Source organism: Zoogloea oryzae, assembly GCF_030161255.1.
Classification (GTDB): domain Bacteria; phylum Pseudomonadota; class Gammaproteobacteria; order Burkholderiales; family Rhodocyclaceae; genus Zoogloea; species Zoogloea oryzae.
In genome coordinates this window covers 1-56090 of record NZ_BSPX01000006.1, presented here as the reverse complement: position 1 = coordinate 56090, position 56090 = coordinate 1, and the positions used below count along the sequence as shown (strand labels likewise).

53 protein-coding genes, 2 tRNA genes and 2 pseudogenes are annotated in these 56090 nt (G+C 64.7%); 40 read left to right on the top strand and 17 right to left on the bottom strand.

The window, feature by feature from the left end; translation table 11 throughout:
- Window positions 1-419: 419 nt before the first annotated feature.
- The 11 genes from argF to rpsT all read left to right on the top strand — a co-directional run bounded on the left by argF (window position 420) and on the right by rpsT (window position 8007).
- Window positions 420-1346 (top strand): ornithine carbamoyltransferase, encoded by a 927-nt coding sequence (argF, locus tag QQK25_RS03910; protein ID WP_284186764.1) that lies wholly within the window; start codon window positions 420-422, stop codon window positions 1344-1346.
- A gap of 59 nt (window positions 1347-1405) precedes the next feature.
- Complete coding sequence (locus QQK25_RS03905) at window positions 1406-2635, top strand: argininosuccinate synthase (RefSeq protein ID WP_153162959.1); 1230 nt, start codon at window positions 1406-1408, stop codon at window positions 2633-2635.
- A 9-nt stretch (window positions 2636-2644) separates the two neighbouring features.
- Window positions 2645-2878 carry a DUF2788 domain-containing protein gene (locus QQK25_RS03900; protein WP_284186763.1) on the top strand — a complete coding sequence of 78 codons (234 nt, stop codon included), beginning with the start codon at window positions 2645-2647 and terminating at the stop codon, window positions 2876-2878.
- 22 nt (window positions 2879-2900) lie between these two features.
- The gene (gene ppnP / locus QQK25_RS03895) at window positions 2901-3224 is read left to right on the top strand and encodes a pyrimidine/purine nucleoside phosphorylase (protein ID WP_284186762.1); all 324 of its coding nucleotides are present in this window, start codon (window positions 2901-2903) and stop codon (window positions 3222-3224) included.
- A gap of 13 nt (window positions 3225-3237) precedes the next feature.
- Window positions 3238-3723 (top strand): YajQ family cyclic di-GMP-binding protein, encoded by a 486-nt coding sequence (locus QQK25_RS03890; protein WP_153162962.1) that lies wholly within the window; start codon window positions 3238-3240, stop codon window positions 3721-3723.
- A 9-nt stretch (window positions 3724-3732) separates the two neighbouring features.
- Window positions 3733-3921 carry a putative motility protein gene (locus tag QQK25_RS03885; protein ID WP_153162963.1) on the top strand — a complete coding sequence of 63 codons (189 nt, stop codon included), beginning with the start codon at window positions 3733-3735 and terminating at the stop codon, window positions 3919-3921.
- 123 nt (window positions 3922-4044) lie between these two features.
- Window positions 4045-4722: a retropepsin-like aspartic protease family protein gene (locus tag QQK25_RS03880; RefSeq protein ID WP_284186761.1), complete on the top strand. Its 678-nt coding sequence runs from the start codon at window positions 4045-4047 to the stop codon at window positions 4720-4722.
- Between the two features lie 12 nt (window positions 4723-4734).
- A complete protein-coding gene (locus QQK25_RS03875; RefSeq protein ID WP_284186760.1) occupies window positions 4735-5337 on the top strand; it encodes a CoA pyrophosphatase in 603 nt (200 codons plus the stop codon).
- A 93-nt stretch (window positions 5338-5430) separates the two neighbouring features.
- A complete protein-coding gene (locus QQK25_RS03870) occupies window positions 5431-6357 on the top strand; it encodes a CobD/CbiB family protein (protein WP_153162966.1) in 927 nt (308 codons plus the stop codon).
- Window positions 6358-6388: 31 nt separating this feature from the next.
- Window positions 6389-7573 (top strand): acetyl-CoA C-acyltransferase family protein, encoded by a 1185-nt coding sequence (locus tag QQK25_RS03865; protein ID WP_284186759.1) that lies wholly within the window; start codon window positions 6389-6391, stop codon window positions 7571-7573.
- A gap of 155 nt (window positions 7574-7728) precedes the next feature.
- Window positions 7729-8007 (top strand): 30S ribosomal protein S20, encoded by a 279-nt coding sequence (gene rpsT, locus QQK25_RS03860; protein ID WP_153162968.1) that lies wholly within the window; start codon window positions 7729-7731, stop codon window positions 8005-8007.
- Window positions 8008-8184: 177 nt separating this feature from the next.
- Here the strand turns inward: rpsT and QQK25_RS23590 are convergent.
- A pseudogene (locus QQK25_RS23590) lies at window positions 8185-8370 on the bottom strand (hypothetical protein); the annotation flags it as partial.
- Here QQK25_RS23590 and QQK25_RS03855 point away from each other — a divergent pair.
- From QQK25_RS03855 to QQK25_RS03835, 5 genes are all read left to right on the top strand, one after another.
- Entirely contained in the window at window positions 8290-8562 is a 273-nt protein-coding gene (locus QQK25_RS03855; RefSeq protein ID WP_284186758.1) for an HU family DNA-binding protein, read from the top strand. The pseudogene QQK25_RS23590 and the gene QQK25_RS03855 sit on opposite strands and share 81 nt — an antisense overlap.
- A 37-nt stretch (window positions 8563-8599) precedes the next feature.
- Window positions 8600-8675 (top strand) — tRNA-Val (locus tag QQK25_RS03850).
- Between the two features lie 27 nt (window positions 8676-8702).
- Window positions 8703-8779 (top strand) — tRNA-Asp (locus QQK25_RS03845).
- A gap of 122 nt (window positions 8780-8901) precedes the next feature.
- On the top strand, window positions 8902-10809 hold the full coding sequence (locus tag QQK25_RS03840) for a SurA N-terminal domain-containing protein (RefSeq protein WP_284186757.1): 1908 nt from the start codon (window positions 8902-8904) through the stop codon (window positions 10807-10809).
- A gap of 62 nt (window positions 10810-10871) precedes the next feature.
- Window positions 10872-11021, top strand: coding sequence for a hypothetical protein (locus tag QQK25_RS03835; protein ID WP_153162971.1), 150 nt, complete (start codon window positions 10872-10874; stop codon window positions 11019-11021).
- A gap of 46 nt (window positions 11022-11067) precedes the next feature.
- Here QQK25_RS03835 and QQK25_RS03830 read toward each other — a convergent pair whose 3' ends face one another.
- From QQK25_RS03830 to QQK25_RS03820, 3 genes are all read right to left on the bottom strand, one after another.
- The gene (locus QQK25_RS03830; protein WP_284186756.1) at window positions 11068-13242 is read right to left on the bottom strand and encodes a PhoX family protein; all 2175 of its coding nucleotides are present in this window, start codon (window positions 13240-13242) and stop codon (window positions 11068-11070) included.
- A gap of 356 nt (window positions 13243-13598) precedes the next feature.
- Complete coding sequence (locus QQK25_RS03825; RefSeq protein WP_153162973.1) at window positions 13599-14105, bottom strand: phasin family protein; 507 nt, start codon at window positions 14103-14105, stop codon at window positions 13599-13601.
- A 365-nt stretch (window positions 14106-14470) separates the two neighbouring features.
- The gene (locus tag QQK25_RS03820; RefSeq protein ID WP_284186755.1) at window positions 14471-16144 is read right to left on the bottom strand and encodes a sigma-54-dependent Fis family transcriptional regulator; all 1674 of its coding nucleotides are present in this window, start codon (window positions 16142-16144) and stop codon (window positions 14471-14473) included.
- A gap of 253 nt (window positions 16145-16397) precedes the next feature.
- Between QQK25_RS03820 and QQK25_RS03815 the strand changes: the two genes are divergently transcribed.
- The 8 genes from QQK25_RS03815 to QQK25_RS03780 all read left to right on the top strand — a co-directional run bounded on the left by QQK25_RS03815 (window position 16398) and on the right by QQK25_RS03780 (window position 22892).
- Window positions 16398-16745 (top strand): 2Fe-2S iron-sulfur cluster-binding protein, encoded by a 348-nt coding sequence (locus tag QQK25_RS03815; protein ID WP_284186754.1) that lies wholly within the window; start codon window positions 16398-16400, stop codon window positions 16743-16745.
- A gap of 349 nt (window positions 16746-17094) precedes the next feature.
- Window positions 17095-17358 carry a phenol hydroxylase subunit gene (locus QQK25_RS03810; RefSeq protein WP_284186753.1) on the top strand — a complete coding sequence of 88 codons (264 nt, stop codon included), beginning with the start codon at window positions 17095-17097 and terminating at the stop codon, window positions 17356-17358.
- A 47-nt stretch (window positions 17359-17405) separates the two neighbouring features.
- On the top strand, window positions 17406-18401 hold the full coding sequence (locus tag QQK25_RS03805; protein ID WP_284186752.1) for an aromatic/alkene monooxygenase hydroxylase subunit beta: 996 nt from the start codon (window positions 17406-17408) through the stop codon (window positions 18399-18401).
- Between the two features lie 10 nt (window positions 18402-18411).
- The gene (locus QQK25_RS03800) at window positions 18412-18681 is read left to right on the top strand and encodes an MmoB/DmpM family protein (RefSeq protein WP_284186751.1); all 270 of its coding nucleotides are present in this window, start codon (window positions 18412-18414) and stop codon (window positions 18679-18681) included.
- 22 nt (window positions 18682-18703) lie between these two features.
- Window positions 18704-20257 (top strand): aromatic/alkene/methane monooxygenase hydroxylase/oxygenase subunit alpha, encoded by a 1554-nt coding sequence (locus QQK25_RS03795; RefSeq protein WP_284186750.1) that lies wholly within the window; start codon window positions 18704-18706, stop codon window positions 20255-20257.
- Window positions 20258-20320: 63 nt separating this feature from the next.
- Window positions 20321-20680, top strand: coding sequence for a phenol hydroxylase subunit P4 (locus QQK25_RS03790; RefSeq protein WP_284186749.1), 360 nt, complete (start codon window positions 20321-20323; stop codon window positions 20678-20680).
- 71 nt (window positions 20681-20751) lie between these two features.
- Window positions 20752-21807 (top strand): NADH:ubiquinone reductase (Na(+)-transporting) subunit F, encoded by a 1056-nt coding sequence (locus QQK25_RS03785; protein ID WP_284186748.1) that lies wholly within the window; start codon window positions 20752-20754, stop codon window positions 21805-21807.
- Window positions 21808-21962: 155 nt separating this feature from the next.
- Window positions 21963-22892: a catechol 2,3-dioxygenase gene (locus QQK25_RS03780; protein ID WP_284186747.1), complete on the top strand. Its 930-nt coding sequence runs from the start codon at window positions 21963-21965 to the stop codon at window positions 22890-22892.
- A gap of 81 nt (window positions 22893-22973) precedes the next feature.
- On the opposite strand, the gene QQK25_RS03775 is transcribed toward QQK25_RS03780, so the two are convergent.
- Window positions 22974-23687 (bottom strand): GntR family transcriptional regulator, encoded by a 714-nt coding sequence (locus QQK25_RS03775; protein ID WP_284186746.1) that lies wholly within the window; start codon window positions 23685-23687, stop codon window positions 22974-22976.
- A gap of 204 nt (window positions 23688-23891) precedes the next feature.
- Between QQK25_RS03775 and QQK25_RS03770 the strand changes: the two genes are divergently transcribed.
- From QQK25_RS03770 to QQK25_RS03730, 10 genes and pseudogenes are all read left to right on the top strand, one after another.
- Complete coding sequence (locus QQK25_RS03770; RefSeq protein ID WP_284186745.1) at window positions 23892-24338, top strand: GlcG/HbpS family heme-binding protein; 447 nt, start codon at window positions 23892-23894, stop codon at window positions 24336-24338.
- Window positions 24339-24403: 65 nt separating this feature from the next.
- On the top strand, window positions 24404-25198 hold the full coding sequence (locus QQK25_RS03765; protein ID WP_284186744.1) for an SDR family NAD(P)-dependent oxidoreductase: 795 nt from the start codon (window positions 24404-24406) through the stop codon (window positions 25196-25198).
- A 30-nt stretch (window positions 25199-25228) separates the two neighbouring features.
- Window positions 25229-26137: an acetaldehyde dehydrogenase (acetylating) gene (locus QQK25_RS03760; protein WP_284186743.1), complete on the top strand. Its 909-nt coding sequence runs from the start codon at window positions 25229-25231 to the stop codon at window positions 26135-26137.
- Between the two features lie 103 nt (window positions 26138-26240).
- Window positions 26241-27272, top strand: a complete 1032-nt coding sequence (gene dmpG, locus QQK25_RS03755) for a 4-hydroxy-2-oxovalerate aldolase (RefSeq protein ID WP_153162987.1) — start codon at window positions 26241-26243, stop codon at window positions 27270-27272.
- 66 nt (window positions 27273-27338) lie between these two features.
- A pseudogene (gene thmT / locus QQK25_RS23570) lies at window positions 27339-27509 on the top strand (2-hydroxymuconate tautomerase); the annotation flags it as partial.
- Window positions 27510-27533: 24 nt separating this feature from the next.
- Complete coding sequence (thmT, locus tag QQK25_RS23565) at window positions 27534-27725, top strand: 2-hydroxymuconate tautomerase (RefSeq protein ID WP_153162998.1); 192 nt, start codon at window positions 27534-27536, stop codon at window positions 27723-27725.
- A gap of 92 nt (window positions 27726-27817) precedes the next feature.
- A complete protein-coding gene (locus QQK25_RS03745) occupies window positions 27818-28774 on the top strand; it encodes a SphA family protein (protein WP_284186742.1) in 957 nt (318 codons plus the stop codon).
- Window positions 28775-28985: 211 nt separating this feature from the next.
- On the top strand, window positions 28986-30440 hold the full coding sequence (locus tag QQK25_RS03740) for an NAD-dependent succinate-semialdehyde dehydrogenase (RefSeq protein WP_284186741.1): 1455 nt from the start codon (window positions 28986-28988) through the stop codon (window positions 30438-30440).
- A gap of 318 nt (window positions 30441-30758) precedes the next feature.
- Window positions 30759-32024, top strand: coding sequence for an MFS transporter (locus QQK25_RS03735; RefSeq protein WP_284186740.1), 1266 nt, complete (start codon window positions 30759-30761; stop codon window positions 32022-32024).
- A 64-nt stretch (window positions 32025-32088) separates the two neighbouring features.
- Window positions 32089-33270 (top strand): acetylornithine transaminase, encoded by a 1182-nt coding sequence (locus QQK25_RS03730; protein ID WP_284186739.1) that lies wholly within the window; start codon window positions 32089-32091, stop codon window positions 33268-33270.
- 66 nt (window positions 33271-33336) lie between these two features.
- Here the strand turns inward: QQK25_RS03730 and QQK25_RS03725 are convergent, their stop codons facing one another.
- Window positions 33337-36234 (bottom strand): bifunctional diguanylate cyclase/phosphodiesterase, encoded by a 2898-nt coding sequence (locus tag QQK25_RS03725; protein ID WP_284186738.1) that lies wholly within the window; start codon window positions 36232-36234, stop codon window positions 33337-33339.
- Between the two features lie 521 nt (window positions 36235-36755).
- On the opposite strand from QQK25_RS03725, the gene QQK25_RS03720 reads away from it, so the two are divergent.
- A complete protein-coding gene (locus QQK25_RS03720) occupies window positions 36756-38420 on the top strand; it encodes a sensor histidine kinase (RefSeq protein WP_284186737.1) in 1665 nt (554 codons plus the stop codon).
- A 66-nt stretch (window positions 38421-38486) separates the two neighbouring features.
- Here the strand turns inward: QQK25_RS03720 and parC are convergent, their stop codons facing one another.
- From parC to QQK25_RS03700, 4 genes are all read right to left on the bottom strand, one after another.
- Window positions 38487-40847 (bottom strand): DNA topoisomerase IV subunit A, encoded by a 2361-nt coding sequence (gene parC / locus QQK25_RS03715; protein WP_284186736.1) that lies wholly within the window; start codon window positions 40845-40847, stop codon window positions 38487-38489.
- A 141-nt stretch (window positions 40848-40988) separates the two neighbouring features.
- Window positions 40989-41339, bottom strand: a complete 351-nt coding sequence (locus QQK25_RS03710; protein WP_284186735.1) for a hypothetical protein — start codon at window positions 41337-41339, stop codon at window positions 40989-40991.
- Window positions 41336-41827: a hypothetical protein gene (locus tag QQK25_RS03705; RefSeq protein WP_284186734.1), complete on the bottom strand. Its 492-nt coding sequence runs from the start codon at window positions 41825-41827 to the stop codon at window positions 41336-41338. Before QQK25_RS03705 ends, QQK25_RS03710 begins: the two co-directional genes overlap by 4 nt.
- A gap of 72 nt (window positions 41828-41899) precedes the next feature.
- Window positions 41900-42937: a CobW family GTP-binding protein gene (locus QQK25_RS03700; protein WP_284186733.1), complete on the bottom strand. Its 1038-nt coding sequence runs from the start codon at window positions 42935-42937 to the stop codon at window positions 41900-41902.
- A 229-nt stretch (window positions 42938-43166) separates the two neighbouring features.
- Here QQK25_RS03700 and QQK25_RS03695 point away from each other — a divergent pair, with 229 nt between their 5' ends.
- The gene (locus tag QQK25_RS03695) at window positions 43167-44318 is read left to right on the top strand and encodes a glycerophosphodiester phosphodiesterase (RefSeq protein ID WP_284186732.1); all 1152 of its coding nucleotides are present in this window, start codon (window positions 43167-43169) and stop codon (window positions 44316-44318) included.
- A 171-nt stretch (window positions 44319-44489) separates the two neighbouring features.
- Here the strand turns inward: QQK25_RS03695 and QQK25_RS03690 are convergent, their stop codons facing one another.
- The 5 genes from QQK25_RS03690 to QQK25_RS03670 all read right to left on the bottom strand — a co-directional run bounded on the left by QQK25_RS03690 (window position 44490) and on the right by QQK25_RS03670 (window position 51043).
- Window positions 44490-44693 (bottom strand): YbdD/YjiX family protein, encoded by a 204-nt coding sequence (locus QQK25_RS03690; protein WP_153163004.1) that lies wholly within the window; start codon window positions 44691-44693, stop codon window positions 44490-44492.
- Window positions 44694-44706: 13 nt separating this feature from the next.
- Window positions 44707-46767 carry a carbon starvation CstA family protein gene (locus QQK25_RS03685; protein ID WP_284186731.1) on the bottom strand — a complete coding sequence of 687 codons (2061 nt, stop codon included), beginning with the start codon at window positions 46765-46767 and terminating at the stop codon, window positions 44707-44709.
- 374 nt (window positions 46768-47141) lie between these two features.
- On the bottom strand, window positions 47142-49103 hold the full coding sequence (gene parE / locus QQK25_RS03680; protein ID WP_284186730.1) for a DNA topoisomerase IV subunit B: 1962 nt from the start codon (window positions 49101-49103) through the stop codon (window positions 47142-47144).
- Between the two features lie 82 nt (window positions 49104-49185).
- Window positions 49186-49671, bottom strand: coding sequence for a DUF302 domain-containing protein (locus tag QQK25_RS03675; RefSeq protein WP_284186729.1), 486 nt, complete (start codon window positions 49669-49671; stop codon window positions 49186-49188).
- Between the two features lie 139 nt (window positions 49672-49810).
- The gene (locus tag QQK25_RS03670; protein WP_284186728.1) at window positions 49811-51043 is read right to left on the bottom strand and encodes a porin; all 1233 of its coding nucleotides are present in this window, start codon (window positions 51041-51043) and stop codon (window positions 49811-49813) included.
- A 417-nt stretch (window positions 51044-51460) separates the two neighbouring features.
- Here QQK25_RS03670 and pyrF point away from each other — a divergent pair, with 417 nt between their 5' ends.
- The 3 genes from pyrF (at window position 51461) to QQK25_RS03655 (ending at window position 53905) form a co-directional block, all read left to right on the top strand.
- Window positions 51461-52279, top strand: coding sequence for an orotidine-5'-phosphate decarboxylase (pyrF, locus tag QQK25_RS03665; RefSeq protein ID WP_284186727.1), 819 nt, complete (start codon window positions 51461-51463; stop codon window positions 52277-52279).
- Window positions 52280-52450: 171 nt separating this feature from the next.
- The gene (locus QQK25_RS03660; RefSeq protein WP_284186726.1) at window positions 52451-53329 is read left to right on the top strand and encodes a transglutaminase-like domain-containing protein; all 879 of its coding nucleotides are present in this window, start codon (window positions 52451-52453) and stop codon (window positions 53327-53329) included.
- A 51-nt stretch (window positions 53330-53380) separates the two neighbouring features.
- Entirely contained in the window at window positions 53381-53905 is a 525-nt protein-coding gene (locus QQK25_RS03655) for a hypothetical protein (RefSeq protein ID WP_284186725.1), read from the top strand.
- Between the two features lie 4 nt (window positions 53906-53909).
- On the opposite strand, the gene QQK25_RS03650 is transcribed toward QQK25_RS03655, so the two are convergent.
- Both QQK25_RS03650 and QQK25_RS03645 read right to left on the bottom strand, forming a co-directional pair.
- Window positions 53910-54521 carry a DUF938 domain-containing protein gene (locus tag QQK25_RS03650; protein WP_284186724.1) on the bottom strand — a complete coding sequence of 204 codons (612 nt, stop codon included), beginning with the start codon at window positions 54519-54521 and terminating at the stop codon, window positions 53910-53912.
- Entirely contained in the window at window positions 54518-55420 is a 903-nt protein-coding gene (locus tag QQK25_RS03645; RefSeq protein ID WP_284186723.1) for a LysR family transcriptional regulator, read from the bottom strand. The genes QQK25_RS03650 and QQK25_RS03645 overlap by 4 nt, the downstream gene beginning before the upstream one ends.
- Window positions 55421-55518: 98 nt before the next feature.
- On the opposite strand from QQK25_RS03645, the gene QQK25_RS03640 reads away from it, so the two are divergent.
- A partial coding sequence (locus QQK25_RS03640) for a YbfB/YjiJ family MFS transporter (RefSeq protein ID WP_284186722.1) occupies window positions 55519-56090 on the top strand: 572 nt, incomplete at its 3' end.

The window sequence follows — 56090 nt, the reverse complement described above, 5'->3', positions numbered from 1 at the left end:
CTGCCAGGCTTTTGCGCGGGATGCCGTCCTGATGCCTGCAGCGGCAACCTGCGGTGCCTTGCGCCCCTTGGTTAAAAAGCCCGCGAAGGGTAGCAAATGATCATGATATTGGCACGATCACGTAACCGTTTTTGTGAATTTGAGCGAACGGCGTCAGGCGGGGCGATTTTTTCCTGGCTGCGGCCGGAGATGGGCGCGGGGAAGATGTGCGTGAGGTGTCACGAAAAAGCCGCAAAACGGGGGTGGCTATACAAAAAGATGGTTTTGAATTAGGATGATACGTTGTTACTAGATACCAAACGGCGGCGTGAGCTGCCGTTTCGCCTTTTTGTCGGGCGGGCTTTCCTGCCGGGTGCGTCTGACAACAGCATGCAGACTCACCCACTTGCCTGACGGCACCATAATCAAGAACGAGTGCCATGAACGCACCGAGACACTACCTACAGTTCAAAGATTTCACTCGCGCCGAGTACGACTACCTCTTTGCCCGCACCCGCTGGATCAAGGAAAAGTTCAAGCGCTACGAACCCCATCACCCGCTGTTCGACCGGACGCTGGTGATGATCTTCGAGAAGGCCAGCACGCGCACGCGCCTGTCTTTCGAGGCGGGGATGCAGCAACTCGGCGGCTCGGCCATCTACCTCAACACGCGTGATTCCCAGCTCGGCCGCGGCGAACCCGTCGAGGACGCCGCCCAGGTGATCTCGCGGATGAGCGACATCGTGATGATCCGAACCTTCGAGCAGTCGATCATCGAGCGCTTCGCCGAATACTCCCGCGTGCCGGTGATCAACGGCCTCACCAACGAATTCCACCCCTGCCAGATCCTGGCGGACATCTTCACCTTCATAGAGCATCGCGGCTCGATTCAGGGCAAGACGGTGGCGTGGGTCGGCGACGGCAACAACATGTGCAACACCTGGCTGCAGGCCGCCGAACTGCTGGACTTCAAGGTCCACGTCTCGACACCGCCGGGCTACGAGTTCTGCCCCGAACTCGCCGGCGTGCAGGGCTCCGACCACTTCGTGAGTTTCGCCGATCCGATGGATGCCTGCCGTGGCGCCGATCTGGTCACCACCGATGTGTGGACCAGCATGGGCTTCGAGGCCGAAAACGACGAGCGGATGCGCGACTTCGCCGACTGGCGGGTCGACGCCGACATGATGCAGGTGGCCAGCCCCGACGCGCTGTTCATGCACTGTCTGCCGGCGCACCGAGGCGAGGAAGTCACGGCCGAAGTGATCGACGGCCCGCAATCGGTGGTTTGGGACGAGGCCGAGAACCGCCTCCATGCCCAGAAGGCCCTGATGGAATTCCTGATGATTGGCAAGGTCGAAAACGACTGACCCTGAAGTACGGCAACAATTGATTCAAGACTCATCTACTCATTAGCAGAAAGCAGGACATGAGCGACGTTAATAAAGTGGTGCTTGCCTACTCGGGCGGGCTGGATACCTCGGTGATCCTCAAGTGGCTGCAGGACACCTATCAATGCGAAGTAGTGACCTTCACCGCCGACCTCGGCCAGGGCGAAGAGCTTGAACCCGCCCGCGCCAAGGCGCTGCAGTTCGGCATCAAGCCCGAGAACATCTTCATCGATGATCTGCGCGAAGAGTTCGTGCGCGACTTCGTCTTCCCGATGTTCCGCTGCAACACCGTCTATGAAGGCGAGTACCTGCTGGGCACCTCCATCGCCCGTCCGCTGATCGCCAAGCGTCAGATCGAGATCGCCCGCCTCACCGGCGCCGACGCCGTCTCCCACGGCGCCACCGGCAAGGGCAACGACCAGGTCCGCTTCGAACTCGGCTACTACGCGCTGATGCCCGGCGTGAAGGTCATCGCCCCGTGGCGCGAATGGGATCTGCTGTCCCGCGAGAAGCTGCTGGCCTACGCCGAAAAGAACGGCATCCCCATCGAGATGAAGCACAAGCAGGGCGGCTCGCCCTACTCGATGGACGCCAACCTGCTGCACATCTCCTTCGAAGGCCGTCACCTGGAAGACCCGTCCGCCGAGGCCGAGGAATCCATGTGGCGCTGGACGGTTTCCCCGGAAGCCGCGCCGGACGCCGCCGAGTACGTCGATCTCGAGTTCGAGAAGGGCGATCTGGTTGCCATCAACGGCACCCGCATGAAGGCCCACGAACTGCTCGCCAAGCTCAACGAGCTGGGCGGCAAGCACGGCATCGGCCGCCTCGATCTGGTCGAGAACCGCTACGTCGGCATGAAGTCCCGCGGCTGCTACGAAACCCCGGGCGGCACCATCCTGCTGCGTGCCCACCGCGCCATCGAGTCGATCACCCTCGACCGTGAAGTCGCCCACCTCAAGGACGACCTCATGCCGCGCTACGCCAGCATGATCTACACCGGCTACTGGTGGTCGCCCGAGCGTCTGGCCCTCCAGGCCCTGATCGACCAGACCCAGCAGACCGTCAATGGCTGGGTCCGCATCAAGCTCTACAAGGGCAACGTGATCGTCGTCGCCCGCGATTCGAAGACCGATTCGCTGTTCGACCCGACCATCGCCACCTTTGAAGACGACCAGGGCGCCTACAACCAGAAGGATGCCCACGGCTTCATCCGCCTCAACGCGCTGCGCATGCGCATCGCGGCCAACGCCAAGAACAAGCGGGGCTGATCGGCCGGCATGGATCCCAACGACGTATTCGTCTTCGGGCTGACCGTCGCAGAGTTTGAGGACATCTCCCTCAAGGTCTGCGTCGGGGGCCTGATCGCCTACATGATCTTCATCATCGGCCACCTCGCCTGGGAATCCAAGGCAGGCAAATACGGCGCGATCTGGATGTTCATAGGCTTGGGCGTCGGCTTCATCGGCTTCATGGCCAAGGGCATCCTCCAGCGGCTGCTCGGCATCGAATAACTTCATCCTTTGAATTGACAAAATGACCCAGTCTGCACAATTCGACGGCGTGTCCGTCGTCAAGCAAGCCAATGTGTATTTCGACGGCAAGTGCGTCAGCCACACCGTTCTGTTCGCCGATGGCAGCAAGAAGACCGTCGGCGTGATCCTGCCGGCCAGCCTGACCTTCAACACCGGCGCGCCGGAAGTGATGGAAACCGTGGCCGGCGCCTGCCGTTATCGCCTGAAGGGCGAGACCGAATGGAAGACCTCCGCCGCTGGCGAGAGCTTCAACGTGCCGGGCGACTCCAGCTTCGACATCGAAGTGACGGGCGAGCCCTACCACTACGTCTGCTACTTCGGCTGAACGGGAGTCGATCATGCCGTCCTTCGACATCACCTCCGAAGTCGACATGGTTGCCCTGCGTAACGCCGTCGAGGGCGCCAATCGCAAGATCACCGGCCGCTACGACTTCAAGGGCAGCGACGCGCGGGTCGAGCAGACCGAAAAGCTGCTGACCCTGCACGGCGACAGCGATTTTCAGCTCGAACAGATGCTGGCCATCCTGCTGCCCGAGATGACCGCCAAGAAGATCGACGTGCGCTGCCTCAAGCATGGCGACGTGCAGAAGGTGGGCGGCAACAAGGTCAAGCAGGAACTCACGGTCCGCGTCGGCATCGAGCAGGAGCAGTCCAAGAAGATCGTCAAGCTCATCAAGGACAGCAAGCTGAAGGTTCAGGCCAGCATCCAGGGCGAAGCCGTGCGGGTGAGTGGCGCCAAGCGCGACCTCCTGCAAGACTGTATTGCCCTGGTTCGCAAGGAAATTGCCGACTATCCTTTGCAGTATGGCAACTTCAGGGATTGATTTGCAGCCATGAACATCGCTTCGGTCGCCACGACCTCGCAGGTTCAGCCGCAGGACACCGTGTCGCTGGTCATGCTGCGCAAGCAGCTTGATCTGCAGCAGGCCAATGCGGCCCAGTTGATTGCGACGCTGCCTGAGCCGGTCGCCGCGCCGGACCCGACGGCAACCATCGGCGGGCGCATCAACACCTACGCGTGAAACGTTCTCGCGGCATAATTGAAACCAGCCTCCGGGCTGGTTTCTTTTTTGTCGGCCCGTGAAAAGGGAAGGGTGGTTCGATTTGGTCGTGCGTCTGCCATCTGTTTTTGTGATGATCGTCAAATGATCGAATCTCTTTCGCTAACGAAGCTCCGCCCGCCGCCTCTGCTGTGCGCCTTCGTTGCGGCGGTGGCGAGCCTGCCGGCCGCTGCGACGGACGTGGCGCTTGCGGGCGTCTTTCCGGGCAAGGCGCTGATCGTCGTGAATGGCGGTGCGCCCAGATCGGTTGGTGTGGGCACGCGTTCGCCCGACGGCGTGCGGGTCATCAGCGTCGATTCCGACGGCGCGACGCTCGAATTCGACGGCGGCCGGCATCGGCTGGTGATCGGTCAGCGGGCGGTGCATGTCAGCGGCGCTGGCACCGGGGGGCGTGCACCGAGCGTGGTCATCCAGGCCGACAGCGGCGGCCAGTTTCATACGACGGGTTCGATCAACGGCGCCCAGGTCCGCTTCATCGTGGATACCGGCGCGACTTTCGTCTCTCTCGGGCGCAGTGATGCCCTCAAGGCCGGGATTGATTTCACCAAGGGTGAGCCCGCGCTGATGCAGACCGCCAACGGCACCGCGCGGGCCTGGCGGGTCGTGCTGGATACGGTACGCGTGGGGGACGTGACCCTGCGCAATGTGGATGGCGTCGTGCATTCGGGCGAGCTGCCGTTTGCGCTCCTCGGCATGAGTTTTCTCAATCGCATGGAGATGCGGCGGGATGGCCCCGCGCTCCAGTTGCGTCAGCGTTACTGATGGTCTGAACTCATGAGTGGTCTGAAATCCCCCCCGCGATTTTCTGCCGACTGGCTGCGTCACCGCTTTGCCGACGACAAGGGATTCGATTCGCCGGTGGAGGAGGGGATCCCGACCGGCCCGTTGCGCCCGGCTGCAGTGCTGGTGCCCATCGTGCTCCGCGAGCCGGAACCCACGCTGCTCCTCACCCGTCGCACCGATCATCTGCACCATCATCCCGGTCAGGTGAGCTTTCCCGGTGGGCGTGTCGAAGCCCAGGACACCTCGCCCATCGAAACCGCCCTGCGCGAGACGGAGGAGGAGATCAGCCTCGCGCGGCACCACGTGGAGCTGCTCGGCTGTCTGCCCCAGTACCGGACCGGCACCGGCTTCGACGTGACGCCGGTGGTCGGGCTGGTCACGCCGCCCTTCGAGCTTTCGCCCGATGCCTTCGAGGTGGCCGAGGTGTTCGAGGTGCCGCTGTCCTTTCTCCTTGACGAAGCCAATCACCAACTGCATCGGGTTGAGGTGCGCGGCAAGCTGCGCGAGTACTACGCCATGCCCTATGGCGATTACTTCATCTGGGGTGCGACGGCCGGGATGATCGTCAGCCTGTATCGATTCTTCCACCGTTGAGCGAACGGCATTTGTGTTGGGTGCGTTTGGTGGTATCTTGAGCAACCCCCAATAGGCCTGAACTTCGAGGGCTTTCAAAAAGCCCCCCGCCGCATGACCCTGTTTTCGCTGATCGTCGCCCTGCTCATCGAGCAACTTCGTCCGCTCTCCGTCGAGCGTTTCGTCCAGGCGCCCCTCAAGGCTTTTGCGCGTTTTCTTGAAGACCGTTTCAATGACGGCGAAGCCCGCCACGGCGCCGTGGCGTGGTGGGTCGCGATCCTGTCCGTCTGTTTCGCTTCGGCGCTGGTCTACTTCCTGCTCTGGAACATCCACTTCGTCCTGGCGCTGGCCTTCAATGTGGTCGTGCTCTACCTGACGATGGGCTTCCGGCACGTCAGCCACTACTTCACCGACATCCAGCTGGCGCTGCGGATGGGCGAGCTGCCCCGTGCGCGGCAGCTGATCAGCGAGTGGCGCGGCCGCTCCCACGACGAATCCAGCTCCAGCGAAGTTGCCCGGCTGGCCATCGAAGAGGCGTTGATCGCCTCTCACCGCAATGTCTTCGGCGTGATCTTCTGGTTCATTCTCCTACCCGGCCCGAGCGGCGCCTTGCTCTATCGCCTTGCACGCTTCTTCGATCAGGAGTGGGGCTGTCGCAGCGGCGGGCTTGATTTCGGCGACTTCGGTGAGTTCTCCCGCAAGGCCTGCGCGGCCCTGGACTGGCTGCCCGTGCGCCTTTCGGCGGCGGCGTTCTCGATCGTCGGCGACTTCGAGGACGGCGTCTATTGCTGGCGTGCGCAGGCCAGTCAATGGAAGGACAAGGCTTCCGGTATACTGCTTTCCAGCGGGGGAGGGGCGCTTGGCGTCCGCCTCGGCATGCCGATCTTCGAATCCGGCGAAGTAGTTGAACGTCCTGAAATGGGAATCGGCGATGATGCGGACGCCGATTTCATGCAAAGCACTATCGGCTTGGTCTGGAGAACGCTTGTGCTGGTGTTTCTTGTACTGGCACTGCTGAGCGTGGCAAGGATGGGTTGGTAATTTCCCGTAGTAATTGAGAGGAGGAATAAATATGGCTAATCGTGAAGTTGTGGTTCTGAGCGCTGTCCGTTCTGCCATCGGTGCCTTCGGTGGCGCGCTCGCTGATTTCGATACCAGCGAACTGGCCGGCATCGTGATGAAGGAAGCGGTTGCCCGCTCCGCCGTTGATCCCCAGCTGATCAACTACGTCACCGTGGGCACCACCATGCCCACCGACTCCCGTTACGCCTACGCTTCCCGTGTTGCCTCCATCCAGGCCGGGCTGTCGATGGATTCAGTTGCCATGCAGGTCAGCCGCCTGTGTGCCTCCGGCCTCCAGGGCATCGTGACCACCGCTCAGAACATCCTGCTGGGTGATGCCGATTTCGGTATCGGCGGCGGCGTCGAAGTCATGTCCAAGGCCGCCTACATGCTGCCCGCGCTGCGCTCCGGCGCCCGCATGGGTGACACCAAGGCCATCGACTCCATGGTTGCCGTGCTGACCGACCCGTTCGGCGTTGGCCACATGGGCATCACCGCTGAAAACCTGGCGACCAAGCACAACATCTCCCGCGAAGAGCAGGATGCGTTTGCCGTTGAATCCCAGCGTCGCGCTGCTGCTGCCATCGACGAAGGCCGCTTCAAGTCCCAGATCGTCCCCATCGTCAAGCAGACCCGCAAGGGCGAAGTGGTGTTCGACACCGATGAGCACCTGAAGCGTGGCACAACCATGGAATCGCTGGCCAAGATGAAGCCCGCCTTCAAGAAGGATGGCACCGTCACCGCTGGTAACGCTTCCGGCATCAACGATGGCGCCGCCTTCTTCGTGCTGGCCGATGCCGCTGCCGCTGCCAACGCTGGCTACAAGCCGATGGCTCGCCTCGTTTCCTACGCTGTTGCCGGCGTGCCGAACGACATCATGGGCGAAGGTCCGATCCCGGCGACCCGCCTTGCGCTCAAGAAGGCTGGCCTGACCCTTGATCAGATGGATGTCATCGAGTCCAACGAAGCCTTTGCCGCGCAGGCGCTGGCCGTGACCAAAGTTCTTGGTCTGGATCCGGCCAAGACCAACCCGAACGGCGGCGCGATCGCCCTCGGTCACCCGGTCGGCTGTTCCGGTGCCTTCATCGCCACCAAGGCGCTCTACGAACTGCAGCGCACCGGCGGCCGTTACGCGCTGGTGACGATGTGTATCGGCGGTGGTCAGGGTATCGCGACCATCTTCGAACGCGTCTGAACGCTTCGGAATAGTAGCCCTCGAGGCCCTGCCGCAAGGCGGGGCCTTGTTGTTTCAAGAAAGTTGTACAAATAGCAAGCAAAATGCTTGTCAAGTCATCGGGGTTTCCCATACAATCCATGGCTTTACTGCATTTCTTTCAGGATTACTAAAAGATGGCCAATTCGGCACAAGCCCGTAAGCGCGCCCGTCAAGCTGTCAAGGCCCGCGCCCTCAACATGAGCCTGCGTTCGCGTCTGCGCACTGCCATCAAGGCTGTCCGCAAGGCGGTCCTCGGCGGTGACAAGCAAGTTGCTCAGCAAGTTTTCGTCGCTTCCCAGCGCACGATCGACAGCATCGCTGACAAGAAGATCATTCACAAGAACAAGGCCGCTCGCCACAAGAGCCGCCTGTCCGCCGCCATCAAGGGGATGGGCGCAGTTGCTGCTGCTTAAGTTCGCGTGAGCCCGCTGTCGCTAGGTGCGACGGTCTGGCAAAACAAAAAGGACCGCATATGCGGTCCTTTTTGTTTTTGTGCGCCTGATTAAATCAAAGCCCGTGTTTGCATCGAGTCCGACGTCAAATGACGCATTAGAGTAGGTTTGTCCCTTGACACCGCGATTTTTCGCGCGTTATATAACTGCCACAACTTGGGCGCTCGTGCGAGAGCCGAATATCTCGCCAGCATTCGATGTCGGAGTTTCCTGTTTGTTAAATTGTATAACGAGGGGGCTGATGTGAACAAATCCGAATTGATTGATCAGATTGCTGAAAGCGCAGATATTCCGAAGGCAACGGCAGGCCGGGCGCTGGATGCCACGATTGCCGCAGTCAAGCAGGCACTCAAGAAGGGCGGAAGTGTAACCCTTGTCGGGTTCGGTACTTTCCACGTAGGCAAGCGGGCAGCCCGCACCGGCCGGAATCCCCGCACGGGCGCGAGCATCAAGATCAAGTCTGCCAAGATCCCGAAATTTAGGCCTGGCAAAGCACTGAAGGATGCGCTAAACTGATGGGCTGTTGCTTTCGCTGGCTTTGCAGCGATTGAGCGGGTGCTTAGCTCAGTTGGTAGAGCGTCGCCCTTACAAGGCGAATGTCGGCGGTTCGACCCCGTCAGCACCCACCATCCAACCCGGATGGCCAGCCCTGATTTGGAGTGGTAGTTCAGTTGGTTAGAATACCGGCCTGTCACGCCGGGGGTCGCGGGTTCGAGTCCCGTCCACTCCGCCATATTTGTCACTGCCGCAGGGCGTGATGAACGAAAAAAGCCACGTGTGTGGCTTTTTTCGTTTCGATTTCAAGTCGCTTCTTCGCGTAACTCCCGCATTGTCAGCAGCCTCCGAGGATTCAGCATGTTTGACGCCGTACGCAACAACAAGAAAATTGTTCAGGTGTTCCTCTTACTGATCACGCTTCCGTTTGCTTTCTGGGGCGTTGATTCCTATGTGAAAAACGCGGGGCAGGGTGGCGAACTGGCATCTGTCGGCGGGGTGGCGATCACACCGGCCGAGTTCCAGCAGGCGCAGCGCGAACAGCAGGAGCGGATGCGCGGTGCGCTCGGCGCGAACTTCAACCCCGCCATGATGGAAACGCCGGAAGCAAAGCGGGCGGTTCTCGACAATCTGGTCAATCAGCGCCTGCTTGCACTCGACGCCGCGAAGATGCGTTTGCGTGTTTCGGATGAGCGCGTGCGCAGCACCATCGCCGGCATTCCCGCTTTCCAGGAGAACGGGCATTTCTCGCTGCCGCGCTACGAGGCGATGCTCAAGGCGCAGGGCATGACCCAGGCCGTCTTCGAATCGCGCCTGCGTCACGATCTGGTATTGCAGCAGGTGCTGGGCGCGGTGGCCGAGGGCGTGATGGTGCCCCGGGCTTCCACCGAGCAGGTGTTTGCAGTTCAGCTTGAAGAGCGCGTGGTCAGCGAGAGCCGCTTCGCCGCGCCGCAGTACGTTTCGGCCGTGAAGCTCGCCGATGACGCCGCGCAGAAGTACTACGACGCCAACCGCAAGCAGTTCGAGGTGCCGGCCCAGCTGCGCGCCGAGTACATCGTGCTGAGCCGTGACGCGGTAGCCGATCAGCTGGCGATCACCGACGCCGACATCCGCAAGGAATACGATGCCCACCAGGACAAGTTCCGCCAGGGGGGCGAGCGCCGTGCCAGCCACATCTTGATCCAGGCCGACAAGGGCGCGGCGGCGGATGTGGCCAAGGCCGCCCGGGAGAAGGCGGAAGGCCTGCTCAAGCAGATCAAGGCCAATCCGGCTGAGTTCGAAAAGCTGGCCAAAGAGAACTCGCAGGATCCGGGCTCGGCGGAGAAGGGCGGGGATCTCGGCTTCTTTGCCCGCGGATCGATGGTGAAGCCCTTCGAGGATGCGGTCTTCGGGATGTCGAAGGAAGGTGAAGTCTCGGGTGTCGTGCAGTCTGACTTCGGTTTTCACATCATCAAGCTCACCGGCGTGAAGGCCGAGAAGGTGCGCGCGTTTGACGAAGTGAAGGGCGAGATCGCTGCCGAACTCAAGCGCACCGAGGCTGCCAAGAAGTTTGCCGAGCTGGTAGAAGGTTTCAGCAACACCGTTTATGAGCAGGCGGACAGCCTCAAGCCGGCGGCAGACAAGTTCAAGCTGGCGGTCAAGACGACCGACTGGGTTGCCCGTAATGGCAAGGCTGCGGCACCGTTCGACAACGAGAAGCTGCTGGGCGAGCTGTTCTCTGACGACGCGGTGAAGAACAAGCGCAACACCAACGCGGTGGACGTGGGCAACGGCATGCTGGTTGCCGCCCGGGTGGCCGAGTTCAAGGCGGCGTCGCTGCGCGCCTTTGAGGAAGTGAAGCCCGCGATCGAGAAGGGCCTGGAGATCGACGAAGCGGTCAAACTCGCCGAGAAGGATGGCGAAGCCAAGCTCGCCCAACTGACCAAAGGCGAATCGGTCGAGCTCCAGTGGAGCCCGGCGCGTACCGTCCAGCGGACGATGCAGGGTGTGCCTCCGGAGATCATGCAGGCGGTGTACCGCGCCCCGAGCGACAAGCTGCCCAGCTACGTCGGCGTGAAGCTGCCGAACGCGGGTTACTCCCTGTTCCGCATCGAAAAGGTGAGCCGTCCGGCCGCGCCCAGCCAGGATGATCCGCGCCTGGCCGCCATCAAGCAGCAGTACGCCCGCGTGATGGCGGAGCAGGATTTCGGTGCCTACATGATGATGCTGCGCAAGCGCTACAACGTGAAGGTCAACGCCGAGGCGCTGGAGGCTGCGAAGGAGCGCTGATTCACCACCTGCTGCTGGTCTGCTGAGCGTCCAGTAACAGGCGTTGCCCATGACGACACACGATGCTTGTCGACCTGATTGGTCGGCAAGCATTTTTTTTGGGCCGCGAGCTGCAAGTGGCGGGAGATCGCGGGGTGGCCCGGATCAACAGCGTGCCGGGACGGGAGATTGTCGCCGGCCAAAAAAAACCTCCTGCCGGAGCAGGAGGTTGAGGGTGGTGCGTGCTGAGTTGTGGATCAGTGTTGCGTGCTGAACACCTCAGACCGCGATCTCACCACCATTAGTACGCGTGATCACAATGGTCGCGGAGCGAGGGCGGCGGGTCGAGCTTGCGTCGGTCTGGCTCGAGGGCCAGGCACTGGTGGGGGCGGCGAGGCTACCGTCCTCGCCGGGGTGCTGAACGTTGACAAACATCGTCTTGCGGTCCGGAGTCATCGCGATGCCGGTGATCTCGCACTCCTTCGGGCCGACCAGGAAGCGGCGGAGCGTTGCACTGGTGGCGTTGGCGCCCTTGATGGTGGCCGTGCCACCGGCAGCGACCGCCGCAGTGCCATCGCCAACCTTGCCGGGGATCGCCGCCAACATCATGCAGTTGGTGACGTCAGTGTAGGCGCCATCATCGGTTTGAATCCACAGCATGCCGTTGCGGTCGAACCACAGGCCGTCCGGGCTGGAGAAGTCGTTGATGTCGGTGAGGCCGGAGAGGTTCACGTCGGCTGCAGCTGCTGCTTCAGCGCCGAACAGGTAGATGTCCCAGGCGAAGGTGGTTGCAGCGGGGTCGTTCCCGGCTTCGCGCCAACGGATGATGTGGCCGTTGGGGTTGCCCTTCTGGGAGGTCGTGCCGCTCTTCAGATCCTCGTAGTAACGGGGGTTCGCGGTGTCCGGCTTGAGCTGGCTACCGCTGGGTGTGGCGGTGGGGGCAACCCGGTTGCTGTTGTTGGTGAGGGTCATGTAGACCTCGCCATTGACCGGATTGACGGCGCCCCACTCGGGACGATCCATCTTGGTGGCACCAACCGAGTCACCCGCCAGACGCGCATGGACCAGCACGTCTGCCTGATCGGCGAAGGCGTAGGTTGCATTGCTGGCGTCCAGACCGTTCTTGCCGTAGGTGAGTTCGATCCAGTTGCCAGTGCCGTCGGCATTGAAGCGGGCGACGTAGAGGGTGCCTTCGTCCATGTATTTGGCGCCGGCCGTCATGCCCTTGCCCACGTCGGCGGTGTCCCACAGGGCCTTCGAGACGAACTTGTAGATGTACTCGTTACGGGAGTCGTCACCCATGTAGAAGACGACAGGCTTGCCCGCCACTGCGTTGCACGGCCAGCAGCCTTCGTGGGCGAAACGGCCCAGGGCCGTATGCTTGACGGGGGTGGAGGTCGGGTTGAACGGATCAATTTCCACAACCCAGCCGAAGGTGTTGAAGACGTTCCGATAGTCGTCGGCGGCGGTGGCGCCGGTCACCGAGGCGCTCCAGCGGACGTACAGGTCGTCCGTGCCGGCAGTTTCCCAGAAGTACGGGCTCTTGCGCCCCTGGGTCATGCCGTAGCGGTTGAGGCCGGTGATTTCCTTGGCGCTGCGGCTGGCATTGTCGCCGGTGGCGCGGCTGATGACGTTGGTGAAGTTCTCTTCGCAGGTGAGATAGGTTCCCCAAGGGGTGTAGCCGTTGGCGCAGTTGTTGTTGGTGCCACGGGTGGCGGTACCGTCGGCCGAGTATTTGGTCTTCAGCAGGCTGGAGGCCCGCGCCGCGCCGCCGAAGTTCATCGGCGTGGCCGACGTGATGCGGCGGTTGTAGGTCGAAGTCCTGACGACAGTCATGGCGCTGCCGCTGTTGCCGCGCCGAATCTCGCAGACGCTCACGCCGTGGGCGTTGATCTCCTTGTCCACCTCGGAGGCGGTGCGATTGGCGCCGGCAGTGCGGCCGCTCGGGTGAAGCACGAAGGGGCCGACGACGTATTCGTGGTTCACGCACAGCAGACCACGATCCGAGCGGTCGGCCTGATAGGCGCCCGCATCCGACAGACCAAAGTAGTGCATACCGTCGTGGCCGTCACCGATACGACGGTTGTAGGAGTCGGCCGTCTCGGAGCCATTGTTGGCCCAATCAGCATCGGTAGCGGTCAAGGGATCGCCAAGGGCATGGAGGATGCTGACCTCGTAGCCGGCCGGTATCGTGACCACGTCGTTCTTGTTCTTGGCGACCGCCTCGAAGCCGAGACTGAGTGTGGAGTCGCCCGACGTGGAGCTGCTGCCGCCGCACGCGCTGAGGCCAAGGCTGCCAAAGAGCGCAGACGTGGTCGCTGCGATTCCGCCTTTGAGCACCCCGCGACGGCTCAGGCGAACCGCAATGATGTCGTCGATATGTGCGTTGAGGGATGTGTTGGTGCTTTCGCCATCATTCATCGGTGTCGGGGCGGTGACAGGCTTCGTGCTCATGGGTACAAATCTCCAGTGGGGCTGCGATCAAGGCCTGAATCTTGCGTCGTCGACGTGACAAGCTGATTAACGTGTGATGTCCCCCAACGCCCCCGACCGGTGGTGGCGACATCTGCAATCAGGGCTACGACGCCAGTGCTGACCCGGGCGGGGAGGGCGCGCGGGACAAGACCAAGTCTGTGCGCCACGCCATGGCAAGACCCCCTCATGGGCGTGGTGCCCGTTCGCTGCCACGCAGGCAAGGGCGGGAAATCAACCATGCGCCATCGGGTTGATCGAGGCGGTGGGTCCGATGCGCGGGCCCAAACAAAAACGGCACCCGAAGGTGCCGTTTTCAAACTGCTGGCAAGCGATGCTTACTTCTTGCCGCCGCCCATCTTGGTGAAGGCCTGGAAGGCTTCGGTGGAGGCCTTGGTCATCTGTTCGTAGGCAGCACGAGCGGTGTCCATGGCGCCCTGGATGGTGCCGAGGGCGTTGTGGTCGCCGATGGGCATGCCCTTGAACATCTTCTGGATGGATTCGAACATGTCGGCGCCGCCACCGGTGAGCTGCTCGCTGACCATCTTGCCGACTTCAGCCTGGGTCTTGGCGGTGATCTCGGCGATCTCGCGGGCACAGGCCAGCATCTTTTCGGTGGTGCTCTGAGCGTAGGAGGTACGCAGGCTCATCGCTTCGGCCGGATCCTTGACGCCGGACAGGGCCTTGGCGTTGGCGACACCTTCCTCGAACAGGGACTTGGCGGTACCAACCTGCAGTTCCATGATGCGCTGGGAGTTCTCGATGGAGAGCTGGGCCAGGCGCATGGCGGCCTCGAGGTTCTTCTTCTGGATCTCGTTCAGTTGCTGTTCTTGTTTGGTTGCCATATTTCCTTCCTCCACGATTTTGATAGTAAGGGCCAGAGCGGACGCCGATGGTATGTCGGTCGAGAACTCCTGAAGAAAACAATATCACACAGAGTCGCTGCAGAAAGTGACGGTACTCAAAAAATCGTGCAGCAAAATCAAAAATGTTGCACTGCAGCAACACTTGCAGCTTCAAGTGTTTGCGAGGTCTTTGCCAGGATCGGTCCAGGTGGTCGGACAAGTGTTGTTGGCATAGCGGATCACACTGCCGGGGCAGGGCGATCGATGAGCGCATCACGGATGTCGAGGCGGTGGATTGCGCAGTCAGGAAGCAGCATCCATCCGGAGCCAGCAATGTCCGCCGGGCCGTTGGGTCGGCCCAACGGTCAGTCGGCGGCTTCCTTCTTCTTCAGGCGGTAGTTGAGCTGCGGACGGGTGATGCGCAGCAGCCGGGCGGCGCCCGACAGGTTGCCGTTGGATTCCCTCACCGCGTGCTGGATCAGCGCTTCCTCGAGGTCGTCCAGCCCCAGGCCAGAGGCCAGGATCTGCCGGCACAGGGCTTCCTTGAGGCACTCGGCGTCGGCCAGGGAGCCGGCGTCGTTGATGGTGTGCTGGACGGCGCCGAAATCCTGGGGCTCGGTGAACAGGTGCTCGATCTCGATCCAGTCGTTCTGGGGCGTGAGGATGATCCCCCGTTCGATGATGTTTTCGAGCTCGCGGATGTTGCCGGGCCAGGCGTAGCTCTTGAGGGCGCGCAGGGCCTTGTCGGTGATGCCGGCGACACGCTTGTCATGGAGCGCGCTGAAGCGCTGGACCATCGCCTCCACCAGCGGCTGGATATCGGCAACGCGCTCGCGCAGGGGCGGAATCCGTACCGGGTAAACATTGAGCCGATAGAACAGGTCGCTGCGAAAGCGCCCAGCCTTGACCGCCGCCTGCAGATCGACGTTGGTGGCAGCCACCAGACGCACGTTGATCTTGCGCACCCGCTCGTCGCCGAGGCGCTCGATCTCGCCTTCCTGCAGCACCCGCAGCAGCTTGGCCTGGGCGGGGAGGGGAAGTTCGCCGACCTCGTCGAGGAAGAGGGTGCCACCGTCGGCCCGTTCGAACTTGCCGGCGCGGGAGGCGTGGGCGCCGGTGAAGGCGCCTTTCTCGACGCCGAAGAGCTCGGACTCGATCAGCTCATGGGGCAGGGCTGCACAGTTGACGGCCACGAAGGGCGCCGCGGCGCGGCGGCTCATGTCGTGCAGGGCGCGGGCGAAGCGCTCCTTGCCGACACCGGTCTCGCCCAGCAGCAGCACGGTGACGTGGGTGGCCGCGGCTTTGTCGATCAGCGAATAGGCGTGGCGGAAGCCGGACGACGAGCCGATGAGGTTGGGCGGCTGCTGACCGTGTTCTAGGGAGGCGCGCAGGGCGTCCACCTGGCCGCGCAGCTCGAGCATGTGGGCGAGGATGGAGTCGGCCTCGTAGTACGACGCTTCTTCGGCGGCGTCCGGCCACTCCTCGACAGGCTTGCCGACGATGCGGCACTGGTTCTGCCCGGTGGCAGCGCATTCGACTTCGCGGAACAGGATGAAGCGCCCCATGAAGGCTGAGGTGAAGCCCGAGGCGTAGCCGATCTGCATCCAGCACACCGGGTGCTCGGTGTGGCCGTATTCGCCCACGTGGGCTTCGGCTTCGTAGGAGTTGTCCCAGAGGAACTCGCCGTAGAAAGTGCCAGCCTCGACATCCATGTCGAGGGCCACCGGCGTGACATAGACGCTGCCTTCGAGCATGTGCAGCTGTGGGCCGACCACGAAGGCGTCCTCGATGCGCTGACCGGGGCGCACCTTGCGGGCGAGCTCCGCGTCGCGGGCGCCCGAAGCGTAGCCCATGCGCGTCAGGATGCGGCGGGCCTGGTCGATGCCGAGGGAGTCGATGAGCTCCTTGCGCAGGGCGGACATGGCCGCGGCGTGCATGAGGATCATGCGGTGCTCGTCGAGCCAGATCATGCCCTTGTCGGCGCAGAAGCGCACAAGGCTGCGCAGGTCGCGATCCTGCGGATACCGGATGGTGCTCAAGCTCTCTCCTCCGTCGTGTCCACTGGCCTTGATGTGAGTTTATGTCCGGCGTTGGAAGCCGGGGCAGTGGCAGGTCAACCTTATATCACGCAGGCGGAGTTCGAACTCCGGCGCAGGCAGCACACCGGGAAAATGTTCATATCAGCTTGCGTTATCTGTTCATTAGCGATAATAATACAAAATCTCGAGAAAAATAGCGAGCAGCGGATGAAGGCCGACGTCGATCGGCCGCGCCGGGGCCGAAGGAGGAGACATGGCAACAAAGCACCTGATTCATATTGAGAATACCGGCGAGCGCTACCTGTGCGCCGAGGACGAAAACCTCCTACGCGGCATGGAGATGCTTGGCCGGAAGGGCATCCCGGTGGGGTGCCGCGGCGGCGGCTGCGGGGTGTGCAAGGTGCACATCACCGCTGGCGACTACGCCGCCCGCAAGATGAGCAAATCCTGCGTGTCGGACGAAGAACTGGCGCAGGGCGTCGTGCTGGCGTGCCGGGTCTACCCCCAGGGCGAAATCTCGCTCGATGTGGTCGGCAAGATGGCGAAGTCCGTCTGCAAGGGCGCCGAAGCCCCCTCACCACAATCCACCTGTTCCGACTGAGGTCGTTCCCGGCACCTCATTCCCGTTTCCGCAACCAGGAGCACCCATACCGACAGATCCCTCCCTCCTGTCGGGCTCCCTGGTTTTTTCGAGGCCGTCACGCAATGTGGCGGCCTTTTTTTTGGGCCGAAAGTTACGTATGGGGTGCGCTTTGCGTAACGCGTTACGCCGCTTCACCAGATCATCAAGCTGCATTGCAGCATTTCATCAATTGATCGATCGATAAAATTCTTTTTTATCGATATTTTTTGCTCGGTAACACGTTTCCCCTTTCTGCTCAGTCGCTTATCGCGATTGGCACGCTACTTGATATGGGGTGTCTGGTGTTCAAGACCAGATTGAGGAAACGATGAGCGACCCGACGAAGCCCTCGCTAGACGTAAACCGCAAGTACGTGCGCCTTGTTGAGAAGCGGCCGGATGGCCTGGTGGAGTTCGAGTTCTCCATCTCCGATCCGGAGCTCTACGTGGAGATGCTTCTGCCGGAAGCGGCCTACGAGGAATTCTGCAAGACCAACCGGGTGATCCTCCTGGAAGGCTCCCGGCCGGAATCCGAGGACGGCAGCGACTGGGACTGGAATCTCCGCGAGGCGACGCACCAGCGTTTCCGCTGAGCACACTGACCACCGAAAACCCCAAAAGACAGAAGGAGGAGAAACCCATGCAAATCGATCTTCGCACGGTATCCATCAAGCCGCTGCGACACACCTTCGACAACATCGCCCGCCGCATCGGCGCCGACAAGCCGGCATCCCGCTACCAGGAAGGCACCCTGGACATGCAGCAGGAGGTCAACTTCCACTACCGGCCGACCTGGGACCCCGACCACCTGATCTACGACCGTGCCCGCACCGCCATCAAGATGGCCGACTGGTACAGCTTCAAGGATCCGCGCCAGTTCTACTACGGCGCCTACACCCTGGCCCGGGCCAAGCAGCAGGACACCGCTGAAGCCAACTTCGACTTCGTCGAGAACCGCGGCCTCGCGGCCACGCTGCCGGCCGAGATCCGCGACACCGTGCTCAAGATGCTGATCCCGCTGCGTCACGTGGCCTGGGGTTCCAACATGAACAACGCCGGCATCTGTGCCTACGGCTACGGCACGGCCTTCACCCAGCCGTGCATCTATCAGTCGATGGACCAGCTCGGCATCGCCCAGTACATCACCCGCGTGGCACTCCTGCTGGGCGATGTGGACGTGCTCGACACCGCCAAGTCGGCGTGGATGGAAGACGACGCCTGGCAGGGCCTGCGCCGCTATGTGGAAGACACCATGGTCATCAAGGACCCGTTCGAGCTCTTCGTGGCCCAGAACGTGGCGCTGGATGGCCTGCTGTATCCGCTGGTGTACGAAACCATCATCGACGACGTGCTCTCGTCCAGGGGCGGCACGCCGGTGGCGATGCTCACCCAGTTCATGACCGACTGGTACGCCGAAGTCCGCAAGTGGATCGACGCGACGATGAAGACCGCCGCCGCCGAGTCCGCCGAGAACAAGGAGATCCTCGGCCGCTGGACCACCACCTGGCGCGACCGCGCCGCCGCCGCCCTGGTGCCGGTAGCCCGCATCGCCCTGGCCGAACGCACCGACGAACTCACCGCCGAGGTCGTCCAGCAATTCAATGCGCGCATGGCCAAGGCCGGCGTGCCTGTTTGAGGATCACCCGATGTCCACCGTATTCATTGCACTGCAAACCAACGAAGAAACCCGCCCCATCGTCGAGGCGATCATCCAGGACAACCCGGACTGCACGGTGAACGAGCAGCCGGCGATGGTGAAGATCGACGCCCAGGGCAAGCTCGTGGTGCGCCGCGAAACCATCGAGGAGCTGATCGGCCGTTCCTACGACCTGCAGGAGCTGCAAGTCAATCTGATCACCATTTCCGGGAACCTCGATCAGACCGACGACGAAATGATTCTCTACTGGAACGCCTGAGCGATTTAAGGAGACACGAACAATGGACATGCAAGTTGCCAAGAAGAAGCTCGGCCTGAAAGAGCGCTACGCCGTGATGACCCGCGGCCTCGACTGGAAGCCGTCGTACCAGAAGATGGAAGACATCTACCCGTACATGGCCTACGAGGGCATCAAGATCCATGATTGGGACAAGTGGGAAGACCCGTTCCGCCTGACCATGGATGCCTACTGGAAGTACCAGGCCGAGAAGGAACGCAAGCTGTACGCGATCATTGACGCCTTCAACCAGAACAACGGCCACCTGAACGTCACCGACGCCCGCTACCTGAACGCCGTCAAGCTGTTCATCAGCGGCATCAGCCCGCTCGAATACGTGGCGCACCGCGGCTTCTCCCACGTCGGCCGCCAGTTTCCCGGCCCCGGCCCGCGCGTCGCCTGCCTGATGCAGGCCCTGGACGAGATCCGCCATGCCCAGACCCAGGTGCACTCGATCTCGAACTACAACAAGTACTACAACGGGATGCACGACTTCCACCACGCCCATGACCGCGTGTGGTTCCTGTCGGTGCCCAAGAGCTTCTTCGACGACGCCATCACCGCCGGCCCGTTCGAGTTCATGGTGTCGATCGGCTTCTCGTTCGAGTACGTGCTGACCAACCTGCTGTTCGTGCCCTTCGTTTCGGGCGCGGCCTACAACGGCGACATGGGGACCATGACCTTCGGCTTCTCGGCCCAGTCGGACGAAGCCCGTCACATGACCCTCGGCCTGGAAGTCATCAAGTTCATCCTCCAGCAGGACCCGGCCAACGTGCCCATCGTCCAGCGCTGGATCGACAAGTGGACCTGGCGCGGCTACCGCGTGCTGACCCTCGTCGCGATGATGATGGACTACATGCTGCCGAAGCGCACCATGAGCTGGAAGGAAGCCTGGGAGGTCTACTTCGAGGAGAACGGCGGCGCGCTGTTCAAGGATCTGGCCCGCTACGGCATCAAGATGCCGGACTGCGCCGCCCAGATCGCCCTGGAGAAGGATCACCTCTCGCACCAGGCCTGGAGCACCTTCTACAACTACGCCGCCGCATCCAACTTCCACACCTGGATGCCGGACGAGGAAGAGATGGCGTGGCTGTCCTCCAAGTACCCCAACAGCTACGACAAGTACTACCGGCCGCGCATGGAGTTCTGGCGCGAAGAGGCCGCCAAGGGCAACCGTTTCTACAACAAGACGCTGCCCATGCTGTGCCAGACCTGTCAGATCCCGATGATCTTCACCGAGCCGGGCGACCCGACCAAGATCTGCTACCGCGAAGTGGACTACAAGGGCGACAAGTACCACTTCTGCTCGGACCACTGCAAAAAGATCTTCGAGGACGAGCCCGAGAAGTACGTCCAGGCCTGGCTGCCGGTGCACCAGATCTACCAGGGCAACTGCTTCCCGGAAGGCACGGACCCGACCGTGGAAGGCTTCGATCCGCTGGCTGCCGTGCTGAAGTACTACAACCTGGAATTCGGCCGCGACAACCTCGACTTCGACATCTCGGAAGACAAGAAGAACTTCGCCGAATGGCGTGGCCAGGCGACCAAGAACGTCTGATGCCGGACGCCGCGGGCACCGCCTGCCCGCGGCCGTCAAACCAATACGAACTGGAGACACGACATGGCTGTTGCTGCCGTTAAAACCTACGAGTTCCCGCCCGCCGATTCCGTGGACAAGTTCCACGGCGCCCAACTGCTGTACATCGGCTGGGAAGACCACCTGCTGTTCTGCGCGCCCTTTGCCTTTCCGTTCCCGCCGACGATGCGCTTCGGCGACATCCTCGCCGGCGTGCTGCCTGGCGTCTTCGGCTATCACCCGGACTTCGCCAAGATCGACTGGGCCAAGGCCGAGTGGTTCAAGTCCGGCCAGCCCTGGCAGCCGGACGCCGACAAGTCGCTGGCCGAGAACGGTCTCAAGCACAAGGACGTGATCCGCTTCCGCACCCCGGGCCTCACCGGCATCAAGGGTTCGTGCAGCTGATGCATTAAGCGCGGCGGCGATCCGCCCTGCGGGTTGCCGCCCTTTCGCCCGACCGAGAACAGACAAGAATCATGAGTTACGAACTGACCATTGAACCGATCGGCCAGACGATCGAGGTCGAGGAAGGGCAGACCATCCTCGACGCAGCCCTGCGTGCGGGCATCTGGCTGCCCCATGCCTGCTGCCACGGCCTGTGCGCCACCTGCAAGGTGCAGGTGACCGACGGCGAGGTGGACCACGGCGAAGCCTCCACCTTTGCGCTGATGGATTTCGAGCGCGACGAGGGCAAGACCCTGGCCTGCTGCGCCCGCCTCGAGAGCGACGTGACCATCGAAGCCGAGATCGAGGAAGACCCGGACGCCGAGTCGATCCCGGTGCGCGACTTCCCCGGCACGGTGAGCCGCATCGAGACGCTCACTCCGACCATCAAGGGCATCTTCATCGAGCTGGACGAGGCCATCCATTTCCAGGCCGGCCAGTATGTGAACGTGGACATCCCGAGCCTCGGCGTGAGCCGCGCGTTCTCGCTCGCCAACGCGCCCTCCACCGGTCGCGAGATCGAGCTGAACATCCGCATCGTGCCCGGCGGGGCAGGGACGACTTACCTGCATCAGCAACTGAAGGCGGGAGACCGGATCAAGATCTCCGGACCCTACGGACGCTTCTTCGTGCGCAAGTCGGCGGCCTCGGCGTCGATCTTCATGGCGGGCGGCTCAGGCCTGTCGAGCCCGCGCAGCATGATCCTCGATCTGCTGGAGGAGGGCTCGATGCTGCCGATCACCCTGGTGTATGGCCAGCGTACCCGTGAGGAGCTCTACTACCACGACGAGTTCCTCGCCCTGGCCGAGAAGCACCCCAACTTCACCTATGTGCCGGCGCTCTCCGACGAGCCGGCAGACAGTGACTGGACGGGCTTCCGCGGCTACGTGCACGAGGCGGCCAAGGCTCACTTCGACAACGACTTCCGCGACCACAAGGCCTACCTGTGTGGCCCCCCGATCATGATCGACGCGTGCATCACCACCCTGATGCAGGGCCGCCTGTTCGAGAACGACATCTACACCGAGAAGTTCTTCTCGGCGGCAGACGCGCAGCAGGTCCGTAGCCCGCTCTTCAAGCGGGTTTGAGCTTAATCAAGAAATATCGAGAAAGTGCAAAAGTCTCGCAAATTCGTCGGTATTCTCTTGAATGCAGTCTTAACGTAGTCCCGCGTAGTTTCAATTACACATCGCACCGATCCGGGCCATCAGAACCGGACGGGCACAATCTGGAGGAGAGCTTCATGGCAATGACTGGTGTTATTCGTCCCGGACACATTTCCCTGCGCGTGCTGGATCTGGAAGAGGGGATCAACTTCTACAAGAACACGCTCGGCCTGGTCGAAACCGGCCGCGACAGCCAGGGGCGTGTTTACTTCAAGGCCTGGGACGAGCGCGATCACAACAGCGTCCTGATCCGCGAAGCCGCCGAAGCCGGCGTCGATTTCTTCGCCTTCAAGGTTGCCGACAAGGCCACCCTCGAAAAGCTGGACGGCGACCTGAAGGCCTACGGCCTCACCACCGAACGCATTCCCGCCGGCGAAATGCTGGAAACCGGCGAGCGCGTCCGCTTCAAGCTGCCCTCCGGCCACTTCATCGAGCTGTACGCCGAGAAGACCGACGTCGGCAACGGCCAGCCCTACGTCAATCCGGCCCCGTGGACCAAGGAAGCCGAGAACGGCATCGCCCCGAGCCGCATGGACCACTGCCTGCTGTACGGCCCGGACATCGAGAAGGTCCAGGAAATCTTCGAGAAGGTGCTGGGCTTCTTCCTGGTCGAGCACGTGGTGATGGAAGACGGCAAGACCGATCTGGCGATCTGGCTGTCCTGCTCGATCAAGGCCCACGACATCGCCTTCGTGCGTCACCCGGAGCCGGGCAAGCTGCACCACGTGGCCTTCAAGCTCGACAGCTGGGAGCGCGTGCTGCGCGCCGCCGACCTCATGTCGATGAACAAGATCTCCATCGACATCGGCCCCACGCGTCACGGCATCACCCGCGGCACCACGATCTACGCGTTCGACCCGTCCGGCAACCGCTTCGAGACCTTCTGTGGCGGCTACGATTCCTACCCCGACTACAAGCCGGTCAAGTGGACCTGGGACGAAGTCGGCGCGGGCATCTTCTACCACGACCGCAAGCTCAACGAGCGCTTCCTGACCGTCGTTTCCTGATCGGTGACAGCAAAACAGAACGGCGGGATTTCCCGCCGTTTTGTTGCCCCCGAGAGGGCGGTCTGGAACCCACAGATCTGATCAGCTGAGCAGATCGGCCGGCAGCTTGCGGACGGCTTCGAGGGTGCGCAGGACGTGTTCGGTGAGGATTCGCGCCGCTTCCTTCGAGTTGCGGGCGAGGGCGGCATCGACGATGGCCTGGTGCTCGGCATGCACATCGCGGGAGATCGGCTGGCGGAACAGCGACAGACGCCGGTAGCGCTCCGACTGAAGGTACAGGATGTTCTGGAAGTGGCGCAGCCAGCGGGACGTGGAAGCGGAGATCAGCACCTCATGGAAAGCCCGGTTACGCAGCTCCCATTCTTCCCGCGAGGCGTTGGTGCCATCAACCAGCTTTTCTTCGGCCCGGGACAGCATGTGGAAGGACGCCACCACATTGGCCTCCCAGGTGTCGTCGCCCAGTTCGATGGACTGCTGCAGCGCCACGGTTTCGAGCAGCACGCGGGTGCGGGTGATGTCCTCGAAGTCGTCGAGGGAGATCGGTGCGACACGGAAGCCGCGCTGCCCCTGGGCCACCACCAGCGCGTCGGTGACCAGCAGTTGCAGGGCCTCGCGCAGGGTACCGGCGCCGACGGCGTACTGATCCTTGAGGTGCTCGACGCGCAGCTTCTCGCCGGGACGATGGACGCCTTCGATGATGTCGCGGCGCAACTGGCGGTAGGCCGCTTCGGCGAGGGTCTTCGGCTCGTCGGCCTGATGGCCGGACAAATCGGGGACGTTGGCGAGGTCGTTCATCGTGGTGGGTTCTCTGTTTCAGGGCGGGTCAGGACGCACACGCCATCGGTGGAATTTTAGCTGAAATCGTTTATCCCGGTGATAGTAAAAAATCTCGAGAAAACCATTGACGTTCGAAACGGAAGCCCATATTGTTCTCCCGTGCGCCTGTCCGCGCTGATGGCCCGCCGTTAGCCCTTTCCAACTCTTAATCCGGAATTCCCCATGAGCGATCAACCCGTTGCCGCCGTCGCAGTTCCCCAGTCCGTCATCTCCGCCGAAGCCGTGACCGTGGCGCTCGAGGCTGCGGTCGAGCACGCGGCCCGGATCGGCGTGAAGATCAATGTGGCCGTGGCCGATTCCGGTGGCAACCTGGCCGGCTTCCTGCGGATGCCCGGCGCCTTCATCCAGTCCATCGACATCGCCATCGACAAGGCCTACACCGCCGCCGGCTTCGGCTTTTCCACCAAGAAGTGGATGGATTTCATCGGCCACGACGACGGGATGAAGTTCGGCTTCTCGGCCCGCCCGCGCCTGGTGGTGTTTGGCGGCGGCCTGCCGATCCGCGTGAATGGCGAGCTGATCGGCGGCATCGGCGTCTCCGGCGCTTCCGAAGCCCAGGACGAGGAGTGCGCCCGCGCCGCCCTGGCTGCCATCGGCGCCACCGAATAATCAGACCGGACAGTTCACCCATCCGGCTACCGCAGCAGTCCCACCCCCACACCAACCGAGGCTTTATGGATCTTCAACTCGCAGGCAAGCGTGCCCTCATCACCGGCTCCACCTCTGGCATCGGCTTTGCCACCGCCCGGCTGCTGGCCGCCGAAGGCGCTGAAGTCGTCGTGAACGGCCGTGGCCGTGCCGGCGTTGCGGCTGCGGTCGAGCGCCTTCAGGCCGCTGTGCCCGGCGCCAAGGTGACCGGCATCGCCGCCGACATCTCGTCCGTCACCGGCTGTGAAACCCTGGTGGCCGCCTGTCCGGACGTGGACATCCTGGTCAACAACATGGGGATTTTCGATCCCAAGCCCTTCGAAGAAATCGCCGATGAAGAGTGGTTCAACTTCTTCGAAACCAACGTGATGAGCGGCGTGCGCCTCACCCGCAGCTACCTGCCGGCCATGAAGGCCCGCAACTGGGGCCGCGTGGTGTTCATCTCGAGCGAATCCGGCGTCTGCCCGCCGGCCGAGATGGTGCATTACGGCATGACCAAGGCCGCTCAGCTTTCCGTCGCCCGGGGCCTTGCCGAAACCTGCGCCGGCTCCGGCGTCACCGTCAATTCCGTACTCCCCGGCCCGACCCGTACAGAAGGTGTCGCGACGTTCTTCGGTCGTCTGGCCGAAGAACAGGGCGTCACGGTGGAGGAGGCCGAACGGGCCTTCTTCGCCAATGCCCGGCCGACCTCGATCATCAAGCGCCTCATCGACCCCGCCGAGGTCGCCGCCATGGTCGCCTATGTCTGCAGTCCGCTGTCCTCCGCAACCCAGGGTGCGGCCCTCCGGGTCGAGGGTGGCGTAGTCCGCAGCATGGTTTAACCCCAGCGTCTCAACAGGAACAACACAACGATGACTAAGAAGATCAAGTGCGCCCTGATCGGTCCCGGCAACATCGGCACCGACCTGCTGGCCAAGCTGCAGCGCAGCCCCGTCCTCGAGCCGGTCTGGATGGTCGGCATCGATCCTGAATCCGACGGCCTCAAGCGGGCCCGCGAGATGGGCATCAAGACCACCGCCGACGGCGTGGATGGCCTGCTGCCCCACATCAAGGCCGACGGCGTGCAGATCGCCTTCGACGCCACCAGCGCCTACGTGCACGCCGAAAACAGCCGCAAGCTCAACGAGCTGGGCGTGCTGATGATCGACCTCACCCCGGCCGCCATCGGCCCCTACTGCGTGCCGCCGGTCAATCTGCTCGAGCACGTGGGCAAGGGCGAGATGAACGTGAACATGGTCACCTGTGGTGGCCAGGCCACTATCCCGATGGTCGCCGCGGTCTCCCGCGTCCAGAAGGTTGTGTACGGCGAGATCGTCGCCACCGTGTCGTCCAAGTCGGCCGGCCCCGGTACCCGCAAGAACATCGACGAATTCACCCGCACCACCGCGGGCGCCGTCGAGCGTGTGGGCGGCGCCGAAAAGGGCAAGGCGATCATCATCATCAACCCGGCCGAACCCCCACTGATGATGCGCGACACCGTGCACTGCCTGGTCGAAGGCGAGCCGAAGCAGGACGAGATCCGCGAATCCATCGCCGCGATGATCAAGGAAGTCCAGAAGTACGTGCCCGGCTACCGCCTGGTCAATGGGCCGGTGTTCGACGGCAACCGCGTGTCGGTCTTCCTGGAAGTCGAAGGCCTGGGCGACTACCTGCCCAAGTACGCCGGCAACCTGGACATCATGACCGCCGCCGCCGCCCGCACCGCCGAGATGTTTGCCGAAGAGATGATCGCCGGCCGTCTGACCCTGAAACCCGTCTGATCACCCCACGCCCCGAAGGTCGGATCTTTTCCGACGCGGCGCGACGAACCGACGTGAGTTGTCGGACTGAAGTCCGACCTACAAGAGAACACAGGAGAACCCGATGGATCTCAAAGGCAAGAAAATCACCCTCCACGACATGACCCTGCGCGACGGGATGCACCCCAAGCGCCACCTCATGTCCCTCGAGCAGATGAAGTCGATCGCCACCGGCCTCGACGAAGCGGGCATTCCGCTGATCGAAGTCACCCACGGCGACGGCCTGGGCGGCAGCTCGGTGAACTACGGCTTCCCGGCCCACACGGACGAGGAATACCTCTCCACCGTGATCCCGCTGATGAAGCAGGCCAAGGTCTCGGCGCTGCTGCTGCCCGGCATCGGCACCGTCGATCACCTGAAGATGGCCCGCGAGCTGGGCGTGAACACCATCCGCGTGGCCACCCACTGCACCGAGGCCGATGTGTCCGAACAGCACATCACCATGGCCCGCAAGCTGGAGATGGACACCGTCGGTTTCCTGATGATGAGCCACATGAACAGCCCCGAAGGGCTGGTCAAGCAGGCCAAGCTGATGGAAGGCTACGGCGCCAACTGCATCTACGTCACCGACTCCGCCGGCCACCTGCTGCCCGACGGCGTGAAGGCCCGCCTCTCGGCCGTGCGTGACGCGCTGAAGCCCGAGACCGAGCTGGGCTTCCACGGCCACCACAACCTCGCCATGGGCGTCGCCAACTCCATCGCCGCCATCGAAGTGGGCGCCACCCGCATCGACGCGGCCGCCGCAGGCCTGGGTGCCGGCGCCGGCAACACCCCGATGGAAGTGCTCGTCGCGGTGTGCGACCTGATGGGCATCGACACCGGCGTGAATGTCGCCAAGATCACCGACGTGGCCGAAGACCTGGTCATCCCGATCATGGACTTCCCGATCCGCATCGACCGCGACGCGCTGACCCTCGGCTACGCCGGGGTGTATGGCTCCTTCCTGCTGTTCGCCAAGCGCGCCAGCGCCAAGTACGGCATCCCGGCTCGCGACATCCTCGTCGAGCTGGGCCGCCGCGGCATGGTGGGCGGCCAGGAAGACATGATCGAGGACACCGCCATCACCATGGCCAAGGCCCGCGGTCTGGCCGTCTGAGGCCTGTTCCAGCACTGGCGGGGCGCTCCGGCGCCCCGCACCATCGCAACAGCCACGGAGAACACCATGCCGTTTGCGCAGGTTCATCTTGTCGAAGGTCATTCCGCCGAACAGAAGCGCGCAGTCATCACGAAGGTGACCCAGGCCCTTCAGGACGCCGTCGGCGCGCCGCGGCCCAACATCCGCGTGTGGATCCACGAGCTGCCCAAGTGCGACTTCGGCATCGGCGGCGAAAGCGTCGAGGCGCTTGAAGACACCGCGCTGCCCTTTGCCCAACTCTTCCTGATCGAAGGGCGCAGCGAAGAGCAGAAGCGGGCGGTCATCGAAAACGTGACCCAGGCGCTCGAAGAAGCCGTCGGTGCAGCACGTCAGGTGATCCGCGTATGGATCCAGGAAGTACCCAAGACCAACTGGGGCATCGCCGGCAAGACCGCCAAGGATCTTGGCCGCTGAACCCGGTTCCGCATCAAACCGCTCCCTTCTTGCCGGGAGCGGCGCAGTACCGCAGTAGAAAAAATCATCCAATAACCACAAGGAGGAGAAACATGAAGAAGTCACTCATCGCAGCACTCGTCGGCGGCCTGCTCATGGCCGGTGGCGTCGCCCAGGCCAAGGAAGGCGGCGACCAGTACCCGAACGGTGCCGAAAACTGGTACGCCGGCGCGCTGCCGCCGCCGGGCACTTATTTCATCAACTACTTCGGCTACTACGGCGGCACGCTGAAGGACGGCGGCGGCGACACCGTCAAGCATCCGGCCACCAACAACAAGGAAGCCCGCGTCAATGCGGTGTTCGACGCCCTGCGTGTGGTGCACGTCACCAACACCCAGGTGCTCGGTGGCAACTGGGCCATGCACGCGATCCTGCCGATCGTGAACCAGAGCATCGGCAACCTGCCGGGCACGGTGGGTTCGGCCAGCAAGTTCGGCATCGGCGACATCACCATCGACCCGTTCGTGATCACCTGGCACCACAGCCCCGAGCTGCACACCGCTTTCGGCCTGGACATCAATCTGCCCACCGGCGCCTACGACAAGAACGACCCGCGCACCAGCATCGGCGCCAACTACTACAGCTTCGAGCCGCTCTACGCCGTGACCTGGCTGCCGAAGGGCGGCTGGGAAGTCTCCGCCAAGCTGATGTACAACACCAAGACCAAGAACACCGATTCGGTCTTCCTGGGCCAGCCCGGCAAGTACCAGTCCGGCGACGAGTTCCACATGGATTACCTCGTCGGCAAGCACGTGGGCGAGTGGGCTTTCGGCATCAGCGGCTATTACCTCAAGCAGCTGAGCAACGACAAGTTCAACGGCACCACCGTGCCGGAGATCCCCGGCATCATCTCCGCCGGCCGCAAGGGCCAGGTCTTCGCCTTCGGTCCCAGCGTGAAGTACACGACCAAGACCGGCACCATGTTCATCGGCCAGTGGCAGCATGAAACCATGGTCGAGAACCGCTTCCAGGGCGACAAGCTGTGGTTCAAGCTGATCACCCCGCTGTGATCACGGCCTGAAGGAATCCCGGAAGGGCAGGGGGCTGCGCTTCCGGGCGTGCAGTGCGAAAAATTGAAAGCCAGTCGGTGCAAACCGGCTGGCTTTTTTTGTGCTGCTTTTTGAGACGCTGTTTGTGCTGGCGGCGCGCCGCAGACCCGCGCAGAATCACGCTCCGTGAGCGCCCGGCGGCCTGCGCCAAGAACATGAGGAGACCTGTTTCATGCTGAACCTTCAAGACCCGACCCTGCTGCGTCAGGCCTGCTACATCGACGGTGCCTGGGCGGCGGCCGACAGTGGCGAGACCATCGCCGTGACCAACCCGGCCACTGGCGAGACCATCGCCAGCGTGCCCCGCTGTGGTGCTGCCGAAACCGAGCGCGCCATCGCCGCCGCCGACCAGGCCCTCAAGACCTGGCGCAACACCACCGCTGCCGAACGCAGCCGCATCCTGCGCCGCTGGTTCGATCTGCTCATGAGCAATCAGGATGACCTGGGCCGGCTGATGACCGCCGAGCAGGGCAAGCCGCTTGCCGAGGCCAAGGGCGAGATCGCCTACGCCGCGGCTTACGTGGAATGGTTTGCCGAGGAGGCCAAACGCGCCTACGGCGAGGTCATTCCGTCGCCCTTCAAGGATCGGCAGATCGTCGTGACCAAGGAACCCGTTGGCGTGTGTGCGGCGATCACCCCGTGGAATTTCCCGTCGGCGATGATCACCCGCAAGGTGGCCCCTGCCCTGGCGGCGGGCTGCACCATCGTCCTCAAGCCCGCCGAGCAGACGCCCCTGTCGGCCCTGGCCCTGGCCGAGCTGGCCGAACGGGCTGGCGTGCCGAAGGGCGTGTTCAGCGTTGTTACGGGCAAGGCCAGCGCCATCGGCGGCGTGATGACCGCCAGCCCCATCGTGCGCAAGCTCACCTTCACCGGCTCCACGCCGGTGGGCAAGCTGCTGATGGCCCAGTGCGCCGGCACCATCAAGAAGCTGTCGCTGGAACTGGGCGGCAACGCGCCTTTCATCGTCTTCGACGACGCCGACGTGGACGCCGCGGTGGCCGGCGCCATCGCCTCCAAGTACCGCAACGCCGGTCAGACCTGCGTGTGTTCCAACCGCTTCCTGGTGCAGGACGGCATCTACGACACCTTCGCCGCGAAGCTGGCCGAGGCCGTCGCCGGCCTCAAGGTGGGCAACGGGCTGGAGGAGGGCGTCACCCAGGGCCCGCTGATCGACGACGCGGCCATCGCCAAGGTCGAGGCGCTCGTCGCCGACGCGCTGGGCAAGGGCGCCCGGGCTGTGTCCGGCGGGCGTCGCCATGCCCTCGGCCGCACCTGGTACGAGCCCACCGTGCTGGCCGACGTGACCCCGGCGATGGCGGTGGCGAAGGAGGAGATCTTCGGCCCGGTGGCGCCGCTGTTCCGCTTCACGACCGAGGACGAAGCGATCCACATGGCCAACGACACCGAGTTCGGCCTGGCGGCGTATTTCTACTCGAAGGACCACGCCCGGGTGTGGCGCGTGTCGCGCCAGCTGGAGTACGGCATGGTGGGCATCAACACCGGGCTGATCTCCACCGAAGTGGCGCCCTTTGGCGGCGTGAAGCTCTCGGGCATCGGCCGGGAAGGCTCCAGCCACGGCCTCGACGAGTACATGGAAACCAAGTACCTCGCCCTGGGCGGGCTGTAAGCGCACGACGCTTCGAGCCCGAAGTTTGCCCAGGCCGGCGAACGTGGGCCTGCCCTGCGGCTGGCGTGCTGGCCTACGATGCGGACAGGGCCGCCCGCAATGCGCTGCCGAGCAGGGACGACGGAAAAAAGTCATCCGGATCAGGGAACAAGCGCTGATCGCGCCGGTCAATCGGATGCAAGGCAGGACGGCGGCGAGCGGGGTCAGACCCGTCTCGTCGCCGTCGGCTTTTGGGCCCGCTGTTCCCGGCGCTTTTCCGCTACCCTGCGGCAAGCCCGGCCGCGACCGAGCCGGCCAGCAACATTCATCGACGACTTCATGACCTCCACCCCGACGCCCCAGGCCCCGCCCGGACGCCGCTGGCCCGCATCCATGCGGTCCCTGGCCCAGCGTAATTTCCGGCTCTACTTTCTCGGTCAGGCGATCTCGATCCTCGGCTCGTGGATCCAGCAGGTGTCGCTGTCGTGGCTGGCCTATCGGATCACCGGTTCGGCGGCGCTGCTGGGCGTGACGGCCTTCTGCGCGCTGATCCCGCAGCTCGTCGTCGGCCCCCTGGCCGGGGCGTGGATCGACAAGCAGGACAAGCGCCGCTGGTTGATTGGGGTGCAGTCGCTGCTGGCGCTGCAGGCCTTCGTGCTGGCCACGCTCACGGCGCTCGACATGATCGGTCCGGCGCTCATCATCCTGATGTCCCTCCTGCTCGGGCTGCTCAACAGCTTCGACACGCCGCTGCGCCAGTCGCTGATCGGCAGCTTCGTCGGCCAGCGGGAGCATCTGCCCAACGCGCTGGCGCTCAACGCGATGCTGTTCAACGCCGGACGCTTCGTCGGGCCGCCGCTGGCCGGGCTGTTGCTGGGGCTCACGTCCGAGGCGGCGTGTTTTGCGATCAACGGCTTCTCCTTTTTGGCGCTGATCGTCGGGCTCACACTGATCGAAGGCATCGAGCCGCCGCGGGCCAAGGGTTCGATGGGCCAGGTGTTCCGCGAAGGGGTCACCTACGCCTGGCACACCTGGCAGATGCGGATGCTGATCGTCACCCTGATCGCCCTCAACCTCACCGCCTCGGCCTACGCGGTGCTGCTGCCGGTGTTCGCCCGGGACGTATTTGCGGGTGGCGCGACGACCCTCGGCTGGCTGTGGGGCGCGGCGGGCTGCGGGGCGTTCGCGTCGACCATCGTGCTCGCCAACCACCGGCAGCTGCATGCGGTGATGCGGGCCGTGGTGGCCGGCGTCATCATCAGCGCGGTGTCGCTGATCGCCTTCTCGCTGGCCGGCTCGCTGCCCTTGGCGCTGGCGGCAATGGCCGGGCTGGGCTTCGGGATCTCGGTGTGCAACGTGGGCATCAACATGCTGATGCAGGGCATGGCGCCGGAAAAACTGCGGGGCAGGGTGGTGTCGTTCTTCACTTCGGCGCGCTTCGGTTTCGACGCCCTGGGCGGCCTGCTGGCCGGCTTCATCGCCGGGGCGATCGGCGCCGGCCACACCCTGCTGTGGGAGGGCGTGGTGCTGGCGGCCTTCGTCGTCTTTCTGCTCAGCCGAAGCCGGCGGCTCGTCAACCTGGCATCGGAAAGCCCGGCAGGCTGATCCGAACACATGTTCTTCACCTTGGGCCGGTATACTTGCAGGCTCATGAATTTTGGAGCCACCCATGCGCTACGGAGAGTTTGACACCGCTTCCCTCATGTACATCACCAACCGCCCCGATCTCGTGTTCGAGCGCGGCGAAGGGGCGTGGCTGTACGACCACAACGGCAAGCGCTACCTCGATTTCATCCAGGGCTGGGCGGTCAACTGCCTCGGCCACTGTCCCGCCGAGATCACCGACGCGCTGGTGAAGCAGGCGAAGACCCTGCTCAACCCCAGCCCGGCCTTCTACAACGGCCCGATGGTCGAGCTCGCGGGCCTGCTCACCGCCAACTCGGTGTTCGACCGCGTGTTCTTCGCCAACACCGGCGCCGAAGCCAACGAAGGCGCGATCAAGCTGGCCCGCAAGTGGGGCAAGCTGCACCGTAACGGCGCCTACGAGATCATCACCTTCGACCACTCCTTCCATGGCCGTACGCTCGCCACCATGTCCGCCTCGGGCAAGGCCGGCTGGGACGTGATGTACGCGCCGCAGGTGCCCGGCTTCCCGAAGGCCGACCTCAACGACATCGCCTCCGTCGAGGCCCTCATCACCGACAAGACCGTCGCCGTGATGCTGGAGCCGGTGCAGGGCGAAGGCGGCGTGATCCCCGCGTCGCCCGAGTTCATGCAGGCCCTGCGCAAGCTCACCCGCGAGCGCGGCATCCTGCTGATCGTCGACGAAGTGCAGGCCGGCATGGGCCGTACCGGCACCCTGTTCGCCTATCAGCAGTCCGGCATCGAGCCAGACATCATGACCCTCGGCAAGGGCATCGGCGGCGGCGTGCCGCTGGCTGCGCTGCTGGCCACCGAGTCCGTCGCCTGCTTCGAGCCGGGCGAGCAGGGCGGCACCTACAACGGCAACCCGTTGATGGCGGCGGTGGGCGTGGCGGTGCTGCGCAAGCTGCTGTCGGAAGGCTTCATGGAATCGGTGCGGGCCCGCGGCGAGTACCTCAAGCAGCGCCTGCTCGAGCTCTCGGAAAAGCACGGCCTGAAGGGCGAGCGGGGCTGTGGCCTGCTGCGCGCGCTGATCCTCGACGACGACCGCGGCCCGGCCATCGTCAAGGCGGCGCTGGAGATGGACCCTCAGGGCCTGCTGCTCAACGCCCCGCGTCCCAACCTGCTGCGCTTCATGCCGGCCCTGAACGTAAGCGAAGGCGAGATCGACCAGATGATCGAAGCCCTCGACGTGCTGCTGAAGAAGTAAGCCCGCATTGGCCGGTTTTCCGGCCATGTACAAAAATGGCGCCGCAATCCGGCGCCATTTTTACGTCTAGGTGGTGAGCGCGATGACGTCCTGGGTGATCAGCTCGCCCATGACGCCGGCCGGAACCGGCCGAGAGAAATGGAAGCCCTGGCCGACGCGGCATCCGAGCTCGTTGAGGATCGCGCACTGCTCGGCCGATTCGATGCCTTCGGCGATGGTGAGCAGCGACATGTCGCGGGCGATGCTGATGATGGCGCGGATCAACGTGATGTCGTCCGGGTTGCGGTGCAGCTCGGATACGAAGGAGCGGTCGATCTTCAGCACGTCGAAGCGGAAGTTACGCAGGTAAGAGAGGCTCGCGTAGCCGGTGCCGAAGTCGTCGAGGGACAGCATGATGCCCAGTTCGACGAGGCCTTCGAGGGTGTGCCGGATGCGCTCGTCCTGATCCAGCAGCACGCTTTCGGTGACCTCGATCTCCAGCCGCGCGTTGCTCAGCCCGTGGCGGGCGAGGGTGTCGCGCACGTAGTCGACGAAATCCGGCTGGCGCAGCTGAGGCACCGCGACGTTCACCGCCAGCCGGATCGGTGCGGTGCCCTGGGCGTCCCATTCGGCCAGCTGGCGGCAGGCTTCGTCGAGCACCCAGGCGCCGATCGGGACGATGAGGCCGGTGTCCTCGGCGATGGGGATGAAGCGGTCCGGCGGGATCAGCGCCTCGCCCTGGGGCTGCCAGCGCAGCAGCACCTCGCAGCCGACAATGCGCATCGAGGCCAGATCGACCTGGGGTTGGTAATGCAGCACCAGCTCTTTGCGGGCGAGGGCGTGGCGCAGGCCGTTTTCGATATGCAGGCGGTTGGTGGCCCACTGGTTGAAGTCGGCGGTGAAGAACTGGAAGTTGTTCCGGCCCACATCCTTGGCGTGGTACATCGCCGCGTCGGCGTTCTTGATGAGGGTCTCGGCGTCGGTGCCGTTATCGGGGAAGAGCGACACGCCAATGCTCGGGGTGATGTGGAAATCCTGGTTGCGCACCAGATACGGCTCGCCCAGCGCCTCGCAGATCTTGCGGATCACCGGCAGGGCGTTGGCCGGCTGGTCAAGGGCCGGGAGTACCACCGCAAACTCGTCGCCCCCCATGCGGCTGACGGTGTCGCTCTGGCGCACCAGGCGGCGCAGGCGGGCCGCGACTTCCTGCAGGATCTCGTCGCCGGTGGCGTGGCCGAGGGAGTCATTCACCGTCTTGAAGCGGTCCATGTCGATCACCAGCACCGCGACGCGCTTCTTCTCGCGCTCGGCGATGGCGATGGCCTGGGTCAGGCGGTCGTTCAGCAGGGCGCGGTTGGGCAGGCGGGTGAGGAGATCGAACTCCACCAGCTGACGGATGCGGTCTTCGGCTTCCTTGCGCTCGGATACGTCGAGGAAGGTGCCGATGTAGTGCAGCACCTCGCCCTTGCCGTTGCGCACCGTGGAGATGGTGAGCTGCTCGGGAAACACCGTGCCGTCGCGCTTGCGGTTCCAGATCTCGCCGCTCCAGGTGCCGGTGGCGCGGATCGTCTTCCACATCGCCCGATAGAAAGCCTTGTCGTGGCGGCTGGAGGCGAGCAGGGTGGGGCGCTGGCCGATGACTTCGTCTGCAGCGAATCCGGTGATCTCGCAGAATGACGGATTGACGGCGAGGATGCGGGTGTCGGGGTCGGTGATGATGATGCCTTCCCGGCTGGTCTCGAAGACCCGGGCCGAAAGATGCAGGGCCTCGGCCTGGCGTTCGAGGGTCTGGGCGTGGGCGTCGATCCGCTGGGTGTAGGCGCGTAGCTGCCGGCTGATCCAGCGCGAGAAGAAGTAGGACGCGATGATCGCCAGTAGCAGCGCCAGGCCTGCCGCCAGCGCCACGAAGGGCAGACGGCTCGACACCGATTCGATGATCGCCTGACGCTCGGCCGCGATCGCGGGCTCCATCTCCTGCTCGAACAGGGACGCCACCACCACGATGTTCCAGGGTCGGTAGACCGTGACGAGGGAGGTGCGGTTGCCGATCTCGCCAAGACTGCTTTCCTTGCCAGGATCGACCCGGCTCCAGGGGTATTCAGCCACTCCGCCGCCCTTTGCGCCCAGGGCGATGAGTTCGCCGCGGATGCGCTTCATCTCGTCGGTGCCGACGCTGGTGTAATGCTTTCCTTCGTGTTCGGGCCATTGGGTCTGCAGCAGGATCTTCCCGTCGAGCCCGAACACGGCAAAGTGGCCGGTGTCGCCGAACTTCCAGGCCCGCAGGCGCTCCAGGCCTTCCCGAAGGCGCATGTCGTGCCAGCGCTGTAGGTAATCGCCGGTGCCGATGATCCAGTCGTAGGGCGCGAAGTGCGCCACGTAGGCGAGCTTGTCGGACATCGCCTTGGGTGATCCCGGCGAGTACCAGCGGTAGGACGAATAGCCCGAGCCATCGCCTTCCTTCACCGCGTTGATCAGACCACGCATGATGTAGTGACCGGTGTCGTCCTGGTTGTCCCACAGGGACGAGCCTTCCCGTTCCGGTGCAATCGGCAGGAGGACGCAGCGGCCCTCCATGTCGTCCACAAAGAAGTAGCCGCCGCCGTCGAAGAAACGCTGGGGCCGCAAGGCCTCGATGATCAGCCGCTTGACCTCGGCCTCGGGCCGCCGGCCGTGCTCCCGGTCGTAGATCGCCTGGGCGGTCTGCATGGCCATCGATACCCGCTCCTTGAGCGCGGCCTTGAGGGTGCTTTCAGTCAGGGATTGGGCGAAGTCGATGTATCCGATGGCCGCCGACATCTCGGTGGCGAGGCGCTCCTGCTTCTTGGTGGCGAAGCTGTCTTCGAGCCGTTTGAAGAAGCGCTGATGCTCGGTCATGCCGATGAGCAGGAAGCTCACGCCCAGGGCGAGCGCCATCACGACCACGACGATCAGCGTGCCTGCAAGGTGCAGACGGGGCAGATTTCGGTCGGTGACGCGGATTCTCATGAACACTCGGGGTTGGGGGGCATCAATTATTCTTTGATCGAGGAAGGGGCTACAGGCCCGATCTCGCAGCCTCTTTTAACGGCCGGAGTCGCCGGGGCTAAAGTGACGGGGTGTGGAATATTCATCATCCGGCATCATCTTCCGGCCGTCGGCGGCACTGCATGCGCCGCCCGAAAGGTGAGGGGTGGCGCGTGCTGTCGGGGCCTGAGGCCTTCATCACCAGCCCGGCCGCGTTCGACTTTTCCTGGTTTTCTTGTACCCGAATGAAGTTGTCGGTGAAAAACCGTTCCGACATGCCGTTATAGTCATCAAGACCCTCGTGATGGCTCTATCGCGTCGGCCGTATCACGCCAGCGGCAAGTCGGAGATGCCCCGCGCCCGGATCGACCCCGCGCTCCATGCCACTTGTGACGCAGCCGGGCAGGGCACGCCGTCCTGCAACCTGCAGCGAGTGCCCCACAGCTGGCCGGTTCTGGAATCCGGGTTGATTGCATCCCCCCAAACATTGCCTGGGAAGCCCCATGCCTCTCGCCAATCGCATCGAGCGCAGACGCCTCTTTCTGCCGATCATCGCCCTCATGGTGCTGCCCATCCTCCTTGTCTGGGGGGCGGTGGTTTACAAGGCCCAGACCGAAGAGGAGATGGTCATCAAGGCCGTCTATACCGAAAACCTCAACCTCGCCCGGGCCTTCGAGGAGCACACGATCCGGACGATCAAGAGCGTCGATCAGGCGGTGCTGTTCCTGAAGTTCCAGTACGAGCGCTACGGTGACAAGGTGAACATCGCCGAATACGTGCGCGAAGGGATGATCATCAGCAACATCTTCAACCAGCTGGGGGTGATCGACGAGAACGGCATCTACATCCTCAGCAATCTGCCCAACCACAAGCAGATGGATCTGTCTGACCGGGAGCACTTCCGGGTGCACAAGGAGAAGGACACCAACCAGCTCTTCATCAGCAAGCCGATCCTCGGCCGGGCCTCGGGCAAGTGGTCGATCCAGATGACCCGGCGCATCAACAAGCCGGACGGCAGTTTTGGCGGGGTGGTGGTGATTTCCGTCGACCCGTTCTACTTCTCCGATTTCTACCGGGGCGTGGATCTCGGTCCGGGGGGCGTGGTGTCCCTGGTGGGGCTCGACGGCATCACCCGCGCCCGTCGGGCCGGCGACAACATGACCGTCGGCCAGGATCTGTCCCAGAGCGCGCTGATCCGCCAGATTCGCGAGAAGCCGGTCGGCAGCCTCCGCACCACGAGCGTGTCCGATGGTTTCAACCGCCTCTACAGCTATCGGGCGCTCACCGAGTATCCGCTGATCGTCGCGGTCGGCGTCACCGAGGACAACGCGCTCAGCGAGTTCCGCTCGCGACGGTTCGGCTATCAGGTCTTCGCGTTCGCGACGACGCTGATCGTGCTGCTGTTCGGCGGCATCGCGATGCGCCTGCTGGACAGGCAGTACCGCATCACCGCCCAGTTCCGCGAAAGCCAGATCAAGGCCGAATCGGCCAACCGGATGAAGTCCGAGTTCCTGGCGTCCATGTCCCACGAGCTGCGCACCCCGCTCAACGGCATCATGGGCTACGCCGAGCTCCTGCGGGAGAGCACCACCGGCGAGAACCAGGAGTTCGCCGGCGTGATCCTCGACAGCAGCGAACACCTGCTCGATCTGGTGAACTCCATCCTCGATCTGGCCAAGATCGAATCCGGCAAGATGGAGCTGGTGATGCGCCCGGAGCCCCTGCGCACACTCATCGACAAGATCGTCCGCACCTACCAGCCGCCGGCCGCCAAGAAGGGCCTGGAACTGGCCGTGACGCTCGCCGACGATCTGCCGGCCAACTTCGTCTGCGATGCGACCCGGGTGGTGCAGGTGCTCAACAACCTGATCAGCAACGCGATCAAGTTCACCGATCACGGGCGTGTCGAGGTACGCGTCTCGCGGGTGGGCGACGAGCTGGAATTTGTCGTGGCCGACAGTGGCTGCGGCATCGCGCCGGACATGCTGTCCCACGTGTTCGAGCGCTTCAGCCAGGCCGACAATTTCCTGACCCGGCGCCATCAGGGCACCGGGCTGGGCCTTGCGCTGGTGAAGGAGCTCGTGGATCTGATGGGCGGCTCGGTGAACGTGCGCTCCGAGCTTGAAAAGGGCAGCGAGTTCATCGTCCGCCTGCCGCTGGACGCCTGAGCGCCAGCAAGAAAAACGGGGAGCAATCCGCCCCCCGTTTTTCCTGCGTTTTTTCGGCCGTCCGGCTTAGTCGCCGCGCAGGCCGTTGGATTGGGAGCGGCCCGGCGCGGGCTTGCCCTTCTTGGCGCGCTTGCCCAGCCACGGCTCCCAATCCTTCGGCGAGACAGCAAACTCCACCGCCTTGCCGCCGCGGGTGGCGGCCAGCAGGGTGAGGCCATTGGTGGCGACGCAGGTGGCCGCCAGAGTGTCGCCCTCGTCCAGCGCCATGATGATGACGCCGCGCCCGCCGCCGGAGAGCTCCTTCATCTGATCCAGCGGGAACACCAGCAGCTTGCCGCTGGACGACAGCGCCGCCAGATGCTGGTTGTCGGCACCGTCGAAGAGCACCGGGGCAAGCAGCTTGCCGCCCGCATCCACTGACACGAACTGCTTGCCGGCGCGCTTGGTGGCGGTCATGTCGCCAAGCTTGCACAGGAAGCCGTAGCCATCCACGCTCGCCAGCAACACCCGCTTGTCCGCCGGGCCGGCCAGCACGTGGGCGATCTTGGCGCCACTCGGCAGCTCGACGAACGACGCCAGCGGCGCCCCGTTGCCGCGCCCGTCGGGCAGCGTCGACACCGCCACAGTGAGCGCGCGGCCGCCGTCGGTGATGGCGATCAGCGAATCCACGCTGCGGCACTCGAAGGCCGAGCCCAGGCGGTCGCCGTCCTTGAAGGCCACGTTGGCCAGATCGACGCCGTGGCCGCTGCGGCAGCGCACCCAGCCCTTCTCGGAGACGATCACGGTGACGGGCTCGTCCACCACGGTCTGGGTGACACCGGCGCGGGCGGCTTCTTCGACCAGGGTGCGGCGGGCGTCGCCGAACTTGGCGGCGTCGGCCTTGATCTCCTTCACCACCAGCCGGCGCAGCTTGCCTTCGTCACCCAGCAGGGCCTCGAGTTCGGTCTTCTCGCCACGTAGCTCGGCCAGCTCGCGCTCGATCTTGATGCCTTCGAGGCGGGCCAGCTGGCGCAGGCGGATTTCCAGGATGTCCTCGGCCTGCCGGTCACTCAGGTCGAAGCGGGCGATCAGCGCCACCTTCGGGTCGTCCGACTCGCGGATGATGCGGATCACCTCGTCGATGTTCAGGAAGACGATGTGCCGGCCTTCCAGGATGTGGATGCGGTCGTTCACCTGGCCCAGACGGTGGGCGGTGCGCCGGCGCACGGTGCCGATGCGGAAGCGGCCCCACTCGTGGAGGATGTCGGCGAGGCTCTTCTGGGCCGGCCGGCCATCCAGGCCGATCATCACCAGGTTGATCGACGCCGAGGTTTCGAGGCTGGTGTGGGACAGCAGCAGGTTGGCAAACTCGGCCACGTCCTGGTTGCGGCTCTTGGGCTCGAACACCAGCCGCACCGGCGCGTCCTTGCCGGATTCGTCGCGCACCCGGTCGAGCGCGCCGAGCATCAGCGCCTTGAGCTGGGCCTGGTCCGGGTCGATGGATTTCTTGCCGGTCTTGGGCTGCGGGTTGGTCAGGGTCTCGATCTCGAACAGCACCTTCTGGGCCGAGACGCCTGGCGGCAGTTCGTTCACCACCAGCTGCCACTGGCCACGGGCCAGATCCTCGATCACCCAGCGGGCGCGCAGCTTGAGGCTGCCGCGGCCCGTTTCGTAGGCGGCGCGGATGTCGGCCGCCGGCGAGATGATCTGCCCGCCACCCGGGAAATCCGGCCCCTTGATGTGGGTCATCAGGTTGGCGACGGTGGCTTCCGGGCGCTCGATGGCGTGGATGGCGGCGTCGGCCACCTCGCGCAGGTTGTGGGAAGGAATCTCGGTGGCCATGCCCACCGCAATGCCTGAGGCGCCGTTGAGCAGCACGAAGGGCAGGCGGGCCGGCAGGAGCTGGGGCTCTTCAAAGGCGCCGTCGTAGTTGGGGCGGAAATCCACGGTGCCCCGGTCGATCTCGGAGAGCAGCAGCTCGGCGATGGGCGTGAGGCGGCATTCGGTGTAACGCATCGCCGCGGCCGAGTCGCCATCCCGCGAACCGAAGTTGCCCTGACCATCCACCAGCGGGTAGCGCAGCGAGAAATCCTGGGCCACCCGGACCATCGCGTCATAGACGCTGGAGTCGCCGTGGGGATGGTATTTACCGATCACGTCGCCGACCACCCGGGCCGACTTGACGTGCTTGGAGCCCGGCGCGAGGCGCATCTCGTTCATCGAGAATAGGATGCGGCGCTGCACCGGCTTGAGGCCGTCCTCGACCTGAGGCAGGGCACGGGATTTGACCACGCTCATCGCGTAGGCCAGATAGGCGCGCTCGGCGTAGAGGTCGAGGGGCAGGGCGTCGTCGCTGCCCAGCAGCGGGGTGACGGGCGGCGCGGGCGGCTCACCACCGCCGGCTGGGGCGTCGGGCAGGGCGTCGAAGAGATCCGGGGTGTCGTTCATGGTGCGGTGCTTGCGGCTGGCGGCACGGGGCCGCCTGGGTTGCTGGCGCCCGTCGGGCGCGACAAAGGCCGCAAAAATACCACAGGCACCGCCGATTCAAATCGCTGAAAAGCAGTCCGGACGCGCTTTTCGTGCGGGGGATCAGACGGGCACGGCAGCCGGCGACAGCGCGGCGGCCAGCGCCCCCACATCCAGCCAGCCCAGCGGGTAGCCGCCGGCGGGGGTTTCCACCTGCAATCCGTCGGTCTCCACCCGCGCCACGAAGATCGGATCACTGGCGATGGGGCACATGAACAGCTCCTTCTCGGGGCTGCGCCCGTCCCGCACCGCAAACATCGCCAGGGCCAGGGTGTGGGCTTCGATGGGCGTGAGGCGCACCTTCAGCGCGTCGCCGAGGCGCAGCACCAGCAGCCGGCCGAGGCCGCGGTGTGTCGTGTCCGTGACGCTGAACGGGGGATTGTCGGTTTTGTGACCGCTGACTGGCGTGCTCATACCGGCTCCCGGTGGGCGAGGAGGGCGGCCACCACCGACCCGCCGACGCCATCCTCGGGGTCGAGCTCCTCCAGCTTGGCGAGCGCCCGGGCGGAGGTGTCCTCATTGCCCCGGCGCAGCTCGATGAAGGCCAGGGCCTTCAGAAACTGCAGCAGGAAGCGCCCCGGAATCTCCGGCGCGGCAGCCCGCTGGGCGGGCGTCCAGCTTTGCCAGTCGAGGCTCATGGCGCACTGGGCCGCGGCCTGGGCGAGGCCGGCCGTGGCGGTGTCGAAGGCGGAATCGAAATCCCGCAGCTTGTTCTGCAGCTTGAACAGGCAGCGGTAGGACGGCAGCACGTCCGGCGCCACCTCGATGGCGGCGCGAAAGCACGCCCGGGCGCGGGCCGGGTCGCTGGCGTGGGCAGCGACGCCCTGTTGCAGCAGGGCATTGACGTGTTCGGGCAGGTCACCGAAGTCGACGAGATCTTCGGTGAGGCTTGTCTGGACCATGAAACTCTCCGGGGAATAGTGATTCCGGAGGGCTATAGCAAGTATGGGGCCAGCATGCCGGCCCCAAGGAGATCAGCGGCAGGCGAGGCGGAAGGCGGCGGTGATGGCGGCCTCGTCCAGGCGCCGCCCGATGACGACGATGGTGGTCTCGCGGGCCTCGTCGGCGGCCCAATCCCGCCCGTAATCAAAGCCGGTGATGCGATGCACGCCCTGAAAGACCAGCCGGCGATCCTCGCCCCGCACCGCCAGCACGCCCTTGTAGCGCAGCATGTCGTTGCCGTGCTTGAGGAGCAGATCCTCCACGAAACTGCCCATCAGCCCCACGTCCACCGCCCCGGCGTGGTGCAGCACCATCGACGCGATGTCGTCATCGTGGCGCACGAAGGCCCGGTGGCTGCCACCGCCGCGGGTGAGGCCGGCGGGGGTGGCGTCGGTCAGGAAGGCCGGAATCTGCTCCAGCACGTCGGAGAGCACGAAGGCATCCAGCGCGAACAACTCGGCCAGGTCCGCCTCGGCCACCGGCACCGGTGCCACCGGCGCCCGGGCGTTGATGCGGACGAGGCGCTCCTGCAGGGCGCCGAGGGCCTCGGCATCCACCCCGTCGGTCTTGGTGAGGAGCACCCGGTCGGCAAAGCCGATCTGCGCGGCGGCGACGCGGTTTTCGTTGAGCTGTCGCCCGGCGTGGATCGCGTCGACCACCGTGAGGATGCCGTCCAGCTCGTAGCGGTCGCGCACGCCTTCATCCACGAAGAAAGCCTGGGCCACCGGCGCCGGGTCGGCGAGGCCGGTGGTCTCCAGCACCAGGTGGTCGAAATCCAGCGCGCCCCGGTCGCGCCGGTCGGCCAGATCGGCCAGTGCCACCGACAGCTCGCCCCGCACGCTGCAGCAGATGCAACCGTCGGTGAGCTCCACCACCTCCACCGCCGGCGAACCGGCGATCAGCCCACCGTCGATGCCCACCGCGCCGAACTCGTTCTCGAGAACCGCCACGCGGCGGCTGGGCTGGGTGGCGAGGTAGCGGTTGAGCAGGGTCGTCTTGCCGGCGCCGAGGAAGCCAGTGAGGATCGTCGCGCGGATCGGCGGGCGGGGGAGGGCGAGGGGGTTGGTCATGGCTGCGGTACGCGGCAAACACGGAAACGGCCCGCAGCTTGCCACAGCCACGCGCGGGTGGGCGGATCAATTCCGCGATTGCCATGACGCAGGCTGCCGGGTGCGCTTTCACGTCGTCGGGCAGATGCCGTCACGGGGCGTTCACGTGCCCTTAATTCCGGGGAGATAGATTGGTCGGGACATATCACCCTTGCAAGCAGCGCTCTCCCACCTCGATCGGACCCTTCCCATGAAGATCAAAATCCTGATTCCCCTTCTTTCCCTCGCCTTTCTCCAGGCCTGCGGCGGCAGTGACGACGACAGCCAGCCGGCGTTCAAGACCCTCTCCGGTGGTGCGCCGCTGGTGATCGGCCACCGGGGGGCGTCGGGCAGCCTGCCGGAACACACGCTGGAATCCTACAAGGCGGCCATCGAGCAGGGCGCCGACTTCATCGAACCCGATCTGGTGCTGACCAAGGACGGCGTGATGATCGCCCGCCACGAGCCGATGCTCGATGGCACCACCGATGTGGCGACCAAGTTTCCGGCGTCGCGCATGAGCACCCGCAACGTGGATGGCGTGCCCACCACGGCTTACTTTGCCAGCGACTTCACCCTGGCCGAGATCCGCACCCTGCGGGCGGTGCAGGCCCGCGCCAACCGTTCGCAGGCGTACAACGGGCTGTTCGGCATCCCCACCCTCGACGAGGTGATCGCCCTCGCCAAGTCGGAAGGCGCCCGCCTGGGCCGCACGGTGGGCATCTACCCGGAGATCAAGCACTCCACCTTCCACGCCGACGAGGTGCGCTTTGGCGCCAACGTGTTCGAGGAAAAGCTGCTGACCACCCTGCACACCGCCTACGGCAACGTGGCAAGTGCGCCGGTGTTCATTCAGTCGTTCGAGGTGAGCAACCTGCAATACCTCAACACCAGGACCAACATCAAACTTGTGCAGCTGATCGACGCCGACGACGTGAAGGACGACGGCAGCATGTCGCTGGTGGCCCCGTACCACAAGCCCTACGACTTCGTGGTGAAGAACGACGCCCGCAGCTTTGCCGATCTGCTCACGTCCACCGGGCTCGACTTCGTGAAGACCTACGCCGATGCGGTGGGGCCGTGGAAACCCTATCTGGTGAAGACGGTGAACGACGGTGTGGAGCGCACCGGTGACGCCACCCTGACCATCAACGACCGCCGGGTGGACGGCAGCACCGGGGTGATCGAGCTGGCCCACCAGAAGGGCCTGCTGGTGCACACCTGGACCTTCCGTGACGATGCCAGCGGCTACGGCTTCGCCGACCCGAAGGCCGAGATGCAGTACTACATGCGTCTGGGCATCGACGGAGTGTTCACCGATTTCCCCGCCACCGGCGTGGCCGCGCTCAACGGCATCCGCTGACCGTCACTTGAGCTTGAAGTCGGGCGCGGAGGGCGCCCACCCGACGGCGGTGGCAGCGATGCCTCGCTCGTGGATCTGTCGCCCGACTTTGCCTGCCGGCGAGCCGACCTCGACTTCCCGGGAGGCGACCGAAGGGGCGCGCCGACCCGTCCCGAAGGTCGGGCCCGTCCTTCAACAACACCGCCCAGGCCGCCCATCTCCGCCGCCATACCGCGCCTCCTGACGCTCCCGGAAGAACGCCTCGTAGGTCATCACCGGCTGGTCGGGGTGGGTCAGGCGCATGTGCTGCACGTAGGTGTCGTAGTCCGGCACGCCCACCATCAGGCGGGCGGCCTGGCCGAGGTATTTGCCCATGCGGGCAAGATCGCCAAACATCTGCCGGATTCCCTCAGCTGCTGGCCGGCATCGGCTCGAACGGGGTTTCCACCGCCGTCGGCTTGCTGTTGCCCAGGGCACGGAAGCACGCGGGGATCGCGTAGGCCAGGATGCTCACCACCAGTAGCATGAACAGGCCAGCCAGCGCCGCATCCACGTAGTTGTTGGTGACGATCTGGTGCATCTGCTCCAGCGACTTGGCCGGGGCTAGGACTTCGCCGCGGGCGATGCCGGCTTCGTACTTGTGGGCGTTGGCCAGGAAGCCGATCTTCGGGTTGTCGTGGAAGACCTTCTGCCAGCCGGCGGTGAGGGTGCAGATCAGCAGCCACACGGTGGGCGCGGCGGTGACCCACGCAAAGCGCTGGCGCTTCATCTTGAACAGCACCACAGTGGCGAGGGTGAGCGCCACGCCGGCGAGCATCTGGTTGGCGATGCCGAACAGCGGCCACAGGGTGTTGATGCCGCCCAGCGGGTCGACCACGCCCTGGTACAGGAAGTAGCCCCACGCGGCCACGCACAGGGCGGTGGCGACGAGGCTGGCGAAGATGGAGTCCATCTTGCGCATCGACGGCACGAAGGTGCCCATCAGATCCTGCAGCATGAAACGCCCGGCACGGGTGCCGGCATCCACGGCGGTGAGGATGAACAGCGCCTCGAAGAGGATCGCGAAGTGGTACCAGAAGGCCATCATCGCCTTGCCACCGAGGGCGTTGGAGAGGATGTGGGCCATGCCGACGGCCAGCGTCGGGGCGCCGCCGGCGCGGGAGATGATGGTCTTCTCACCCACGTCCTGGGCGGTCTGGAGCAGCATCTCGGGGGTGACCACGAAGCCCCACTGGTTGATGACCTGGGCGGCGCTCTCGGCGGTCTTGCCGATCACCGCGGCCGGGCTGTTCATCGCGAAGTACACGCCCGGCTCGATGACCGACGCGGCCACCAGCGCCATGATCGCCACGAAGGACTCCATGAGCATGCCGCCGTAGCCGATGAAACGGGCGTTCTTCTCGTTATCCAGCAGCTTGGGCGTGGTGCCGGAGGAGATCAGCGCATGGAAGCCCGACACCGCACCGCAGGCGATGGTGATGAACAGGAACGGGAACAGGCTGCCCGACCACACCGGGCCGGTGCCGTCGATGAACTTGGTGAGGGCCGGCATCTGCAGGTTGGGGGCCACGATGGCGATGCCGATGGCGAGGCCGACGATGGTGCCGATCTTCAGGAAGGTGGACAGGTAATCCCGCGGCGCCAGCAGCAGCCACACCGGCAGCACCGAGGCGACGAAGCCGTAGCCGATCAGGAGCCAGGTGAGCTGCTTGCCATCGAACGTGAACAGCGGGCCCCAGGTGGGGCTGGCGGCGATGTCGCCCCCGTAGATGATCGAGGCCATCAGCAGCACGAAGCCGATGATCGACATCTCGCCGATGCGGCCCGGGCGGATGTAGCGGCTATACACGCCCATCAGCAGCGCGATGGGGATGGTGGCGGCCACGGTGAACATGCCCCACGGCGATTCGGCCAGCGCCTTCACGACGATCAGCGCCAGCACCGCGAGGATGATGACCATGATCATGAAGGTGCCGAACAGGGCGATCACGCCAGGTACGGCGCCGAGCTCGGACTTGACCAGATCGCCCAAAGAGCGGCCGTCGCGGCGGGTGGAGATGAACAGGATCATGAAATCCTGCACTGCGCCGGCAAACACCACGCCGGCGAGGATCCACAGCATGCCCGGCAGGTAGCCCATCTGGGCGGCGAGCACCGGGCCCACCAGCGGGCCGGCGCCGGCGATGGCGGCAAAATGGTGGCCGAACAGCACGTATTTGTTGGTCGGCACGTAGTCCAGCCCGTCGTTGTGACGCAGGGCGGGGGTCATGCGCTTGGGGTCGAGCTCCATCACCTTTTCGGCGATGAACAGGCTGTAGTAGCGGTAGGCAATGAGATAACAGCATACCGCGGCGATGACCAGCCAAAGGGCGTTGATGGTCTCTCCGCGATTGAGCGCGACGATGGCGGTGGCAGTGGCGCCCAGCAAGGCGACAGCACCCCAGCCCAGGTGACGCTGGATGGCGTTCATGGCTTTCCTCTTTTCTTGTTGGCAAGGGCGGGCGGGCCCGGCCGACGAGAAAGAAGAAGCAACAGTTCGGGGCGACGCTGCGCGGGGAGCTGAAACTGGATCTCACACGGGGTCGGGGCACAACCCGCTGCAGGCTTGAATCCGCGGCCCGACCGCAAACTCAACCTGGGCGGATTCTTCCATACGCATCCGTATGGTCAATCAGGGTTTTACACATCAATGGGGTGAGGTTGACCGAGATCAGACGATCTCGCGCTTGCTAGCGGATTGCGAGGCTGGCGGTGCCTGTCGACTCCCTGTGATCGCCGCGAGCCCGCGGCGGACGAAAAAACGGCCGGGACATCCCGGCCGTGTTGATGCGAGTAGGGGACGGATCAGACGTCGGCTTCGACCGAGTCGCCTTTCTCTTCCATCCAGGCCCGGCGGCCGGAGGCTTCGCCCTTGCCCATCAGCAGGGTGAACATGCGCTGGGTTTCTTCGAAGGCGCCGCCGCGCACGTGCACCGGCAGCACCCGGCGGGTGGCCGGGTCCATGGTGGTCTCGCGGAGCTGATCGGGGTTCATCTCGCCCAGGCCTTTGAATCGGCCCACTTCGATGTGTTCGGGCTTGACGCCTTCGTGGCCGAGGCGATCGCGCAGCGACGCCAGCTCCTGGTCATCCAGCGCATACAGGCGGCGCGGCGGGCGCTTCTTGCCGGAGGCGGGCACGTCGAGGCGGTACAGGGGCGGCTGGGCCACGTAGATGTGGCCGCGTTCGATGAGCTTGGGGAAGTGGCGGAAGAACAGGGTCAGCAGCAGGGTCTGGATGTGGGAGCCGTCCACGTCGGCGTCGGACATGATGATGACCTTGCCGTAGCGCAGCTCGGAGAGATCGGGCTCGGAATCCTGGGTGTGGGCGTCGACGCCCAGGGCCACCGCGATGTCGTGGATTTCGGCGTTGGCGAAGAGGCGCTCGCGGTCCACCTCCCAGGCGTTCTGGACCTTGCCGCGCAGGGGGAGAATGGCCTGGGTGTCCTTGTCGCGGGCCATCTTGGCGCTGCCGCCGGCGGAGTCGCCCTCCACCAGGAAGAGTTCGTTGCGCTCGATGTCCTCGGATTCGCAATCCGACAGCTTGCCGGGCAGCACAGCCACGCCGGACGACTTGCGCTTTTCCACCTTCTGCGCCGCGCGGGCGCGGGCCTGGGCGGCCTTGATGGCGAGCTCGGCGAGCTTCTTGCCGTAATCCACGTGCTCGTTGAGCCACAGCTCGAAGGGGTCGCGCACCATCCGCGACACCAGCTGCACCGCGTCGCGGCTGTTGAGGCGCTCCTTGGTCTGGCCCTGGAAGCTGGGGTCGAGCACCCGGGCGGACAGCAGGAAGGAGGCGCGGCCGAAGGCGTCGTCGGCGGTGAGCTTGACGCCCTTGGGCAAGAGCGCGTGGTGGTCGATGAAGTTCTTGATGGCGGTGAAGATGCCGTCCCGCAGGCCGGCTTCGTGGGTGCCGCCGGCCGGGGTGGGGATGAGGTTCACGTAGGATTCGCGCACCGGGGCGCCTTCCAGCGTCCACGCCACGGCCCACGAGGCGCCTTCGCCGGCCGCAAACGTCTCGTCGCCCTTAGGCGCGAACTTCTCGCCGGAGAACAGCGGGATCAGCGGCTCGTCGGTGAGGGCTTCGCCCAGGTAGCCGCGCATGCCTTCCTCGAACAACCAGGTGCGGGTTTCGCCGCCTTCGATGGCAAGGCTCACTTCGAGGCCCGGCATCAGCACGGCCTTGGAGCGCAGCAGGCGCTCGAGTTCGGCGCGGGGCAGGTCGGGGGCGTCGAAGTACTTGGCGTCGGGCCAGGCGCGCACGGTGGTGCCGCTCTGCTTCTTGGGCGCATCGCCCAGGCGGGCCAGGGGTTCGATCACGTCGCCGCCCGAGAACACCAACCGGTGCCGGCCGCCGTCGCGCACCACTTCCACCTCAAGCCGGTGCGACAGCGCGTTGGTGACGGACACGCCCACGCCGTGCAGGCCGCCCGAGAAACGGTAGGCCGAGTCGTCGTCGGTCTTGTTGAACTTGCCGCCGGCGTGGAGGCGGGTGAACACCACCTCGACCGTCGACACGCCCTCGACCGGATGTATCTCGACCGGAATGCCGCGGCCGTCGTCCGAAACGCTCACGGAGCCGTCGAGATGCAGGGTCACGCCGATCTTGCGGCAGAAGCCGGCCATCGCCTCGTCGGCGGCGTTGTCGATGACTTCCTGGATCACGTGCAGCGGGTTCTCGGTGCGGGTGTACATCCCCGGCCGCTGCTTGACGGGTTCGAGGCCCTTAAGAACGGTGATCGATTCGGCGGTGTAGGTTTTCTGGGTCATGCTTGAGGCGTGAATCCGGTGGGGTTTTCGAAGCGGTGCGGACTATACCGTGGGCGGCGGCTTCGGGCGAGACTCCCGGCGATCAGTCGCGGATGCTCACCCGCCCGGCGTTGTCGGCGGTCTGCCGGGCGATGCGGGCGAGGAGCGCGTTGGCGGCGCGGGCGCCGGGGCTGTCACCCACCGCACTGCGCCACGCCAGACGCACCGTGGACGGATCGCCGGGAACGGTGAAGATCGCCATCGACAAGGGGCACTGGGCCACGTTGAGGGGGTTCTCCTTCGCCATCTGCCAGGCGATGCGGGCGCTGCAGAAGTGGAGCACCTCAGCCTGGGCATAGACGGGCGTGTCTTCGCCCAGCGCGGGGCCGGTGCGGGACAGCATGTCACCAAAGACGCTCGGCGGGGAAGGAATCAACCCTTCGGCCTCGATGGCATCCACCAGCGCCTCCCGGGCGTCGGCGTAGCGGCTGGGGGTGATGCGCTGCTCGACGATGCCGTCGGCCATGGCGGCCGGGCTGGTGAGCACAAAGGCGAGGGTGGCAAGGGCGGCGAAGAAGGGGTGCGACATCGGCGGCTCCGGTGGAACGGCGAAGATCGGACGATACAAAAAAAGATGGCGCCACGGGGGCGCCAGAAGGAGGGAGAACACAGCAAGAGACTGTTTCGATGGCGGGCCTGTGGCGGCCCGTCCATCCGATGTGTGTGGCCTAGAAGAACAGGATCGCGCCGGCGGACAGGGTGCGGTTCTTGGTTTCGCTGTCATCCACGGTGCTGGTGATCTTTTCCTGGTTCAGTTCGCCGACGAGGGTCACGAACTTGTTCAGGCTGTGATAGACGCCCAGGGTGTAGGCCTTGTTCTTCCGCTCGTTGCCGGCACCCAGGATGCCGTCGTTGTCCTTGTTCTGACCGAAGTTGATGCCGAACTTGGTCTTGTTGTACTGGTAGGTACCCTGCAGGAAGTAGCCCTTGGAATCGGTCTTGTTGCCGAGGCCATCGGAGCCGCCGAAGAACTGGGCGCCCACGGTGGACAGGCCCAGGCCCTTGCCGGTGAAGGCATAGGCGACAGCGCCGAAGTTGTTCATGCTGGCCTTGGCACCGATTTCGTAGCCGGAAGCGGTGAAGGACTTGGCCGGGTTGGTGCCGGTGCCGTCACACACGGAGCCCTTGGAGCAGCTGGTGCTCTGGGTGATCAGGCCGCCCCAGACCTTGCCCGGCGCCATGCCCTTCCAGTCGTAATCGACCTTGGCCTGGAAGCCCGGGGTCTTGGTCTGGTCGCCCGCGAAGGAGCTCGGCTGGAAGATGCCCGCAGAAGCCTGCAGGCCGTCGAAGTTCGGGGTGGTGTAGGTGATCTGGGCCTGGAAGCCGGTGTACATGTAACCGTGGCCGATCATGCCGAAGGTGGTGTTGAACGGGATGCCGGCGTTGGAGGTGCCGCCGACGCCCAGCAGGGTCATGTCGGACAGGATGATGTTCTGGCCGAACAGGCCGATGTCACGACCGAACTTCAGGGTGCCCCAGTCGTTGTTGCCAAACTGGAAGTAGACGTTACGCACGTCGATCTGGCTGTACGGGCTGGAAGCGCCCGGCACGGCGCCAGCGCCGGTGCCGACGGTGGAGGGCAGGCCGACCACGGACGAAGAATCGTTGATACCCGGGGCGAAGCTGAAGTGAGCCTTGATGTCCTGGTCAGCGGCCTTGGTGGTGACCACGAAGTTGATCCAGCCCGGCAGCAGGCCGTTGGTCAGGGCGCTGTTCTGGGTCTTGGTCTCGGGGCCGCCGGCGACGGTGGTCTTGGACTCGCGGTTGACGTAGAAGCCGTTGATGGTGCCGTTGATGTCGAGGGTGACATCGTTCTGGGTGAAGCTCACGGCTTGGGCGCCACCGGCGGCAGCGGCAAGGCAGGCGAGGGCGACGGACTGAGCCAGCAGGGACTTCTTCATGATCTTTTGTCTCCGGAATTTTCTGTTTGATTTCACCAGCGCAACGGCCACGGCCCTGCGCTTGTGCTCCGCTCCTCCCGTTGTCGCATTCCAGCGTCGATCGCGCCTTGAAACACGCCGTTACGGAGCGCACTACCCATTGCGAAGGCTGTGCCAGCTCGGGGCCAGATCCGGATCAAAATAGAACAAGCTTATGTTACGAAAAGGAATTTTTTGTTTTGACGCGGCGGGGACGTGATTTTTCGTCACATTTATGCTGTTCATTTCCTGAACAACTGCCCCGAGGGTGCTGAAACGGGGTGGAGCATGTTGTGACGCAACATGTGCCGTTTTGCACAGCCGGCGGTGGGGCGCCAAGGGCTGGTAAAATCGGCGCCGACATTCAACTGCCCCGGCCGCACGCGGCCCGCCCTCCCCATGGATTTCCGTTCCAAGCTGGCTGCCGCCTGGCAGCGCCATGATTCCCTGCTGTGCGTCGGCCTCGACCCGGACGTCGCCCGCTTCCCGGCCCACCTGAAGGATCGCCCGGACGCCGTGCTGGCCTTCTGCAAGGGCATCGTCGATGCCACCGCCGACCTCGCCTGTGCCTTCAAGCCGCAGATCGCCTACTTTGCCGCCGCCCGCGCCGAAGACCAGTTGCAGGATCTCATCGCCCACATCCACGAAAAGCACCCCCAGGTGCCCGTGGTGCTCGACGCCAAGCGCGGCGACATCGGCGCCACCGCCCAGCAGTACGCCCGCGAGGCCTTCGAGCGCTTCCAGGCCGACGCGCTCACCGTCAATCCCTACATGGGCTTCGATTCCGTCCAGCCCTATCTCGAATTTGCCGACAAGGGCCTGATCGTGCTGTGCCGCACCTCCAACCCCGGCGGCTCCGACCTGCAGAACCTCGAGATCGCCGGCGGCCGCAAGCTCTACCAGCACGTGGCCGAACTCGTCGCCGGCAAGTGGAACACCCACGGCCAGAACGCGCTGGTGGTGGGCGCGACTTTCCCCCAGGAGCTCGCCGACGTGCGCGCCATCGTGGGTGATCTGCCGCTGCTGGTGCCCGGCATCGGCGCCCAGGGCGGCGACGTGGAAGCCACCGTCAAGGCCGGTCGCACCGCCGCCGGCACCGGGCTGATGATCTCGTCGTCCCGGGCGATCCTCTACGCCGGCAAGGGCGAGGATTTTGCCGACGCCGCCCGCAAGGTGGCCCTGGCGACCCGCGACGAAGTCAATCTGTACCGCCGCTGATCGGTCCGAAAACCGCTCAACTGCGCAGAAAACCCGCCATGTTGCAGCGCCGCAGAGTAGGATGAAGGGTCTTGCAACCGGGCCGGCGCCACGCCGCTGCCCGAGCGACGCCTATTTGTCTTGCTGAATCAGGCGCAATCCCGCGTCAAAGCACGCTCTCTTGGAATGCCCATGATCAGGCTGAAGTTCTCGGTGGAATTGAATTACGAGGTCGCCGCCCCGGGCTGCGACTTCATCTTCAACATCCACGCCGCGCACACCCGTCGTCAGCGGGTGCTGACGGAAATGATGGAGATCGGCCAGTTCCTGCTGCCGCAGGTGCACACCGACGCCGCCACTTCCAACCGCTACATGCGCCTGAAGGCCGAGCCCGGCCCGCTGCGCCTGCGCTACAGCGCGACGGTCGAGGTCCAGCACCACGTGGCGGCGCCCGAGCTCATCGCCGAGCAGCCCGTCTCGCGCCTGCCGCCCGAGGTGCTCACCTATCTCTACCCCAGCCGCTACTGTCAGTCCGATCGTCTGTTTGACGTGGCGCTGCGCGAGTTCGGGCGGCTTCCGCCCGGTTACGCCCGGGTCAAGGCCATCTGCGACTGGGTGGCGAGCCATGTGAGCTTCAAGTCCGCCACGACCAACGCCAGCACCTCGGCGATCGATACGCTCCACGACCGGGTGGGCGTGTGCCGCGACTTCGCCCACCTGATGATCGCCCTGTGCCGCGCGCTCAACATGCCGGCGCGTTTCGCCACCGGGATCGACTACGGCGCCGACCCGGCCCTCGGCCCGAGCGATTTCCACGCCTATGTCGAAGTCTTCCTGGGCGACCGCTGGTATCTCTTCGATCCGTCCGGCACCGCGATCCCCATGGGGCTGATGCGCTTCGGCGTCGGCCGCGATGCCGCCGATGTCTCGTACGCGACGATCTTCGGCGGCGTGCGTGCCGAGCCGCCCAACATCTCCATCATCGCCATCGAAGACGCGTTTTCCGGTGCCGAGCTGCCGCGCCGCCGGCCCGAAGCCCTGTCCACCGACGACGGCCCCATCACAGCCTGACGCGCCCGAACCGGCCAACCCAATTCAGATCATTCCGACAGGAGAACCCCCATGAGCACCATCGACGACATCGCCGCCCGCCACGGTTTCAGTGCCGACGCCGGCCGCGCCGCCTATGCCGCGCTGCAGGCCGGCGGCTTCAGCCAGGCCCAGTTCAGCCACCCCGAGCTGGGTGGCATGGGCCAGTGGATGAGCGGTGGCATGATGATGATCGGCGACATGTTCAACGAAGGCCTGAAGTGGCGCGTGGGCGCGCTGCTGACCGATCTGTCCCAGCACCGCGAGCCGGTGCAGCAGGCCGCGCCGTCGTTCGGCGGTGGCTTCGTGAACAACGCCAACTGGTGGCCGGCCGAGCTGGGCTATCCGTCCACCTCCGGCAGCCAGAACGACATGGCCTACGCCTGGTTCCCCAACGCTGCCAAGCTTTTGATGAAGGTGGGCAGCGACGTGTTCTCGTTCGACACCGGCGTGCTGACCATCTACGGCGTGCAGCAACAGCAGGGCGGCGGCATCGGCTCGGTGGTGCTCAACACCTCCAACGGCCCGATGGGGCTGCTCGGCCTCAACCGCTCCTGACCCCTCAGGGCCTGCGCCGCCACACCACACAGCGGTTGTTGGCGGGCATGGCCCGGTCTTCCACCAGCGCAAAGCCCCGGGCCCGGGCGAGGGCATCGACGGCCTCCAGGTCGCGGATGCCGCGCTTCGGGTCGTCGGCCCGCAGGGCGGCGTCGAAAGCGGCGTTGCTCTCGCTGGTGAACTTTCCCCCATCATTGAACGGCCCGTAGATCGCCAGCAGGGCGTCGGCGTCGAGTGCGCCATCGAGCCCGGCAAAGAAGGCTTCCACCTCCGGCCAGCCCATGATGTGCAGGGTGTTCGACGAGAACACCGCATCGAAGCCACCCGCCGGCCACCGGCGGGTCACGTCGAGTTCGAGCGGTGGCGGGGTGTTGGGCAGCGCCGCTTCATCCAGCCACAGGCGGATGCCGGCCAGCCACTGGGGCCGGTCGCTGGTCTGCCAGACGAGGTGGGGCAGGGCGGCGGCAAAGTGCACCGCGTGCTGGCCGGTGCCGGAGCCCACCTCCAGCACCCGACGCCGGTCGGCAAAGTGCTCGCGCAGCACCGCGAGGATCGGGTCGCGGTTGCGTTCGCAGGCAGCCGACCAGGGCTTTTCGGGCTGGATCTCCATCATCATTGCAGCGCTCCGTGTTCGCCGAGTTTTGCCGCAAGGCTGCCGGCAAAGGCCTCCCGCGCCGGCTGACGGCTGCGGGCCTTGTGCCAGATCATCACCGTCGTCACCCACGCCACGTCGTCCGGCACAGGATGAACCTGCAGCACGCCGGCCGTGCCGGTGAGATGCCCGCCAATGATCGCCCGCGGCACCAGGCTCACGCCCATCCCCGCCGCCACGCAACCGACGATCGCCTCGAAGGTGCCGAAGCTGCTGGTGCGAGCGATCGGCACGCCGTCGCGCCACAGCCAGTCGAGCAGGCGCTGGCGATAGCTGCAGCCTTCGCGGAAGGTGATCAGCTCCACCGGCCCGCGGGTAACAAGATCCGCGCTGGAGGCGATCGGCACCCAGTCGGCGGCGCTGATGAGCACCAGCTCTTCGCGGATCACCGGCAGCTGTTCGAGATCCGGATGCTTGATCGGGCCGGCGACGAGGGCCGCATCGAGCTGATGGGCCAGCACGTCCTGCACCAGACCGGCGGTGTGCGAGGTGGCGAGGCGCAGCTCGACCAGCGGGTGCTTGCGCCGGAAATCCGCGATCACCGCCGGCAGGCGGGTGGCCGCGGTGGTCTCCATCGAGCCCAGCCGCAGCAGGCCTTGCGGTGCGGCAGCGCTGCGCACGGCGTCGCGGGCTTCGTCGGCCAGGTTGAGCAGGCGGTCGGCGTAGTTTTCCAGCAGGCTGCCGGCCGGCGTGATGACCAAACGCCGGTTGATGCGGTCGAACAGCGGCGTGCCGAGGCTTTCTTCCAGCAGGCGCAGGCGGGTGGTGACGTTGGACTGCACCGTGTGGAGGCGCTGGGCGGCGCGGGTGACGCTACCTTCCTCGGCCACGGCACGAAAGAGGCGAAGATCGGCGAGATCCATGATCATCTCTTTTTGTGATGGAGTTGATCCCATTAAATCATTTTTATTGCTGATCTGTCCCGCGTAGCCTGCACGCATCCGAAACCGGGAGCGCCATCATGCAGAGCACCACCGTTCCAGTTCCATCCGTCCTGTCCAGCCCGCCGGTAATTGCCGCCGCCGGGTTACTTTCCCTCTTGCTGGCCATGGGCATCGGCCGCTTCGCCTTCACCGCGCTGCTGCCCCAGATGCGCGACGACGGGCTGGTGGACATCGGCAGCGCCGGCCTGCTGGCCGCGATGAACTACCTGGGCTACCTGGCCGGGGCGCTGTGGGCGGCCTTCAGCCGCAACGCCGACCCGGCGCGGCGGCTGGCCGGCGGGCTCGTCGCCAGCGTGCTCACCACCCTGGCGATGAGCGTCGACCTGGGCTTTGGCGGCTGGTGTGCGCTGCGCTTCGTGTCGGGCGTGGCGAGCGCGGCGGTGTATGTCTACGCCACCGGCATCGTGCTGCGCAGTCTGGCCGACGTGGGCGCGGCGGGGTGGAGCGCGCTGCATTACATGGGCGTCGGCGCGGGCATCGTCACCTCGGCCATCGTCGCGCAGCAGCTGGCCGGCGGCGCCCTCGTCGGGTGGCGGATGCTGGGTCTGGTGGCCGGCGTGGCGGCGCTGGTGGTGGGCGCGGTGCTGGT

Bases quoted from the DNA above. Each gene is read 5' to 3' on its own strand.
- QQK25_RS03655 (WP_284186725.1), top strand. From the start codon at position 53,381: ATGAGCACCATCGACGACATCGCCGCCCGCCACGGTTTCAGTGCCGAC.
- QQK25_RS03725 (WP_284186738.1), bottom strand. From the start codon at position 36,234: ATGAGAATCCGCGTCACCGACCGAAATCTGCCCCGTCTGCACCTTGCA.
- QQK25_RS03720 (WP_284186737.1), top strand. From the start codon at position 36,756: ATGCCTCTCGCCAATCGCATCGAGCGCAGACGCCTCTTTCTGCCGATC.
- QQK25_RS03770 (WP_284186745.1), top strand. From the start codon at position 23,892: ATGAGCGATCAACCCGTTGCCGCCGTCGCAGTTCCCCAGTCCGTCATC.
- QQK25_RS03870 (WP_153162966.1), top strand. From the start codon at position 5,431: ATGACCCTGTTTTCGCTGATCGTCGCCCTGCTCATCGAGCAACTTCGT.
- QQK25_RS03775 (WP_284186746.1), bottom strand. From the start codon at position 23,687: ATGAACGACCTCGCCAACGTCCCCGATTTGTCCGGCCATCAGGCCGAC.
- QQK25_RS03765 (WP_284186744.1), top strand. From the start codon at position 24,404: ATGGATCTTCAACTCGCAGGCAAGCGTGCCCTCATCACCGGCTCCACC.
- QQK25_RS03650 (WP_284186724.1), bottom strand. From the start codon at position 54,521: ATGATGATGGAGATCCAGCCCGAAAAGCCCTGGTCGGCTGCCTGCGAA.
- QQK25_RS03670 (WP_284186728.1), bottom strand. From the start codon at position 51,043: ATGAAGAAGTCCCTGCTGGCTCAGTCCGTCGCCCTCGCCTGCCTTGCC.
- QQK25_RS03730 (WP_284186739.1), top strand. From the start codon at position 32,089: ATGCGCTACGGAGAGTTTGACACCGCTTCCCTCATGTACATCACCAAC.
- parC (WP_284186736.1), bottom strand. From the start codon at position 40,847: ATGAACGACACCCCGGATCTCTTCGACGCCCTGCCCGACGCCCCAGCC.
- QQK25_RS03685 (WP_284186731.1), bottom strand. From the start codon at position 46,767: ATGAACGCCATCCAGCGTCACCTGGGCTGGGGTGCTGTCGCCTTGCTG.
- QQK25_RS03745 (WP_284186742.1), top strand. From the start codon at position 27,818: ATGAAGAAGTCACTCATCGCAGCACTCGTCGGCGGCCTGCTCATGGCC.
- QQK25_RS03835 (WP_153162971.1), top strand. From the start codon at position 10,872: ATGCTTGTCGACCTGATTGGTCGGCAAGCATTTTTTTTGGGCCGCGAG.
- QQK25_RS03880 (WP_284186761.1), top strand. From the start codon at position 4,045: ATGATCGAATCTCTTTCGCTAACGAAGCTCCGCCCGCCGCCTCTGCTG.
- QQK25_RS03785 (WP_284186748.1), top strand. From the start codon at position 20,752: ATGAGTTACGAACTGACCATTGAACCGATCGGCCAGACGATCGAGGTC.
- QQK25_RS03690 (WP_153163004.1), bottom strand. From the start codon at position 44,693: ATGTTTGGCGATCTTGCCCGCATGGGCAAATACCTCGGCCAGGCCGCC.
- QQK25_RS03825 (WP_153162973.1), bottom strand. From the start codon at position 14,105: ATGGCAACCAAACAAGAACAGCAACTGAACGAGATCCAGAAGAAGAAC.
- QQK25_RS03905 (WP_153162959.1), top strand. From the start codon at position 1,406: ATGAGCGACGTTAATAAAGTGGTGCTTGCCTACTCGGGCGGGCTGGAT.
- QQK25_RS03805 (WP_284186752.1), top strand. From the start codon at position 17,406: ATGCAAATCGATCTTCGCACGGTATCCATCAAGCCGCTGCGACACACC.
- QQK25_RS03810 (WP_284186753.1), top strand. From the start codon at position 17,095: ATGAGCGACCCGACGAAGCCCTCGCTAGACGTAAACCGCAAGTACGTG.
- QQK25_RS03780 (WP_284186747.1), top strand. From the start codon at position 21,963: ATGGCAATGACTGGTGTTATTCGTCCCGGACACATTTCCCTGCGCGTG.
- QQK25_RS03705 (WP_284186734.1), bottom strand. From the start codon at position 41,827: ATGGTCCAGACAAGCCTCACCGAAGATCTCGTCGACTTCGGTGACCTG.
- QQK25_RS03815 (WP_284186754.1), top strand. From the start codon at position 16,398: ATGGCAACAAAGCACCTGATTCATATTGAGAATACCGGCGAGCGCTAC.
- QQK25_RS03865 (WP_284186759.1), top strand. From the start codon at position 6,389: ATGGCTAATCGTGAAGTTGTGGTTCTGAGCGCTGTCCGTTCTGCCATC.
- QQK25_RS03710 (WP_284186735.1), bottom strand. From the start codon at position 41,339: ATGAGCACGCCAGTCAGCGGTCACAAAACCGACAATCCCCCGTTCAGC.
- QQK25_RS03800 (WP_284186751.1), top strand. From the start codon at position 18,412: ATGTCCACCGTATTCATTGCACTGCAAACCAACGAAGAAACCCGCCCC.
- QQK25_RS03900 (WP_284186763.1), top strand. From the start codon at position 2,645: ATGGATCCCAACGACGTATTCGTCTTCGGGCTGACCGTCGCAGAGTTT.
- QQK25_RS03740 (WP_284186741.1), top strand. From the start codon at position 28,986: ATGCTGAACCTTCAAGACCCGACCCTGCTGCGTCAGGCCTGCTACATC.
- QQK25_RS03760 (WP_284186743.1), top strand. From the start codon at position 25,229: ATGACTAAGAAGATCAAGTGCGCCCTGATCGGTCCCGGCAACATCGGC.
- QQK25_RS03660 (WP_284186726.1), top strand. From the start codon at position 52,451: ATGATCAGGCTGAAGTTCTCGGTGGAATTGAATTACGAGGTCGCCGCC.
- ppnP (WP_284186762.1), top strand. From the start codon at position 2,901: ATGACCCAGTCTGCACAATTCGACGGCGTGTCCGTCGTCAAGCAAGCC.
- dmpG (WP_153162987.1), top strand. From the start codon at position 26,241: ATGGATCTCAAAGGCAAGAAAATCACCCTCCACGACATGACCCTGCGC.
- QQK25_RS03830 (WP_284186756.1), bottom strand. From the start codon at position 13,242: ATGAGCACGAAGCCTGTCACCGCCCCGACACCGATGAATGATGGCGAA.
- QQK25_RS03675 (WP_284186729.1), bottom strand. From the start codon at position 49,671: ATGTCGCACCCCTTCTTCGCCGCCCTTGCCACCCTCGCCTTTGTGCTC.
- QQK25_RS03700 (WP_284186733.1), bottom strand. From the start codon at position 42,937: ATGACCAACCCCCTCGCCCTCCCCCGCCCGCCGATCCGCGCGACGATC.
- QQK25_RS03790 (WP_284186749.1), top strand. From the start codon at position 20,321: ATGGCTGTTGCTGCCGTTAAAACCTACGAGTTCCCGCCCGCCGATTCC.
- argF (WP_284186764.1), top strand. From the start codon at position 420: ATGAACGCACCGAGACACTACCTACAGTTCAAAGATTTCACTCGCGCC.
- QQK25_RS03875 (WP_284186760.1), top strand. From the start codon at position 4,735: ATGAGTGGTCTGAAATCCCCCCCGCGATTTTCTGCCGACTGGCTGCGT.
- QQK25_RS03890 (WP_153162962.1), top strand. From the start codon at position 3,238: ATGCCGTCCTTCGACATCACCTCCGAAGTCGACATGGTTGCCCTGCGT.
- QQK25_RS03645 (WP_284186723.1), bottom strand. From the start codon at position 55,420: ATGGATCTCGCCGATCTTCGCCTCTTTCGTGCCGTGGCCGAGGAAGGT.
- rpsT (WP_153162968.1), top strand. From the start codon at position 7,729: ATGGCCAATTCGGCACAAGCCCGTAAGCGCGCCCGTCAAGCTGTCAAG.
- QQK25_RS03795 (WP_284186750.1), top strand. From the start codon at position 18,704: ATGGACATGCAAGTTGCCAAGAAGAAGCTCGGCCTGAAAGAGCGCTAC.
- QQK25_RS03695 (WP_284186732.1), top strand. From the start codon at position 43,167: ATGAAGATCAAAATCCTGATTCCCCTTCTTTCCCTCGCCTTTCTCCAG.
- pyrF (WP_284186727.1), top strand. From the start codon at position 51,461: ATGGATTTCCGTTCCAAGCTGGCTGCCGCCTGGCAGCGCCATGATTCC.
- QQK25_RS03735 (WP_284186740.1), top strand. From the start codon at position 30,759: ATGACCTCCACCCCGACGCCCCAGGCCCCGCCCGGACGCCGCTGGCCC.
- parE (WP_284186730.1), bottom strand. From the start codon at position 49,103: ATGACCCAGAAAACCTACACCGCCGAATCGATCACCGTTCTTAAGGGC.
- QQK25_RS03840 (WP_284186757.1), top strand. From the start codon at position 8,902: ATGTTTGACGCCGTACGCAACAACAAGAAAATTGTTCAGGTGTTCCTC.
- QQK25_RS03885 (WP_153162963.1), top strand. From the start codon at position 3,733: ATGAACATCGCTTCGGTCGCCACGACCTCGCAGGTTCAGCCGCAGGAC.